This is a genomic window from Ectopseudomonas oleovorans (assembly GCF_003052605.1).
In the GTDB taxonomy this organism is placed as follows: Bacteria; Pseudomonadota; Gammaproteobacteria; order Pseudomonadales; family Pseudomonadaceae; genus Aquipseudomonas; species Aquipseudomonas oleovorans_A.
Map to the genome: position 1 here is coordinate 1 of NZ_QASO01000037.1, position 55,660 is coordinate 55,660.

The window sequence follows — 55,660 nt, forward strand, 5'->3', positions numbered from 1 at the left end:
CGTAGTAGAGATCCACTCGATTGCACAGTGACATGAACTGATGACGAACCGGTCGCACCGACCTGTGTGTAACCTGCTGCATCCATCGGCCCTCTGCTTTGCAAGGCCGCTAGCCCGGTTAGGCGCACAGGAGCGAAATTCATCATGGCTCAAGGCTAACGCCTTATCAGAAGTCGAATATACGGAAGCAGTCGTACCTAGGTTCAGAGGCAGATTATTTCACTGGCAAAACGGGAGGAGTCCATATACGGATGCAATCCGGGAAAACCAGCCACCCGGTCAAATGTCGATACACCCAACCTGTAGGAGCGGCGCCCCGCCGCGAACCTGCCTGACGCGGGCGCGCAAAGCTTCGCCCCGGGGCGGACCTCCTACGCAAGGCTACTTTGCTCGCCTCGCCGGATTGGCATAACCCCAACTTTCATCCTCCCCACATACAGCACCGATCATGATCACAACTGGCGCTATCCCCTTCCGGCAAGCTAGCATCACGCCATTAGCCCGCTCCCGGATTCACCCATGTCCCTGCGCCCCAAACGGCACACGCAAACCTCGTTGGTGTTACTGCTCCTGTTCCTGCTCGGTAGCGGCTTTCTCACCACCTCGCTGCTGAGCTATTACGCCTCGCGCGACTCGATCCGTAACAGCATCATCAACACCGAACTGCCGCTGACCTCCGACACCGTCTATTCGGAAATCCAGAAGAACCTGGTGCGCCCCATCCTTATCTCCTCGATGATGGCCCGTGACACCTTCCTGCGTGACTGGGTGCTGGCCGGCGAACAAGACACCGGGCAGATGACCCGCTACCTGCGTGAAGTGCAGGAGCACTACGGCGCCTTCACCAGCTTCTTCGTCTCCGACAAGACCAGCACCTACTACCAGGCCAAGGGCGTGCTCAAGCAGGTCAAGCCGGAAGAGCCGCGCGATGTCTGGTACTACCGCGTACGCGACCTCAAGGAACCCTACGAGATCAACGTCGACGTCGACCTGGCCAACGCCGACCGCCTGACCATTTTCATCAACTACAAGGTGCTCGACTACGACGGCAGCTTCATCGGTGCCACCGGCGTCGGCCTGGCGGTCGATGCCGTGGTCAAGCTGATCGACGAATATCAGGCGCGCTATGAGCGCAGCGTCTACTTCGTCGACACCACCGGGCGCATCACCCTCACCAGCGCCCAAGGCGGACCGATGGGCGCCCAGGCCGGCGATTTACTGGCCGACGTGCCCGGTCTCGACGGCCTGATGGAAAAACTGCCCACGCCACAAAGCGGCCAGTTCGAATACCAGGAGCAGGGCCGCGAGCACTTCCTCAATGTGCGCTACATCCCCGAGCTGGAGTGGTATCTGTTCGTCGACAAGCAGGACAAGGCCATGGCCGACATCCGCCAGGGGCTCTACATCAACCTGCTGCTGTGCCTGCTGATCACCGCCATCGTGCTGGCCCTGGTGAGCCTGGCGATTCGACGCTATCAGCAGCGCATCGCCGCCCTGGCCACCACCGACAGCCTCACCGACCTGCCCAACCGCCGTGGCTTCGACATCCTCGCCGAACAGGCCCTGCAGGAAGCGCAGCGCGACAGCAGCCCGCTGTGCGCCGTACTGCTGGATCTGGACAACTTCAAGCTGATCAACGACCAGCACGGCCACCTCGCCGGCGACCAGGTGTTGCACGATTTCGCCCAGCAACTGCGCGGCACGCTGCGCCAGTCCGACATTCTCTGCCGCTGGGGTGGCGAGGAATTCATCCTGCTGCTGAAGAACACCGACCGCCAGGCCGCCCACGACCTGGCCGAAAAACTGCGCCAGCACTGCGCCGAACAGCGCCATGAAGTCGAAGGCCAGAGCCTGCAGGTCACCGTCAGCCTTGGCCTCAGCCAGTGGCACGCCGGTGAGAGCCTGCACGCCCTGCTCGGCCGCACCGACCGCGCGCTGTACCGTGCCAAGCAGGCCGGGCGCGACCGCGTCTGCCTCGATCTCTGATGGATACTCAACACTGCCTGCTATGCGGCAAGAGCAACCAGTGCAGCGTCGCCGCCGGGCGTGACGAACCCTGCTGGTGCTTCGACGCGCAGATCGACCCGGCTACGCTGCAGCGCCTGACGCCCGAGCAACGTGACCAGGCCTGCCTGTGCCCAGCCTGCGCTGGAGCGCTGAAAGCCACTGAGCCCCGCGAGGGCGATTGAGCCATGCGCCTGGATCGCTTCCTCAGCAACTTCCCCCGCTTCAGCCGCCAGGACAGCCGCCTGCTGATCAGCGCCGGCCGCCTGCGTGTGGACGGTGCGGTGGTTCACGACCCGCACCATGAGGTGCGCGACTTCCAGCGCGTCGAGCTGGATGACGAGCTGCTGCAAGCCGGACGTAGCGCGCGCTATTGGATGCTGCACAAACCGGTCGGCGTGGTCAGTGCCACCGAGCACGACGAACACCGCACCGTCCTCGATCTGCTCGACGAACCGGACAAGCACGACCTGCACCTGGCCGGCCGCCTCGACCTGAACACCAGCGGCCTGCTGCTGATCACCAACGACGGGCGCTGGTCGCGGCGCATCACCCAGCCACAGCAGCGCAAGCCCAAGGTCTACCACGTCACCACCGAACAGCCGATCACCGCCGAGTACGCCGAGGTCTTCGCCCAAGGCCTGTACTTCGCCTTCGAAGACCTCACCACCCTGCCCGCCCAGCTTGAGGTACTGAGCAGCCACCAAGCCCGGCTGACCCTGTTCGAAGGTCGCTACCATCAGGTCAAGCGCATGTTCGGCCACTTCCGCAATCGCGTCGTCGCCCTGCACCGCGAAAGCATGGGCGAAATCGTCCTCGACCCGCAACTCGCCCCCGGCCAGTACCGCGCTCTGACGGAGGCGGAAATCGCCAGCGTCTGACCCCTCCCACGCAGCAACAAACACGAGCCGACCAACGGCAGCCATAAAGCACGATAAAAATGTGACTTACCCTTGCGTAGCTGCAAGCTAGCTGCTTGAATCGAACCACAAGTCTTTAGATGACCAATTGGTCACCACGCGACAACGATGTGCTCTTTCAGTTACTGGCGCTCTGCGCCGACTGGATTCCTGCCTGGTAACACCGCCCTCTCCAAGGCCCTGAAAAAGCCTGGAGCGCTCGCCTGTTTCGATCCTAACTGCTTGAAATTCCTATACTTATAAAAATCTCCAGCCTGACATCATGCTGTCACGCTCAGGCGCTTTTCTAACTGCTCAATCCAGCGCGAACGGTCGCCCGCTCGCCACGCTCACTTGCGCCAGGAGGAAACGACATGAGGCCAGAAACCGCAGTCGTCGAGATCAACAGGAAGCACAAGGTACACACGGAGTTCTACAGCAACTCGGCCGCAAGCAAGAGCATCATTCTGGTCAATGGCTCCCTGGCGACCACCGCCTCGTTCGCGCAAACGATCAAATACCTGCAGCCACAGTTCAACGTGGTGGCTTTCGACCTGCCCTATGCCGGCCAGTCCAAGCCACACAACACGGACTTCACGCCTATCACCAAGGAAGACGAAGCGGCGATCCTGCTGCACCTGATCGACCACTACAGCGCCAACTACCTGATGTCCTTCTCCTGGGGCGGCGTCGCCTCCATGCTCGCCCTGGCCCAATGCCCGGCGACGCTGGAGAAGGCCGCCATCTGCTCCTTCTCGCCGATCCTCAACGTGCCGATGCTCGACTACCTGCACAAGGGCCTGCGCTTCTTGAACGCGGTGGATCGCGACAACATCGCCCTGCTGGTCAACAGCACCATAGGCAAGCACCTGCCGTCGCTGTTCAAGCGCTTCAACCACAAGCACGTCAGCACCCTGGACGAACACGAATACCGGCAGATGTACGCCCACATCAAGCAGGTGCTGAGCATGGAAGCGCACTGCCGCATGGAATGCCTGCAGGCCATCGACATCCCACTGCTGTTCGTCAACGGCGAGCGTGACGAGTACACCTCGGTGGAAGATGCCTGCCTGTTCGCCCAGCACATCGACCACGCCCAGTTCGCCGTGATCGACGACGCCGGCCACTTCCTCGACATGGAACACAAGGCCGCCTGGCTGCAGAGCCAACGCGTGCTGCTGGACTTCTTCAATGCCCCCAGCAAACGCCTGCAACTGCCCGCCAAAGGCGACCTGCGCGAACTGCAGGCGATGGCGGTATGACGGGCACCACGCGCAAAGCGAATGCGCTTTGCGCTTCATTTCCACCGCAGGTTCCGGTATAAAGGCACCCGCTGCGGGTGTCGTATAATGGTAATACCCTAGCTTCCCAAGCTAGAGCCGTGGGTTCGATTCCCATCACCCGCTCCACTTCGACTTTCCAGGGACTTCCACCGAACGCCAGGGAACGTCGTAAGTCATTGTCAGGATTGAGATTTTTACCTGATCTCAATCCACTGGCATCCAGCGAAATCCACTCCCAGCCGGTTCTAACTGGTACGTTGAGCGGTACACTGGCAATACGGAGGTCCCCAAAACCGTATTGTTGCTGGAGGAGCCGGGGTTCCGTCGGGAACATGGCATCCAACTCGCTTCGCAGGAGTTGGACTCATGCTTTCAGACCTCCAGGTTCGACAGGCCAAGGTGACCGGCAAGGCGTATTCGCTTGTCGATTTCGACGGTCTCTACTTCTACATCTCCGCCACCGGCTTCAAGGCCTGGCACTTCCGCTTCACTTGGGGCGGCAAGCGCGAGCGCATGTCCTTCGGTGGCTATCCCGCGCTTTCCCTGAAAGACGCTCGCAATCTGCGCGACGAGGCCCGGGCCATGCTGGCCAAGGGCATCAACCCGCATTCGGAGCGCAAGCGCAAGCGCCACGCCATCGTCCTGGCGGGCGAGCACACCTTCCAGGCCATCTACGACAAATGGCTGGCCCACCGCAGCCTCTCTCTGGAAAATGAGGGCCGCCAAAGTACGCCCAAGCAGATCGGGCGCGTCTTCGCCAAGGACGTGTTTCCCGTATTGCGCCACCTGACCATCTACGACGTCACCCGCGCCCACCTGCTGGACATCATCGGCAGAGTGGAAAAGCGTGGCTCGCTGTCGGTGGCCGAGAAGCTGCGCACCTGGTTCAGCCAGCTATTCACCTACGCCTCGGTGGTGGTGCCCAACATGGGCGACAACCCGGCCAAGGATTTGGACGTGGTGGCGATGCCGCTGCCCCCGGTGGAGAACAATCCCTTTTTGCGCATGCCCGAGCTGCCGGCAATGCTGCAGACGTTGCGCAAGTACAGCGGTCGCCTGAATACGCAACTGGGTCTACGTCTGCTGCTGCTCACGGGCGTGCGCACCGGTGAATTGCGCTACGCCACGCCCGATCAGTTTGATCTGGAGCGCGGTCTGTGGATCATCCCGGTTGTCAGGCTCAAGCAACGCAAGCAGCTCACCAAGAAGAAGCGCCAGCGTTTCGCCGACATCCCGCCATACATCGTGCCACTGTCGTTGCAGGCACAAGAGGTCGTTCGTCATTTGCTGGGAAATCTGAAGCCAGCACAGGTGTATCTCATCCCCGGTGATTGGTGCCTGAAAAACCCTCTGAGCGAGAACACGCTCAATGGCGCGCTCAAGCGTATGGGCTATGAAGACCAACTCACTGGGCATGGCGTTCGCGCCACCATCTCGACTGCGCTCAATGAATTGGGGTATCCGCCCAAGTGGGTAGACGCCCAACTTTCGCATGCCGATCCGGATCGGATCAGCGCGACCTACAACCACGCCGAGTACGTCGAGCAACGCCGCGTCATGATGCAGGACTGGGCCGACCGGCTGGACTTGTTCGAGCAGAATCAGGTCGAAGTTGCCAGCACGCACTTGACCATCACGTTGCAGGGCCTGCCCACAATCGCCGGACAGGCGGCAGCGCAGCCGCCCGCCCTGAATCCAAACGCCCCTCAGTTGATCGTTGCGCCTGCACCCGATGCACCAGCGGTTCCAGCTTCCGTCTATCGACTTTCGGCGGTGCATCTGCCCGAGTACGCGCGACCCACGCTGTCAGAGGTGCAGCGCGAGCGCTTGCAATTGCTGGAGATATTCGAGGCATCCCACAACCTGTCGGTGGCCGATTACGCCAAGCTGGTTGGCAAGTCCCGCCGCTGGATCACTTACGAGATTCAGGCCGGCAATCTCCTGTCGATCCATCTGGGTCACCGTGGGCAGCGCGTCCCGGACTGGCAACTCGACCCCATCAAGCGCAAGCTGATTCAGGCTGTCCTGAAGCTGGTGCCGCGCGGTATCGACACCTGGCACATCTATCACGCACTGCTACGGCCATACGATGCCCTGGGCAAGTGTCCAGTCATCGAGGCCGTCGATCCGACCAACCTGCATCTTGCAGCTCGACTGGTCGCCGCACATGCCATAGAAACCGATGAGCTTGCAGAGCAATCGGAGGCGTCTCCGGTGCTGGCCAGGCAGACTGTAGAGCGCCTGGTAAAAACGGCAATGTTGGTTGATATGCCCGAAGATCCCGTCGCCCGTTGAGCTGAGGCCGGGCGGCAGCACCGTCCGGTCAAGGTCAAAGGAGGGAACGTCGATCGCTTCGCATGGCCGCCCATCCGTCTTCTGCGCGGCCAACTCGCAATTTCCACGTTTTGGCAGGCAGCGTTTAGCGTCGGATCAGCGCTCGGCAGTCACCATAGGCGACTTCTCGGTAATGCTATCTCGCTATATCAGTATCTCGATCGGATATGACACCAGCGGATTTTCGTTGCCAATCTCAAGCCCCGATCAATAGATTCCGAGCGTTCGCCGCTTTTTGAAACCGCTGGCGCATCAGACCATACCGATACGGTTTTGCGAGAGCAGCCACTTCTCACGATCCTGATAGCGCAAGCGTCACTGTCGAGCCGCGACAGACGCTCGGTTTTCTTGTGCCCGATGGATTTTTGCACATCGAGCACACAACGCCTACTCGTTGCGCGAACTGATCAGAAGTCATCAAAAGCGGGCGTCATCACTCGCGTCTTGCGCGGACAACAGGCCGACCATGAGGACGGCTGCAAAAGCAGTCGGCCCTGTAGTTCTTCTCCTGGAAGGAGACGGAGCATGCACGAGAACAAAAATGATGCACCAACATCAAAGGTGTTCTACCGCCCGCTCGAAGCGTCCATCCGCTGGGCCGGACTGCTGCGATACGAGCAGGTGATCCTGGCTTCGGTCTCGTCGCCTATGGATCTGCCGCAGTCGCTGGACTGCCCGCGTTTGGGCGAACTGCGGCTGTACACCGACCGCATCTATGACGGCATCCTCAACGGGGAACTGCCCTTCGGGCAGCATGGCATCACGACACGCGACACCGCGTTGATCGAATCGCCTGATCTGACGGTACGTCATGTCGATCTGAAGTGCTGGATGCGCCAGCACTACCCCGAGCAGCGGCCCGGCTTTCTCTTCTCCCGCGGCGAGCGCATCACCCATCCCTTCATCTCTCTGGAAACAGGGCAAGCCATGCTGGTCGAACGCCAGGCTTTGAAATCCGTCCTGGAACAGACCAAACGTCAGCTTCGCGAGTTGCAGGACAAGCATGACGCGCTGCTCAAGCAGCCCACGGTGATTCCGGCATGCGCGCAGTGTCCGATCAGTGATCGAGCCGAGGCCACCTACCTGAACATCGTTGGCGGCCTGTTGGAGCTGATGCTCGGCCAGTCGCCATCGGGCACGCCGTACTCCAGCTTCAAGACGCAGGAGGCCGTGGTCAGCGCGCTGGTCGCCCATCACAGCGGTGCCATGGGCATCGCGGAGCGGACATTGAACGGCAAGTTCGCCACCGCCAGGCGCCGGCTGCGTAGCGCCTCCCGCTGAGATTTGCCAGCTTGTATGTGCAGTCGCGGAGATTGCATTTGCAATGTCTTTTCGCAGCCGTGTCTATTGAATAGAGGTCACGCCAACAAACGCTACTGAGCGTTCAGGAGTGACCGCCATGTCGCAAACACCTGTACTGCAGCCAAACGAGCGCCGCATCCTGCGCCTGGAAGAAGTCGAAGCGAAATCCGGTTTCAAGCGCGCCCACATCTACAACCTGATGAAGAAACGCCAGTTCCCGCAGGCGCTGCGTCTGGGCGTGCGCGCCGTGGGCTGGGACTCCATCGAAATCGATCAGTGGATCGACGAGCGCGTCAACAACAGGGCCTGACCCGTTCTCCCGCGGACTTTCCATCCTGACACGGAGAACGCCATGCAGGTCGTATCCATCATTTCAACCAAAGGCGGGGTCGGCAAGACCACCACGGCCGCAAACCTGGGCGGTCTCGCTGCGGACGCCGGGCTGCGCGTGCTGTTGCTCGATCTTGATGTGCAGCCCACCTTGTCCTCCTACTACGAGCTGGCCCATCGTGCGCCGGGCGGTATCTATGAATTGCTGGCCTTCAACGAGCGTGACCTTGGCCAGCTTGTGTCCCGCACGATCATCGCGGGCCTGGACTTGGTGCTCTCCAACGACCACCGAGGCGAACTGAACACTTTGCTGCTGCACGCGCCAGACGGGCGACTGCGGCTGCGGCACCTGCTGCCGATACTGAACCCCCTCTACGACCTGGTGCTGATCGACACCCAGGGCGCGCGCTCGGTGCTGCTGGAGATGGCGGTGCTGGCCTCCGACCTCGCGCTGTCGCCAGTGACCCCGGAAATCCTCGCCGCCCGCGAACTGCGGCGCGGCACCATGCAGTTGCTGGCGGACATTGCGCCGTACCGGCAGCTGGGTATCGAGCCGCCGCCGCTGCACCTGCTCATCAACCGCGTCCATCCGGTGTCCGCCAACGCCCGTCTGATCCAGCAGGCGCTGCGCGATCTGTTCCAGGGCCACACCGGCATTCGGGTTCTGGCCACCGACGTGCCGGCCATTGAGGCTTATCCGCGTGCCGCGACGCGCGGTCTGCCGGTGCATCGGGTCGAGTACCGCCAGCCAGTGGGCAGAGTCGCTCCCGCCGCGCTCGCCACCATGCGCGATCTTGCCGGCGAATTGCTCCCGCAGTGGCAGGATCGATTTGCCGCAGTGTCCGGCCGTCCGCCACAGCCTCTTGATACCAGGAGGCCCCATGGCCAACGCACATGAACTGGCCCGAGGCCACAGCCGGCTGCGCGCCCTGATCGAGTTCGCCGTCGGCGAAGGCTGGCACGTCAAGCGCACGGCGGGCGGTCACCTCAAGTTCACCAAGGCAGGCTGCGCCGCGATCTACACCAGTTCGACGGCCAGCGATCACCGGGCAGCCCTCAACGCCCGTGCGCAGATCCGTCGTGCCGAGCGCGAGACCCGATCCCAAGCGCAGGGAGGCGGCCATGACTGAGATCACCTCCCAGCAGATGGCCGGCAAACTGCTTGCGTCCGGGTTCGAGCGCAGCGGCCCGTCAGCAACGACCTTGAGCGACCCGATCGCCGACACGCCCATGGTCGTGACGCTCGACCAGTTGCACCCCTACGACCACGACCCGCGCAAGAAGCGCAATCCGGTGTACGAGGAAATCAAGGCATCCATCCGCGAGCGTGGCCTGGACGCGGCTCCGGCCATCACCCGGCGGCCCGGCGACGATCACTACATCATCCGCAATGGCGGCAACACGCGACTGGCAATCCTGCGCGAACTCTGGTCGGAGACCAAGGACGAACGCTTTTTTCGGGTCTCATGCCTGTTCCGCCCGTGGCCCGAGCGTGGTGAGATCGTCGCGCTCACCGGGCATCTTGCGGAAAACGAACTGCGCGGTGGCCTCACCTTCATCGAGCGCGCTTTGGGCGTCGAGAAAGCGCGCGAGTTCTACGAACTGGAAATCCGCTCCACCCTGAGCCAGTCCGAGCTGGCTCGCCGCCTGGCCGCCGACGGATACCCCGTGCAGCAATCGCACATCAGCCGGATGGCCGACGCCGTACGCTACCTGCTGCCCGCAATCCCGACCGTGCTCTACGCCGGCCTGGGGCGTCACCAGGTCGAGCGGTTGTCGGTCATGCGCAAGGCCTGCGAGCGCACCTGGGAGCATTACGCCAAAGGCCGCTCACTGGTTCAGGACTTCGACGAGTTCTTTCAGGAAGTGCTGTCGCAATTCGATGTCCAGGCCGACGAGTTCTCTACGCAGCGCGTACAGGACGAACTGATCGGCCAGATGGCCGAATTGCTGGACGTCGATTACGACGTGCTCGCTCTGGACATGACCGAATCCGAGAGCCGCCAGCGTGCCTTGGTCAGCGAGCCGACGCCGCCCTCGACACCGCCTGCCTTGCCAGAGCCAGAGGCCATCGCGCGCCCACCTGTCGATACCGCGCCACCCGCCGCGAAGCCTGCGGCAACGCCATCAACGGGCAAAAGCGACACGGATGGCAGCCTGCTTCAAGAGCACATCGTCTCCCCGGCGCCGACAACCGAACGGCTTGAGTCCATCCAGCGCATGGTCGCCGACCAGTTGGGCGATACACTGCCGCGCGACTTCTCGGCGAACGTCTTGCAGTCCATCCCGGTGCAGGCTGGCGGGCTCTATCCGATCTCGGATGTCTGGTACATCGCCCCCGGCCTGGACACACCCGAGCACCTGCGCATCCACGTCGCGCAGTTCGCCCGCGAGATTGCGGTCGAGGCAGACCTGGGCGAGTGCATCGATGACCGCCCAGACGGTATCGGCTTCGCCTGCCGTGCCCATACCTCAAGCCTGGCGCCAAAGGGCCGTGCCGTCCATACGCTGTTGGCTTGCCTGGCCGGTCAGCAGCCCGCCGACGTCGGTCTGGACAACGGGCAAGTCGTCATCGACCTGCCGGCGCTGCTGTACGGCCAGGGCGACGTAACCCGAAGATTGAGCGACACCGCGTTGGTCAAGCTGTTCCGCCTGCTGCGACTGGCCCGCCGCCTGCTCGATCTCGAAGCCGGCACTGCGGACTCTGGAACCTAAGCGAGGAAGGCCAGCATGTCCACAGCACACCCACTCAACCAGGCTGTCATCGCCCAGGCCCTCTATGACCTGCGCAATGGGCAACTGCGCCGCTGCAAACTGATGGGGTTTGGCGAGGCAGAGCTGGACGCCCTCAAGCATCCCGCGCTGATCAGCGTGCTGGCCAACGCCAACGTCTCCTGGTGCTCAGTGACGGTCAACCGCGAAGTGCTGCGGCGGCTGCTCCAGCAGGCGCAGGACGTGGAGAAGGAAATCGCCACAGTCGATCGCATGCTCAGGCTGGGCGCGAGCACGGAGATGGTCAGCAAGTTCTATGGCTTGACGCATCAGGAAGTGGCGCTTCGCCGTGAAATCCTCGGTCTGCCCAAGCGCAAGGGCCGGCACCCCGTGCTGGACGAGGAGCAGGACACGGAGCTGTGGCGGCAATGGAAGGCCGTGACCAACAGCAGAACGGTCGATCTCGAAGACGAAACCTCCATCCTCGATGCCGCCATGGACTTGGCCGAAGGCATGTCGCTGCCTCTGTCGGTGGTCTGGGCCTCGATCAAGAGCTGGGTCGATCAGGGATTGGCTTGAGTCATGGCCGTGGACGACACCGCACCACGAGTCCGACGCCAAGGCCCCATCGCACTCGCAGAGCTGTTCGATGCTGCGCTGAAAGACCTTGCGCCCAAGCCCGCCCCCAGCGCACCTGCGTCTACACCGGCACAGTCGCCCACGCCTACCTCCGGCGATGCTTTCCTGTTCAGTGGCAACCGGCACGAGACGGTGCCACGCAAGTTGTTCCTCGACCGCCGCCTGACACCGCTGGAACGAAACGCCTGGCAAGTGTTCCGGCTGATGCTCAACGACGATGGTGTGACCGCATTTCCCACCTACGAGCAGTTGCGGCCCTGGCTGGCGTCCATGCCCTGCGCAGGCCAGGCCTCGCATGAAACCGTGGCACGGGCGCTGACACTGATGCGCCTGACCCGCTGGCTGAGCCTGGTGAGGCGACGGCGTGACCCCAAGACTGGCCGCATCCTCGGCAATCTGTACGTGCTGCACGACGAACCTCTGACACCGTTCGAGGCCATGCAGCTCGACCCGGACTACCTGCAACTCGTCAGCCAGGCGCTCGGCCATTCTGCCAAGGCCGTACAGATCGTGGGCCTGCACACGCTCAAGGAAATCGGCGAAGACCCATTACTGGCCGGACGCACCCTCCCGTCACGGTTGCAGGTGATGGCCGAACGTCTCGCCAACCAGAACCCCACGGCCAGCGATAGTTATCAACAGGAGGACGCCATTCACGATTCCGAAGAAGGGGCTCCGGGCCTTCTTCGGAATCGTGAACGACCCACTACGGATTCCGAAGCAGGGCCGAAACCCGCGCCAGACGTCTCTCTTCTGAAACCGAAGCAGGCCCGTACAGTACGTAGTAGTTGTATTAATGAAATACGTACTACTGCGCAGGCGCGCGCGCTGGGCGATCTGCAATGGCCCAAGCGCTTTGCACAACTGAAGGCGGAACAGCAGGCGGGTGCCAAGGTGGCATTGCAGCAGGTTGATCCCTCGCTGAGGCAGGACGTGCTGGACGAATGGGCAGCGCGTTGTAGCAACCACGGCATCCGCAATCCCGCAGGGTATCTGTTCGGCATCATCCAGCGGGCCATCCACGGTGAGTTTAATGCCTGGGCCAAGAAAGACCCGCCACCGGCACCCACTCAGCCAAACGAACGGCCACCACCCGCACCACCACCCCAAACGCAGGGTAAGCCGGTGCCACCAGAAGTCGCCAGGCAGCACATCGAGCGACTGCGAGATCTGCTCGCCAGCAAGTGAGCCGACCGACAAGGCGGTGAAGTGGATGCCCATGGATGCCAGTAGAGCTATCCCCTGGGGATAGTTCCACCGTTGGGGCGGATGCCGTGCAGTCGCAAGCTTGGCCTCGAACATCTGCCGCAGTATCGGCGTTGTCCGCCCCGATCCCGACCTGCAGCGTTCGTTGGCGCTCCATGGAGCTATCCCCAGGGGATAGCTCGCGCCGCAGGCGGCCACCACGCGCTGAACCGGGGTCTGGCAGGTTTCGGTTTGTTGACTGACGGCCTTCCGCTTCCTGCCGAAGCTGACCGCTCCTTTCCACACAACGAGCGGACACCATGGCAACCAATGAACCTCTGCAACTGAATCTCGGCTCCCTGCGCAGCGCGATGTCGCTGACGCTTCACACCCACCACGCCTCGCGCATCTGGCATGGCCGTGCCGCTGCCGAGGGGCGACCGGGCATCGTCGGCCTGAACGGCTACATCGCCCAAATGAACAAGATGCGGCGTGGTTCGGAGCAGGACGACCCGTACTCGGATTGGTGGATGCTGCGCATCGAGGTCAAGCTCGACCAGACCAAGACCACGCTGCAATCGCTGCGCGAGCAGGTGGATCAGGCGCTGGCGAGCGTGCCGCCGGCACTCAGCCTGGGCGAAAACCTCAACGTTCAGCCCGTCAAGTTGCCGCTGTTCGTCAATGCGCAGCTCGGCTTTGCCGCCGTCTATCTGCTGGCCGACTACGACGACATCGCCCGCAAACTGATTCTCGCCCACCACACGGCGCTCATCGACCGCAGCACCTTGGAGCGCTGGCTCAACGAGGGTGCCCATGCACTGCGCAGCCTGTTCTCGCTGGCCCAGCAATACCGCTATTCGGGCTGTACACGCGACGACTTCGTATCAAAGAACGCCGCAGCACGGGCGGCGTTGGAGAAATTCGGCGAACTGCCGGAGGACGTGCTGGAAGGCACGCGCCGCTCGAAGTTCGCACCGCCCATCGTGCGCCGTGGCCTGCAACAGCGTGTCGAGAGTCCTGCTGCAGCGCATGCCCCCAACGACGAACCCGCCACTGGCGCAGCACCCGAAATCAGCGCCGGCGAGGACGAGGACGAGCAGGCATGAGCGATCCGAACCGCGAACCTCGCTACTTCCAGGGCTTGCAACAGGCTGCCTTCATGAAGCTGGAACACGCGGCCTCTCTAAAAGGCCTTTTAAAGCCTTTTAAGGGTAAGGGGGATCTTGAGGCCTGGGCCAGCCAGTGCTTCGCCATGCGCGACGATTTGATTGGCTTGACGCAGCGGCAGGTGCTGCAACAGGCAGTCGGGCATCCCTTCCACCTGCTGCCCGTGGAGTTGGCCCAGCAGAGCACTGGCGCAGGCACGGCGTTTTTGCGCTGGCGCAAACACGACCGCTCAGCCATGGGCGTGGCGCTGTGGCAGGAATTGATGGTGAGCACCGGCACGCCGGTCAACCTGCTGGCCGATCTGCACGCGATCGAGCTTCAGCGCATCACGTTGAACATGCAGATCAGTCTGCTGCACACCCTGGGCAGGCAGGCACAGGAATGCGCCAGCAAGGCGGCCGAGGCGGAAGACGCCTACCTGCGCAGGCTCAAGTCCATCCCACCTGGAATGCGTGATCGGTGATGACACCGGACACCCCAGCACGCGCCCGAAGCCGACGCGGCACGGGTATTTCAACCACCATGGAGATTGCAACATGAGCACGCACTTTTGGGGCGAAGGCAACATTGGCTCCCCGCCCGAATACCGGGAGTTCCCCAACGGCAACGACGAGCCGCGGCGCTTGCTGCGGCTGAACGTGTATTTCGACAACCCCGTTCCCACCAAAGGCGGCGACTTCGAGGATCGCGGTGGCTTCTGGGCGCCCGTGGAAATCTGGCACCGCGACACCGCGCACTGGAAAAACCTCTACCAGAAAGGCATGCGCGTCCTGGTCGTCGGCCGCATGGAGCGCGAGCCCTGGACGGACAACGAAGATCAGCCGCGCGAGACCTGGCAGATCAACGCGCGTAGCGTCGGCATCCTGCCGTTTCGCATCGAGTCCGTGACCCTCAGCCCGAAGCCGCAGGATGCGGAGGCAAAGCCCCAGGCCGCCCAGGAACCGGCTGTGCCAAAAGAGCCGCGGCGTAGGAAGTGACCCGGCATGGGCCGGCCACTGTTCGCAGCTCCATGCACCCGTGAGCTATCCCCAGGGGATAGCTCCATCTACGTCCACCGGCTTCCACGCGCTCCCGAAAATCGCGGCTCCCGGCTCGCACACCCCGGCTGCACGCTATCTCCGCCCCAGCCATTCCATCCTGTGAAAGTGGTCGCCACCGCTTGCGACTTGTTTGCTGCCGCCCCTGGCTGTGCCCGGCATCCTCGATTCCAGCAACTCAATGAACCACGGAAATCGGATGGACGGACATGCGCCTGTTCTTGTGCGAGAAGCCCTCCCAGGGCAAGGATATTGGCCGGATTCTCGGCGCGACGCAGCGCGGTGAAGGCTGCCTCAACGGCTCCGGCGTCACGATTACCTGGTGCATCGGCCATCTCGTAGAAGCGGCAGCACCCGAGGTCTATGACGCGGCGCTCAAGCGCTGGTCGCTGGAGCAGTTGCCCATCATTCCCCAGCAGTGGCGGGTCGAGGTCAAACCCAAGACCGCCACGCAATTCAAGGTCGTCAAGGCGCTTCTGGCGAAGGCGACCCATCTCGTCATCGCCACCGATGCCGACCGCGAGGGCGAGCTGATCGCCCGCGAGATCATCGACCTGTGCGGCTACCGTGGCCCCATCGAGCGCTTGTGGCTATCGGCGCTCAACGATGCGTCGATCCGCACCGCGCTCGGCAAGCTGCGACCGTCGTCCGATACGCTGCCGATGTATTACTCGGCGCTGGCGCGTTCGCGGGCAGACTGGCTCGTCGGCATGAACCTCAGCCGTCTGTTCACGCTGCTCGGGCGGCAGGCGGGCTACGACGGCGTGCTGTCGGTCGGACGTGTCCAGACCCCGACCCTCAAGCTGGTCGTGGATCGCGACCGCGAAATCGCGGCTTTCAAGTCGGTGCCGTTCTGGGCCATCGACGTGTCTCTGTCCGCAGAGGGTCAGGCTTTCGCCGCGCAGTGGGTTGCGCCCGATGATTGCACCGACGACGCCGGTCGCTGTCTGCAACAGCCGGTCGCCCAGCAGGCGGCGCAGCAGATTCGCGCTGCGGGCAGCGCCCAGGTGGTGTCGGTCGGGACCGAGCGCGTGCGTGAAGGCCCGCCCCTACTGTTCGATCTGAGCACCTTGCAGGAGGTCTGTTCCAGGCAGGTCGGGCTGGACGTGCAGGAGACATTGCAGATCGCCCAGGCCCTGTACGAGACGCACAAGGCCACAACCTACCCGCGCTCGGACTCCGGCTACCTGCCCGAAAGCATGTTCGCCGAGGTGCCCATCGTCCTGGACAGCCTGCTCAATACCGACCCGTCGCTGCGCCCGATCATGGGGCAGCTCGACCGCTCCCAGCGCTCACGTGCATGGAACGACGGCAAGGTCACGGCGCACCACGGCATCATTCCGACGCTCGAACCCGCGAACCTCTCTGCTCTGAGCGAGAAGGAACTGGCGGTGTACCGGCTGATCCGGGCGCATTACCTGGCGCAGTTCCTCCCGCACCACGAGTTCGACCGTACCGTGGCTGAGTTTTCCTGCGGCCAACAGTCGCTGGTGGCCACTGGTAAACAGGTGGTCGTCAAGGGTTGGCGTCTGGTGCTGGCCGAACCGCAAGCGGATGAGGACGGCGACGACACGGCGCGCAGCCAGGTGCTGCCCCCACTGCGTGAGGGCTTGGCGTGCCAGGTGGCCGAGGTCGAGATCAAGGCGCTCAAGACGATGCCGGCCAAGCCCTACACCCAGGGTGAATTGGTCAAATCAATGAAGGGCATTGCGCGCTTCGTGACCGACCCGCGCCTGAAGCAGAAGCTCAAAGACACGACGGGTATCGGCACCGAGGCGACGCGAGCCAACATCATCAGCGTGCTGATCGCCCGTGGCTACATCGTGAAGAAGGGACGCTCCATTCGCGCATCGAATGCGGCGTTCACGCTGATCGACGCCGTGCCTGCGGCGATTGCCGACCCCGGCACCACCGCCGTGTGGGAACAGGCGCTCGACATGATCGAGGCGGGCCAGCTCACCCTGGACGTGTTCATCAGCAAGCAGGCCGCCTGGATTTCGCAGTTGATCGCGCAGTACGGCAGCATGTCCCTGTCCATCAAGCTTGCCCATGGACCAGCATGCCCGCAGTGCGGCGCATCGACGCGCCAGCGCACCGGCAAGAGCGGTCCATTCTGGTCGTGCAGTCGCTACCCCGACTGCAAAGGCACGCTGCCGGTCGAATCTGGTCCGCCCAAGCGTGGCGCTTCGCGCTCGCGTAGCAGCGGTCGCAAAGGTGCCTAACCGACTCCGTTTCCCGTGGGCCGCACCCTGTTTCAAAGGAGTGGCCCGTGTCCCGCACGCCCCTGCGGGTCGCCCAGCGCGCAACGCCTTCTTGTCCGTGTGCGCGTCCCGTCGAGCCGTCCCCGGCTGCGGGACCTGAAGGTAGTTTTTCCGCGAACCGCCTCCCGCGTGTTCTGCTGGTCTGTGTTTCTCCCGCCCACTGCGAAGGGTCCCCCGATGGTTTGCCTGGCAGCGCGAGCCACCCGGAGACCCTTTGTGGTCAGCGGTATTCAGTGCCGGTGCCCACCGGCGCAAAAACGGGCTCCCTTTGTGCGCGGATGTGCGCCAGACGATGCCGGCCCCAGCCACGACATGGGCCGGGTGTGATTGCTGATGAGCAGACGGTTCTAGCGACGACCGGGCCTGCAACAGCCCACGGGTGGTTATTTCCTCCCGAGCCGAAGGTCAGCGAGCCTTCGGCGCCTTTATCTCTCCGATCAACGTTCCGAGCCAATGGCCGGCCACAGCAACAGGAAACCGACGCATGCAACAACCGGAGAAAGTACGAGCCGCGTTCGAGCGCGACCTTGGCAACAAGGTGCTGTTCATCAAGGGCGGCAAACTGCTATTCATCGATGGCATCAATCTCAAGGCCATCGCCGACCGTAAGGCGTATTTCGCTTCGCTGCGTGCGCGGCAGGCGCAACCCATTGTGGTCCTGGCCGAACTGGGACGGGACGAGGCATTCGCCCTGTGGAAGCAGCATGTCCTGGGCGACACGCCCGAGTGAGCCAACGCAGCCACGCACCACCCTGACGGCCCGCACTCGATGCGGGTTTTCTGTCTCGGCGGCCATCAATCCGGGCTGGGCCGAATGCCGTTTTCCAACTGACGCAGCGCGGCCCCCGCACCAAGCTGCCCGCATGTTAGCTGATTCGTCAGCACATGCCAGCAGCCATGGGTTCCAGGCTGCCGCGGGTTCTTCCCGCGTAACCCGCCAGTCCGTATCGCATCAGGTCTGCGGACACGCGTCCCCGTGACGCCGATGCTTTTTATCCACCGCGTGCGGGAGCTGCCATCCCGTGAGGGACAAGGCCCTCGCTTCTCCAAGGAGCCCATCCATGTCCCAGCAAGCCTCTTTCGGCCAGTTGGCCTTGATCCATTGCGGCAAGTTCCTGCCGCTCGAAGTCCTGCATAGCGCCGCCGGCCACTACATCGGCACGCGCGATACCGAAGGTCCCGTTTCGCGGGAATCCAGCGAGTACTTCCGCAGCTATGTCGCGGCTCAACGTGCCCTAGAAAGAGGCGGCTGGTCCCAGCTCGCCACGCCCTGATCCAACTGGAGGAATCACGTCATGAACCAGCTTTTGCCACAGGAAGTCGTCGATCAGATCATGCGGGAAGAGCAGCATTTCGCCGCCGCGCCCCAAGCCTTCTTCGAGGCCTGGAAGCGCGGTGTAGAGATCGCTGGCCCGCAATGGTTTGGCGACGGCACACGCGAAGGCCTGAACCAGGCCAAGAGCAAGTGGGATCTGCGTCCCGACATGCTGCGTGCCAACGACGCTCTCGGCGTCCTGAGCAGCGGAGAACGCATGTTCCTGTCCGCCATGTTCAGCTTCTACAACGCGCGCGAGGGCGGTGCCATGCTCAAGCGCTGCCACTTCCAAGGACTGTCGGACTTCGACGGTCTCGATCTGCAACGCCGCAAGGTCATCGCCGACCTGCTGGTGAACTACAGCGGTTGGTGAGCCAGCTTCCGGAATATCACCACCTTGTCGTTCGCCACCCCATGAGGGACATGCGCCCACCAGGCCATGTCCCTCAATTTTCCCTCCGTCAGCCAGCGCCGATTGGCCCAAAGCCATCGATCAGTGCCGCCTGACGCTTTTTCGACTTTCAACCCACCGGGGTCCAGTTCCCGGTGGCGGGGATTGGCTCCATTATTCAATCTGGAGAAATCCTATGACCCAGAATCCCAACCCCTTTGTACGCGGCTACTGGAATCTGAAAATCGTCCGAACGCTGTGCATCAGCTACGAGGACGGAAGCCCGCATGTGTGGCGAAATATCCACCCGAGCCAGCAACACCTTTCCGACGAGGAGCTGATTGCATCGTCCTGCATCGTCACCAGCGATTTCGCGGTGGTCACGAACCACTCTGAACCTGTGAGTGCCGAGGTGCTGGCCGAATGCGATGCCGATGAAGGCGTTAACGGCGAAGGCGTGGTCGGAGCCGTGGTCTATGCCATTCATGGCGAGGACTTCGACGGTCGCCTGATCCACGTCGGTGACAGCTATTCGGTCGAGGCCGCGCGGGAAGTCGTACAGCGCCTGAGTTTCGAGACCGGCTACTACAGCCGATGCTGGGAGATCAGCAGCGCGCACATCAGCCCGGAAACCGGCCAGTACCTCGCCAATCTGGCAGACCTTGCCACGCCGGAGGCCTTTTTGTTCATCGCCTTTCGGGTTCCGTACAGCCCGGCGATCGGCGTCAAGCTGATCTCCACGCCCTGGACGGACAAGAACCTGGAGCACGCCGAGGGCATCACCGCCGAGCAGCTTCGGCAGGAGCACCGCAGCAAGGGCATACCCGCCGACCTGGCGAACATCCTGGAGCTGGCTGGCCAGGCCGATGTGCGCATCCTCATCCTCGACGCTGACGCGCCCGTGTTGCTGGGCCTGCCGCTGGCCGAGCCCTAGCAAACACACCACGCGCCCACCTTCCTCTTTGCCCTCCATGCCAGCCCGTCTCCTTTCTGGGAGCCGGGCTGGTCCAATTCCATAGGAGCACTTTATGTTCCCCGACCTCATCTCGCCCGCACGCGACTTCGAGCATCAGCTTGGAGCCTGCGTCAACGCCATGGGCCAGGACGACGCCATCGGCCAGATTCTGGTGTTCGAGCGCTTGAGCGGCATGCTGCACATGCGCCATATCGCCAGCGCCGATCTGGCAGACACCGACATTGATGCCTACGAAATGGTCGTCTTCGACGGCGGCAATACCGGCGGCGACTCGTGGAAGCACGTGTTCTTTCCACGTCAGCGCGAACACTACTTCGTGTACCAAGTCTGACCACCCAGCCGCTTTCGAGGGGCCTTTTCTTGTCGCGGCGCAGGAAAGCGGGTGCGGCGCGGTGCGGTTTCCTGAGCGCAGGCCGCTCACTCAAGGGCCATCTTTACCCCATGTTCGTCGGCGTTGCCGACACATGCCCAGGCAGCCAAGACCTTCAAGGCTGCAAGCGCGGGAAACCGTGCTGGTTGTTTCTTTCTACGGACGCATCGCGCCCATCCACCCACAAGGGACCTCTCCCTTGCGGGCGGGGAATCCCTTGTTCTTCCTCAAGGAGATTCACATGGATCGCTCTCTTATCAAGACCCTGATGCCTTCGCTGGTCGCAGGCCATGTGCCCCGCAACGTGCGGTCGTTCAAGTACCGCGTGTTCGATGATCAGCCACAGTCCTCGACACTGGGCTTTGTCATTGATCCCCAGCCCTTCGACGGCAAGGTGGTCGCAGCCAGCGAAGACGCCATCGTCGTCAAGCTCAAGCCCAGCGAGTTCGCGGTACTCGATCCCAACCTGGTGACCACCGTTCCCAGCGAGGGCACCAAGGTGCATGTCCAACCCTACGCACGGCACCGTTTCGATGGGCTGCGCGCGGACACCCCGGAAGAGCGCACCGAGATGACGTCCGACGGGGTTCCCTACACCGTCAAGACGCACATCCTCGGCTCTGCGCCGGCCAAGCTGCCCATCCCCGAGCCGCAGTGCATGGAACTGGGCCAGCTCATCCAGCAGTTGGAGGAAATGCCGGCGCCCGATGGCTTCCGGCGGATCACCCACATGCTGGTCGATGCGGGTGCCCGGGACTTCACCTGGGTCGATCCCAAGCCTTCCAAGATCATCGAGACACCTCCTGCGATCAGCTTCACGGTCTCGACCGCGAAGTTCGCCGGCCAGGTGACGATCCTCTACCAGCCCGGCAGCGATACCTATGCGGTGGAGCTGCGCCGCGACGGCGAGTTGGTCGATCGGCACGACGAGGTGTATTTCGACATGCTCGGCGAAGTGCTGGAGCGACTCGTCGACGACGGACGTTGGCGCCTGATCGATGTGAGCGTGATCGGCGCGGAGACGTCCCGACGGCGCCGCGCTGTACCGGCGTGACACCACGAAAAGTACCAGGCGACATGCCCCCACAGGCTCTCCCTCCATTCGGAAGGAGGGCCTTTTTTCTGCCGTGGGAGATTTCATCAAAGGGAATCGATCGGATACCGATTGATGGCTGCCTCGCGCGCGAGGCCTGGCCATGCTGAGCCCATGCCTGCTGACGTTGTCAGCGACATGCCAGGCAACCATCGGTCTTCGAGGTTGCGGCGCAGTTCCCACTGCGTGACCGAGCCAGCTCGCACCGCATCCATCCGCGAGCGGCCACCAGTCTCTGGTGGTGGATGCTTTCGCCTTATCAACCCATCGCGGGGTTACGCACCTTTCCCCGCTGCGTGGGGCCGGTGTGTCTCCGCTTCATCCCTATGGAGATTCACCATGAGCACCACGTCCAACGAGAAATCGTATTTCGACCTCCACACCTCGGGCATCGGTTACATCCAGCGTGCCCGTGAAGTGCCTGTTCGGGGCGGCCGCCGTGCGCAGCCTTTCCTGGCATGCACCATCGCCGCGCTGGTCGGTTCCGCAAAGGATCCCAGCTATCGCTATTTCGACGTCAAGGTCTCGGGTGCCGAGGCCAAGAAGCTGGTCGAGCGCTACATCGGCGTTGACGATCCCAAGCAGCGCCCACTGGTGCGCTTTCGCCTCGGCGACCTGTGGGGCGATGCGTATATCCGCGACAAGGGTGAGCAGAAAGGCCAAGCCGCCGCGTCCCTCAAGGCGCGACTGCTCAAGGCCGAGCCGCTTGACCGGGCCGAACTGGCTTCGATCAGGCAGCACGAGCTGGTCACCCGCGGCATCGGCTACCTCAGCCGTCCGAAGGACGTCACACCCAAAGATGGCGACCCGTTCCTCTCTTGCACCGTCGCCGCTCTGGCCGGGCCTGTCGATGAACCGGAGTATCGGTACTTCGACACCATCGTCACCACCCCTGAAGCCGAGCATCTGGTTCGCCGGTGCGTGCAGGCCATCGAAGGGGACTGCAAGGTGCTGATCGCTTTCCGTCTCAACGACATGAAGATCGATCCGTACATCCGCACCAAGGGTGAGCGCGCTGGGGAACCGGCCGCAAGCCTGGATTCGACACTGATCCACATCGGCCTGATCAAGATCGACGGCACCAAGGTCTATCCGACGAGCCCCGCGCAAGCAGATTCGCCGCCGGCCCAGGACGCTCCCGCGCCCGAAGCCGAGGACGCCGCCCCCGCTGCAGATCAGCCTGCCGAGCCCGCCGAGTGCGAGCCCGAAGGTGAAGTCGAGGAGCAGGAGCCGGCATTGGCTGCTTCGTTCTGATCCGGCATGGCCCCTCATGGGGCCTTGCCGCTTCTCCTTGCTGCATCTGCAGCGTCCTCCATCCGCATAGCGCGCTCGCGCATTTCTTCCCCCGAGTTCCGCGTGGTCAGACGGCCGCGCGGTTGTCGCATTTTTCACAGGAGAACAGCCATGTCTCTGGCATCCCGTTTTGCTCCGCAGTCCCCGATCCTGCGCTCAGATCGCCCGCTCTCGGACGACCGCATTCGCGCCATTGCTCCATCAATCTTCGCCGACGCTCCGCATGGGAGCCGATCCGAGCGGTATGCCTACATACCGACCTCGACCGTGCTCGCCAAGCTGCGCCAGGAGGGTTTCGAGCCCTTCATGGTGTGCCAGACGCGCGTGCGCAACGAGGATCGGCGCGAGCACACCAAGCATCTCATCCGACTTCGCCATGCCAGCCAGATCAACGGCGACGAGGCGAACGAGATCATCCTGCTCAACAGCCACGACGGCACGAGCAGTTACCAGATGCTGGCAGGCATGTTCAGATTCGTCTGCCACAACGGCCTGGTCTGCGGCGATACCACCGCCGACATCCGTGTCCCGCACAAGGGGGATGTGGCCAGCCAGGTGATCGAAGGCGCCTACGAAGTCCTTGAAGGCTTCGAGCGCGTGAAGGACTCGCGCGATGCGATGTGCACCATCACCCTCGATGAGGGCGAAGCAGAAATCTTCGCGCACTCAGCGCTGGCACTCAAGTACGACGATCCTGCCAAGCCGACGCCTGTCACGGAGCGTCAACTGCTCGCGCCCAGGCGCTGGGACGACCGCAGGGATGACCTGTGGGCCGTCTTCAACCGTGTCCAAGAGAACCTCGTCAAGGGGGGCCTGAATGGACGCTCGGCCAATGGCCGCAATCAGCGCACCCGCCCGGTGCAAGGCATCGACCAGAACCTGCGCCTGAACCGGGCGTTGTGGCTCCTGGCCGAAGGCATGCGCCAGCTCAAGGCGTGATGCCAAGTGGACCTTGCCCACCTCGGGCGAGGTTCATTTCCTCTCATCCACCGGCTGCCACCAGCCGTCCGTCATTCATCATCAGGAGTACCACCATGACAGCCAAATCGGCACCCGAGCAATCGGTTTCGCCCATCATCGTCCCCGGCCAGCTCACGCTGCGTACCATCCGCGGCAAGAACGGCCCCTTCACGGTCGGACGCCTCGCCACGCACCTTGGTACGTTCGAGGTCAAGGACCCGGAGCTGGAGCAATACCCCGAAGGCAAGTACGACGGGGAGTTCATCATCAGGTACATCTTCCCGAAGTCCTACCCGGTCGGTGGCGGCATGCGCTTCGAGATCCGCGCCAGCCTGGACGGAATGACGCTCTACGACATCGACAAACTGAGCCGTGACGAGGCACGCAGCTTCGCCACCCAGGACCTCGATCCACTTGATGAAGAGTTGGGCACACAGCCTGCAGGAACGCCGGCAACACCGGCCAAGCCCAGCAAAACTTCCAGGCCCGCCAAGCCCGCACCAGTGCAGGCATCCACGGACCCGCTGGTTGATACCACGCCCTTCGGCGTGGATGCGCCGACGCCCTCTGCGGCAACTGCTCCCGGCAGTACCGAAGATGGCGACGCCGCGCTGTTCAGCCTGCTCTGGCCGCTGGGCGAGTCCGTCAAACTGGATTCGACCATCGACCGCCGCACCTTGCGCGCGCAGATCGTCCGCCTGGGCGAGCTGGGCTACGCGCTGGACTTCAAGACGCAGGAGTGGAGCCGCCAGGCCGAACTGCAACCTGCGTAGTACTGGACACCGCATCTGCGGTGTACTTCATCCACCCGCTGGGGGCCTTCCCCACCGGGGAGGCTTCTGGCTCAATTTTCCAGGAGGCCTCTCATGGGCTGGTATTTCTCACCCCAATCACGGTCTGAACTGATCGCGGAGTTGATTGCACCGCAAGAGACCGAGCGCGCCAGCGTTAAGGTCATCGCCCACGCGCTGCGTGGCAACGTCCTCTGGTCTGTTACGCAAGTCACAGCCAAGGCCGAAGGCGTACACCGTGATCTCGCACCGGGCCAGTCCCTGTGCACCATCCGCTGCGATCTGCTGGAGCGCAGCGGCGGCCAGTGGGGCTACAAGCCGCTGGACGAATCCATGCACCCGTACTACTACTCGTGCCCGCTGTCTTATCTGGACCTCGCACCGGAGCAGTCCGCCGAATGGCGTGCAGACGTTCGCGCCTACCACGCAAAGCGGCGCACACCCAAGGCAAGCACGGCCCCAGCTACGGCGCTGACGGTCTGAACCAGGGCGTTTTTCTTTCCACCCCAAGGGGCAGTGCTTGCCCCTGCGGGCGGTGCTGTTCCCTCTCATCCGAGGACATCACCATGCCCGCAAACACTTCCTCCACCACGCTGTACCGCATCGACGAATGCCCGGACGTGATGGCCGACGCTTGCGTCGGCGATGACCAGGGCAACCTGATCTTCCTGTCGATCTGGGCGCGGGACACCGCCGTCCAGCAGTTCCTGGCTCGCCTGACCCTCGGGCGCGACGAGCAGGGACTGGAGCAGTTCCACCTCATCACCGACCAGGGTGGCAGCGTTCCGGTGTTCGTCGGCAACGTCGATCGCCTGGAAAAGCGCATGACCCGCGCCTACCGGCGAACGCTGTTCGGTTCGCTGTCCAACGTGTGGCTGTTCGATCGGCGCTGCGTCAAGCCCGACAAGGCCAACGCCAGCGCACTGGCATTGCTGCCCCGCGATAGCGACCACCGATTTGACCGCCTGTGGCCGTTGGTGCAGGACACCTGCCCACTGCCACTGCTCGACCACTGGCGCGAAACCGTGCTGGAACTGCTGCAAAGCCGCGAGATGCTGACCCGTTTGCCATTCGCCCTCGGGCCTTTGGTGGGCCATCGGCTCGCCATCGACGTGCCGGCGCTGACCCAGGCGCTCGGCTCGCTGATCCGCAGTGACGTGCTCACCGCCTACCCATACCCGGCCAAGATTTGGACGCCGGAAACGGTAGCGGCTTGAACCACCTGCGCAGGTACGCCAAGGCCCGCCTGCGCCATTTATCCCCGCCAACCAGGAGACTTCCATGGCTCTCATGTTCCCGCGGCTCGCCCGCAATTTCGTGAAGAACGGGTACTTCCCGACCGACGAACCGACGCTCGAAAGAGCCCTCAATGCACTGATGCCCAGTGCGCCTGAATCCAATGGGCCGATGTGCATCCTCGATCCCTGCGCCGGCGAAGGCGTGGCGATTGCCGAAGCGGCTCATGCCCTGGGGCGCGAGCAGGCCAAGGCGTTCGCCGTCGAGTTCGACGCAGAGCGGGCGCGCCATGCCCGCAGCCTGGTCGATCACTGCCTGCACGCGGATCTGATGGACACGATGATTTCCAAGCAGTCCTTCGGGCTGCTCTGGCTCAATCCGCCATATGGCGACCTGTCCAAGGACGTCAACGGCAACATTGGCTATCAGGGTCAGGGCCGTGCCCGCCTCGAAAAACTGTTCTACCAGCGCACGCTGCCCCTGTTGCAGTACGGCGGCGTGCTGGTCTTCATCGTTCCCGGCTACGTGCTCGACGCCGAGCTGGTCGGCTGGCTGACGCGCCACTACACCGACCTGCGCATCTACCGAGCGGTGGAAACGCAGTTCAAGCAGGTGGTGATCTTCGGACGCCGGGTGCGCCAGCGCGAGCAGACGCCCGATGGCGTCAAGGCCGTGCGCAATCTGCTGCTGCAGGTTGGGCTTGGCGAAGTCGAAGCCGAGGAGCTGCCGAGCGAGTGGCCGTTCCTGCCGTACATCGTCCCCGCCAGTCCGGCCGAGCCGGGGCATTTCTTCCGCGTGACGATGGAGCCGGAGCAGTTCGCCGATGAGGTTGGCAGGCTGCAAGGCCTCTGGCCGTCGCGGGATACGCAGTTGGGAGCCGCGCAGCAGACGCTGCGTCCTCCGGCGCGAGCCTTGTCCCACTGGCATCTCGCCCTCGCTCTGGCCGCGGGCGCGATCTCGGGAGTCGTGCAATCCAAGACGGGGCGCGTACTCGTCGTCAAAGGTGACACCCACAAGGACAAGACGCTCCAGCGGGAATTCACCGAACGCGAAGACGGCTCGATTGCCGAGACGCGCATCCTCACCGACAAGTTCGTTCCCGTGATCCGCGCGTGGGACATGACGCCAGGTTCCGCCACGCGGGGCGAGGTGTTGACCATCCGCTGATCGTTTCTCCACCGCCGACGGCTCGCCGTCTCTCTTCCCACCACGGGGCATGCCATCGCCCCGCTGGGGTGGTGCATGTCCCATTTTTCTTTGGAGCACCACCATGTCCGTTGATCTCGACACCACCGCTAACGATGCAGAGCCCGTACAGGGCGAACTGCTTGAAGCGGAATCCAACCCTCTCACACTGAGCCTTCAGGATTTTGTCGGCGAGTTCGGCGACGAACTGCTCGACTCTCTCAACCGCGCCAACCCGCCGGTCTATGCCGGTCAAGCACAGGCGCAGCGACAACTCGTTGTTGCCAGCCTCAAGCGCAAGTTGTTCCAGGCCCAGGCCGACGTTGTCCATGCCGCCGCCGAGCTGTTGGTCGATCAAGGCGAACGCGCTGCGATCGTCAATGGCGAAATGGGTTGCGGCAAGACGACTGTCGGCATCGCCACGGCCGCCGTGCTCAACGCCGAAGGCTACCGCCGTACCCTGGTGCTTTCGCCTCCCCACTTGGTCTACAAGTGGCGGCGCGAGATCCAGGAGACGGTGGCCGGCGCCAAGGTCTGGGTGCTCAATGGCCCGGATACGCTGGTCAAGCTCATCAAGCTGCGCGAGCAGTTGGGTGTGCCGCCCACAGGCCAGGAATTTTTCATCCTGGGGCGCGTCAGGATGCGGATGGGGTTCCACTGGAAGCCGGTCTTCAACCAGCGGCGCACCCGCCACGGCGACGTGGCGGCCTGCCCGGACTGCGGCACACTCATCACCGACCTCGACGGCGAGCCGGTCAACCCGATCGGGCTCGAAGCCGAGGAGTCCCGCAGGAAGTGCAGCCACTGCGCCGCGCCCCTGTGGACGCTGATCCGCCCGCGCAGCCTGTCCGGCAGCGACCAGTCCTCGGTCGTCCTCAAAGCCTTGAAGCGCATCCCTACCATCGGGGAAGTCACCGCGCAGAAGTTGATGCAGAAGTTCGGTGACGGCTTCCTGGCCTCGATGCTGGGTGACAACATCCATGAGTTCATCAACCTCATGGATGGCAACGGCGAGCTGGTGTTTTCCGACCGTCAGGCCACGCGCATGGAACGTGCGATGGCCAACATGGAGTTTGGCTTTGGCGAGGGCGGCTACCAACCGTCCGAGTTCATCAAACGCTACCTGCCGCAAGGCACGTTCGACCTGCTCATCGCCGACGAGGCACACGAGTACAAGAACGGTGGCAGTGCCCAGGGCCAGGCCATGGGCGTGCTGGCGGCGAAGGCTCGCAAGACCTTGCTGCTGACCGGCACGCTAATGGGCGGCTACGGCGATGATCTGTTCTACCTGCTGTTCCGGGCACTGCCAGGACGGATGATCGAAGACGGCTACCGCCCGACCACGAGCGGCAGCATGACCTCGGCTGCGATGGCGTTCATGCGCGATCACGGCGTCCTCAAGGACATCTACTCCGAGAGCGCCGGCACGGCGCACAAGACGGCCAAGGGCACCAAGGTATCGGTGCGCACGGTCAAGGCTCCCGGCTTCGGCCCGAAAGGCGTCTTGCGCTGCATCCTGCCGTTCACGATTTTCCTCAAGCTCAAGGACATCGGCGGCAACGTCCTGCCGCCGTATGACGAGGAGTTTCGTGAAGTCCAGATGGACGTGGCGCAAGCTGCGGCCTACCGCGATTTGGCGGGTCGGCTGACCGCAGAGCTGAAACAGGCTCTGGCGCGACGCGATACGACCTTGCTGGGGGTGGTGCTCAACGTGCTGCTGGCCTGGCCGGATTGCTGCTTCCGGTCGGAGACCGTGGTGCATCCGCGCACGCGCAACACCTTGGCGTTTGTCCCGGCTCAGTTCAATGAGTTCGAGATCAGCCCCAAGGAGCGTGAGCTGATCGATATCTGCAAAGCGGAGAAGGAACAGGGCCGCAAGGTTCTGGCCTACACGGTCTATACCGGCACGCGCGACACCACGTCGCGCCTGAAGGGGCTGCTGGAGCAGGAGGGCTTCAAGGTGGCGGTACTGCGCGCAAGCGTGGATGCCAGCCGCCGAGAAGACTGGATCGCCGAGCAACTGGACCGTGGCATCGACGTGCTCGTCACCAATCCCGAGCTGGTCAAGACGGGACTGGATTTGTTGGAGTTCCCGACGATTGTGTTCATGCAAAGTGGCTACAACGTGTACTCGCTCCAACAGGCAGCACGCCGCTCCTGGCGCATCGGGCAGAAACAGCCCGTGCGCGTGATCTACCTCGGCTACGCCGGTTCCTCGCAGATGACCTGCCTGGAACTGATGGCCAAGAAGATCATGGTCTCGCAGTCCACCTCGGGCGATGTGCCCGAATCGGGGCTGGATGTGCTCAACCAGGACGGCGATTCCGTCGAGGTCGCACTGGCCCGGCAGTTGGTCGCTACCTAATTTCCACGCCATCGCCGGCCTAGCGCCGCCGGCTTTCTGTTCTTCCCACCTTGCAGCCACGTCCCGCAGTCTCCGCAGGACGTGGCTGCGTCCTTTCAGATTCAGTGTGGACTCTCTTTGGAGAAACGATTGGTTACTGGCTAAACTCACATGAGCAGAATCGGGGGAGCCAATGCAGATTGCAAAAGTCAAGGTCGAAAAGTTTCGTGGGATTGAATCCGGCATCGTGACGCTGTCAGGCCACAGCGTATTTCTCGGTGACAACAACGTCGGGAAGTCAACGCTGCTGGAGGCCATAGATCTCGTCCTCGGCCCGGAACGGCTCTCCCGAAGACCCGTCATCGACGAGCACGACTTCCACGCCGGGCGCTACCTGGATGAAGAGGGAGATCCGGTTCTCATTCGGATTGAAGTTATCGTCAGTGACCTGTCCGCCGAGCAGCAGCGACACTTTCGTGACCACATCGAGTGGTGGTCCGCCACGGAAAAGACGCTACTCGTAGGCCCGCCCCCGGAAGGCACGGATGCGTCAGACGTGTCGGCCGCGCTGCGGGTGTTTTTCGAGGGTCGCTACGACAAGGAAGAAGACGACTTCACGGGCAATACTTTCTTCGCGACCCCAGTGCTAGCTGAAGGTACTCACCCAACTTTCAAAACGACCGACAAGCGCAAGTGCGGCTTCCTGTACCTCCGGACGCTGAGGACAGGGGCGCGGGCATTGAGCCTGGAGCGCGGGTCGTTGCTTGATGTCATCCTCAGGCTTCAAGACAAGCGCGTGACGATGTGGGAAGACCTGCTGAACGAGTTGCGCAAACTCCCCGTGGCCGATAAGCCGGAACTCGGCATCGCCCCGCTCTTGAAGGACGTCCAGGACGCTGTTCGCCGATTCGTTCCTTCTGACTGGGCAGAGGAACCTCACATGCGCGTGTCGGATCTCACTAGAGAGGCCCTGCGCAAGGATTTGACCGTTTTCATGGGCACCGGTGCGAAGCGTCCGGACGGCAGCACCTATTGCGCGCCATATCACCATCAGGGCACCGGCACGATCAATACACTGGTGCTGGCGCTGCTATCTATCATCGCGGGCCTGAAGCAGAACGTCATCTTCGCGATGGAGGAGCCCGAGATCGCCCTTCCGCCACATACCCAGAAGCGCATCGTTAACAGCGTGCGCGAGACGTCGGCACAGGCGCTTTTCACGTCGCACTCGCCCTATGTGCTCGAAGAATTCGCGCCGTCCGAGATGCATGTGCTGCGGCGTGACGGGGGCAAGCTTTCTGCGATGCTGGCGACATACCCACCAGCGGTCAAGCCCAAGGCATACAAGGCAGAGTTCAGGGCCCGCTTCTGTGAAGCGCTGCTTGCCCGATATGTACTTGTTGTCGAAGGTCGAACGGAGTTCGATGCGATACCTGCAGCGGCGCGCCGGCTTAACGACTTGAACCCCACAGAATACAAGACGCTTGAGGCCCTGGGGGTGGCCGTCATCGATGCGCAAACCGATGCGCAGGTTGCGCCTCTCGGCAAGTTCTTTAGAGACTTGGGCAAGACGGTCTTTGCTGTGTTCGACAAGCAGGAACCAGCCGCTTCCGCTGCCATCAAGGCCGCCGTGCACCACTCATTTGAATCTGCCGAGAAAGGTTTCGAGAACGTAGTGCTGCACCACACCGCGGAGGCAGCCCTTCGTCGATATGCGCTCAGCCTCGTCGCGGAGAACGCGTGGCCGAACCATCTGATCGCCAAAACTCCTAACGCCGCCCAGACCGTGGAGCAAATTCGCGACGCATTGCGGCAATTCTTTGGCTGGGCCAAGGGAAGCGGCGATGCCGGCGACTTGCTCGGGTGCTGCACCGAGGCGGAGATGCCGCAGTATGTCCGGGACACGCTGCGGGTGATCCACATCACCGTCGAACCTCCGCCGCTGCCACCCGTGCCGTCAGCGGCGGCAGCACCGTTCGATGACGAAGAGTTATGACGGTCGAACAAGACTGGACACCGCAGAAGAGGGACTTTCTGCAAAGCACGGGGCACGTGCTCGCCATGGGTGGTCCAGGCTCCGGAAAGACGCATGTCGCCCTGGTCAAAGCCAGGGACGAGATTCGATCAGCAAAGCTCCTATCAGGCCAGCGCATCCTGTTTCTCAGCTTCGCGAGGCCCACAGTGGCACGGGTCCTTGAGAAAGCCAAGGAACTCATCACCGCGGATGATCTGAGACTTCTAGATGTCAACACCTATCACGGCTTCGCATGGAGCGTTCTGCGAAGTCATGGCTATCTGCTCAACAACGGAAAGCCGCTCCAGCTCCTACCACCTCCCGAGGGCTCCGCGCGCTTGGCTCACTTTGCCAAGGAGCAGCATCACCAGGAGAAGTTGCGCCTTTTCCATGAAGAGGGGCTGCTCCACTTCGACCTCTTCGCCCAGTTGACGGCTGAACTGCTGCGCCGCAGCCGGCGGCTGGCAGGTATCTACACAGCGACCTACCCGATACTCGTCGTGGACGAGTTCCAGGACACGAACGCCGACGAATGGGCGATGGTCCGCGAGCTTGGACGCGGCTGCAGGATCATTGCCTTGGCCGACCCCGACCAGCGTATTTACGAATTCCGCGGCGCCGATCCTCAGCGGCTCAAGGAATTCGTGGACCAGTTCGACCCCTTGCCAGTCGAGTTTGAAGGGGAGAATCATCGCAGTGCCGGAACCGACATCGCAACGTACGGTTCAGACTTGCTCACCGGGAAAAACAAGGGCGCCGTCTATGCCAATGTGTCGGTGGTCGAGTACGGCGTGTACTACGGAAGGGGTCCGCATTTCCATGCGAAGGCCCAGCTCATCCAGGCAATCAAGCGACTTCGCAAGGAGCCGGCCTGGTCCATCGCAGTGCTCGTCCCATCCAAGGCCTTCATGCTTCAAGTGTCCGACTACCTCTCCGCGGAGTCCGATGGCATGCCCAACCTTCGCCACGAGGTGGCGATGGACGCGGAATCCCCGGCGCTTGCGGCAAACGTCATCGCCACGCTAATGGAAGGAGGCCCTTCGGAGCTTCTGGCTGCGCGGCTACTCTCCGCCTTACATACCCACATCCGGGGCCGCAGTGGCACCAAACGCCCTGCGCAGGCGGAACTCGACATGGCCGACGCCATCGACCAATACTTGGTCTCCGGAAAGATCCGCGGCAAGAATCGCCAAGCGTTGATCAGCGAGTGCGCGCGCCTAGCAGCGCTTCGCCAGGACGTCGTATTCACCGGCCATCCTGAAGAAGACTGGTTGACTGCGCGGGGGCTTCTCGCGACGTCTGCCGTTGGCCAACTGTCGCGCGTTGCCGCTGATGCCAAGTATCTCCGCCTGCTTCACAAGGGCTCAAACCTGCGGGCGTCTTTGTCAGAGCTTTGGAGATCCCAAGGACAGTATGTCGGCGCTATCGAAGCTGTCCGGGGCGCTTTGCTGCAGGAGCATTTCACAGCAGCCGCCAAGGAATGGCGTGGAGTTCATCTCATGACCATTCACAAAGCAAAGGGTAAGGAGTTTGACGAGGTACTGATTTACGAAGGGCGATATGCTGGACGAATTGTGCCTGCGAATGCAGATACTTCTCGTCAAAGCCAAGCCCTTTTGGCACTGCGGGTCGCAGTCACAAGAGCTATGAAGAGAGCAACAATCCTGACGCCATCGGGAGACCGCAGCATTTTTTTGTAATCAGCTGGTAGCGAGTACTGTCCAAATCAGCACGGTCTTCGCATGTTTCTGAAAAAGCGGTCGTCCATCAGTCCGCATTCCTAGCTGACCGCTCAACGGCGCTCCGCCAAGGTATCGGCATCGCAACAGAAGAGCCGATGCCATGCCCGCAATCCCTGTATCCCGGCGTCTGGTCGGCGCTGGTCTCCTGGCCGCAGCACTGGCCAGCGGCTGCGCGACCACCACCGCGCCGCTGGTGCCAGACGCCATAGAAGGCGTCTCCTCCGCTCCCGAACCCGAGGCACCCGAGTTCATTCCCGTCGTGCGCTATGGCCGCTACACGCTGGTCGAGCTGGCACCCACGGCGGCGCAGCGTGACTTGCTGTTGCAGACCATCGACGTGTCCATGCCCGAGGATGCCCGCGCCACGGTGGGCGATGGGCTGCGGCATGTGCTCAAACGCAGTGGCTACCAGCTTTGCGAGACGCCCAGCGCCGTGACCGAGTTGTATGCGCTGCCGCTGCCGGCGGCGCACCGGCATCTTGGCCCCATGACCTTGCGCGATGCGCTGCTCACCCTGGCCGGCCCGGCCTGGGAACTGCATGCGGATGAACGGGCACGGCAGATTTGCTTTGAGCAGCCTGGAGGCAGTGCGACCGCCGAGCACGCACACGAGCCGCCTGTTGCCGAGGCGGTGCAGACGTTTCCGCTGATGCCTTCGGTTTCGGGAGGCCAGCCATGAATACCGCGCAGGCTCCCCGGCGCCCGATCTCCGCCGTGGTGTTGCAGAGCCTAATGTGGCTCTGGCTGATCAGCCTCAGCGTTTTCGCTGCCCTGAGCTACCAGACCATGAACGACCAGGCCGACCAGACGCTGCTTGATTCCCGCCTGCAACGTCTCGAAGCGCAGGCGGTGGGCCTGGCCGAGACCATTGAGGCCATCCAGCAGCGTCCAGTCGTCGCAACAGCGGCAGACCTCAAAGATACCCGCGAACGCCTGGAAGCACGCGCCGCCCAGGTCGAGACAACGCTGAGCGGCTATGCCGCTGCCGAAGACCTTCAGGCGCTTCGTGCGGAAGTCGAGCAGATCAAGGCACGCCCAAGCGCCCTGCGTGCCGCAGCGCCCGCCCAGCCGCGCTCACCGAGCAGGCCCACCGCCAAACCAGAACCGCCGCCACTGCCGTTCCGCATCGTCGGCGCCGAACTTCGCGCCGGCCAGCGCAGCCTGTCCGTCACACCGAATAACGGGAACTTCACGCCCGACCAGCTTCAAGTGCTGCTTCCCGGCGATGCCGTCGGCCCGTGGCGCCTGCAGGCAGTCGAGGGCAACACTGCGGTGTTCCAGGCCGGCGACCAGACCCGTCGCATGGCGATTCCTTGAGCGGAGCGCACGACATGAAACCGTCGATCATCCTTTCCGCGCTCCTGCTCGCGTCTGCCCAGTTGCCCGCCTGGGCGCAGCAGCCGGCCACGGCTCCCGCCGGCAGTGCGCACAGCCAGGAGCGCCCGCTGGTTACTCGCTCCCTGGACGACCGAGTGGCAGGCGACTGGGGCCTGCAACCGCAGGAGTGGGCTCGCTATCGCGAGCTGATGGACGGGCCGTTGGGCATCTACTCGCCCAACCTGGACCCACTGTCCGCCCTGGGCATCGAGGCGCGCACCGACGAGGAACGGCGCCGCTACGCAGAGCTGCAGGTGCAGGTCGAGGCGCGCCGTATCGAGAAGCTGCTCGCCTACCAGCGTGCCTACGACCAGGCCTGGCAGCGCCTGAGTCCCGGCATGCAGCGGGTGAACCTGCCTGACGAAAAACCCGGCGCCGGCACAAGCGCCAATCCCTTGCGCGGTTCAGGCCGCACGGCCGTGTTCGTCAAGGACGGCTGCGCGGCCTGCGGGCAACTCGTGCAGCGCCTGCAATCCTCCGGCACCGAGTTCGACCTGTACATGGTCGGCAGCCGCCAAGACGACACGCGCATCCGCGACTGGGCCAAGCGTGCGAACGTCGATCCGGCGCGCGTGCGCAGCGGTGGCATCACGCTCAACCATGATGGCGGGCGGTGGCTGTCGCTGAGCTTGCCCGGAGACCTTCCTGCGGTCGTGCGCGAGGTGAACGGTCAATGGCAGCGCCAGCCATAGCGGCCACCTCCGTTTCGCAGTGCTTGCGCGCACTGGTGATCGCGGCGGGCCTGTGCGCCTGCGCCGCCCATGCCCAGGAGCTTCCGCCACCGGCTTACCAGCTTGCCGCACAGCGCGCGGGCATCCCCTCGACGGTGCTCTACGCCGTGGCTTTGCAGGAAAGCGGCATCCGCCGCAACGGGCGCATCGTCCCGTGGCCGTGGTCCCTCAACGTCGCCGGTCAGTCGCGCCGCTTCACCACCCGTGCCGACGCCTGCGCTGGTTTGCAGCAGGCAATGCGCGCCACGCCGCACACACGCATCGACGCGGGCCTGGGCCAGATCAACCTCGGCTACCACCAGCAGCGCTACGCCAGCCCGTGCGACCTGCTCGACCCATACAGCAACCTCGCCATCGCCGCTGAAATCCTGAAAGAGCAGCACACCTCGGGCGAGGACTGGTTGCCGGCGATCGGTCGCTACCACCGTCCTGCGGGCGGAGAACCTGCGGCTCGTTACCGGCGCAGCGTGTCGCGCCACCTTGCCCGTGTGCAGGGCACACACCCAACCGCCGCGGCCATCGCCGTGCACCAGGAGAGCACCCCATGAAAACATCCCATTTGACCCATCTCACACTGAAGGGCCTGCTCGTGCTGCTGGCGGCTCTGCCACTGGCCTCGCGCGCCGGAGAGCCCCTGATCGTCGTCGAAGACCGTGGCGGCACGTCGGCGCTGCCGTACTACGAGGCTCTGAACCTTCAGCCGCGCGCCAATGCTCCGGCCGGGCCGCCCATCCCGATGCTCCCGGTGCCCGCCACGCCCATGGATGAGGCCGCGATGTTGCCGGTGCGCAGTGCCAAGCTCACGCCTGGCACCGTCGCGCGGCGCGTGATCGAGGCACCGGGCCTGCGGCCTTTCGTAGTCGTCGGCGACGACGAAGCTTCCCACGCCTGGCTGCTTCGCCAGGCGGGCTCGCTGCGCGAGCGCGGCGCGGTGGGCCTGGTGGTTAACGTCGAGACCATGCAGGGCCTGGCACGGCTGCGCGCCCTGGTGCCCGGCGTGCCCCTTGCGCCTGTGGCCGGTGACGACCTGGCCGAGCGCCTGGGTCTGCGGCATTACCCGGTGCTGATCACAGCCACCGGCATCGAGCAATGAAGCCATGTCGGGGAAACAGCCGGTCGAGGTTCTGCTGCGCCCAGCGGTGGAGTTCTATACCGTCGCGGCGTGTGCAGGCGCCGCGTTTCTGTCCCTGGTGGCCCCGTGGTCGCTCGCGCTGAGCCCCGCCATGGGCGTCGGCAGTGCGCTGGCGTTCTGCATCTACGGTGCCATCCGCTACCGCGATGCCCGCGTCATCCTGCGCTACCGACGCAACATTCGCCGCTTGCCGCGCTATGTGATGACCAGCAAGGACGTGCCGGTCAGCCAGCAGCGTCTGTTCGTGGGACGCGGATTTCTGTGGGAGCAGAAACATACCCATCGGCTGATGCAGACATACAGACCGGAATTTCGCCGCTACGTCGAGCTGACGCCGGCCTACCGGCTGGCGCGCAGGCTGGAGGAACGGCTGGAGTTCGCGCCATTCCCGCTGTCCCGGCTACCTGCGCTCACGGGCTGGGATGTGCCTTTCAACCCGGTGCGCCCGCTGCCGCCTGTGGGCGGCCTGCCGCGCCTGCACGGCATCGAACCCGATGAGGTGGACGTCAGCCTACCGCTGGGTGAGCGCGTCGGGCATTCGCTGGTGCTGGGCACCACGCGCGTGGGCAAGACGCGGTTGGCCGAGTTGTTCGTGACTCAGGACATCCGGCGCAAGAACGCCGACGGCGAGCACGAGGTCGTCATCGTCATCGACCCCAAGGGCGACGCCGATCTTTTGAAGCGAGTGTACGTCGAGGCCAAGCGCGCGGGGCGCGAGGGCGAGTTCTATGTCTTCCACTTGGGCTGGCCCGACATTTCCGCGCGCTACAACGCTGTGGGCCGCTTTGGGCGCATCAGCGAGGTGGCCACCCGTGTTGCAGGACAGCTCTCCGGGGAAGGCAACAGCGCGGCATTTCGCGAGTTCGCCTGGCGCTTCGTGAACATCATCGCCCGTGCCCTGGTGGAACTGGGGCAGCGTCCTGACTACATGCTGATCCAGCGGCATGTCATCAACATCGACGCGCTGTTCATCGAGTACGCCCAACACTACTTCGCCAAGACCGAGCCCAAGGCCTGGGAGGTCATCGTCCAGATCGAGGCCAAGCTCAACGAGAAGAACATCCCGCGCAACATGATCGGGCGCGAAAAGCGCGTGGTGGCGCTGGAGCAGTACCTCTCGCAGGCGCGCAACTACGACCCGGTGCTCGACGGCCTGCGCTCGGCAGTGCGCTACGACAAGACCTACTTCGACAAGATCGTCGCATCGCTGCTGCCGCTGCTGGAGAAGCTCACCAGCGGCAAGATCGCCCAGCTTCTGGCCCCGAACTACTCCGACCTGGCCGACCCACGCCCGATCTTCGATTGGATGCAGGTCATCCGAAAGCGCGCCGTGGTCTATGTCGGCCTCGATGCGCTGTCCGACGCCGAGGTCGCCGCCGCAGTCGGCAATTCCATGTTCTCCGACCTGGTTTCGGTCGCCGGCCACATCTACAAGCACGGGATCGACGACGGCCTGCCGGGCGCATCGGCTGGCTCGCGCGTGCCGATCAACGTCCATGCCGATGAGTTCAACGAGTTGATGGGCGACGAGTTCATCCCGCTGATCAACAAGGGCGGCGGCGCTGGCCTGCAAGTCACCGCGTACACACAGACGCTCTCGGACATCGAAGCACGCATTGGCAACCGCGCGAAGGCCGGTCAGGTGATCGGCAACTTCAACAACCTGTTCATGCTGCGCGTGCGCGAGACGGCTACCGCTGAATTGCTGACCCGGCAATTGCCGAAGGTCGAGGTCTATACGACCACCATCGTCAGCGGCGCGACCGACAGCTCCGATATTCGTGGAGCGACAGACTTTACGTCAAACACCCAGGACCGCATCAGCATGTCCAGCGTGCCGATGATCGAGCCATCGCACATCGTCGGCCTGCCCAAAGGCCAGTGCTTCGCGCTGCTGCAGGGCGGTCAGCTTTGGAAGGTGCGTATGCCGTTGCCGGCGCCAGACCCGGATGAAGTGATGCCGGCGGACTTGCAGCAACTGGCCGGGCACATGCGCCAGAGCTACAGCGAGGCCACGCAGTGGTGGGAGTTCACCAGCTCCCCGGTCTTGCAGGACGCGGCCTTGCCGGACGATCTGCTCGATGAGACGGCCATCACCACACCCATCACCGGCACGGGCGATACGGCCAGCGAAGAGGCCGCGCCATGAGCGATGCCGCCTCGACTGCGCAGCGCGAGCAGAACCGCCGCCAGGGCTTGATCGTCGGCACCATCACCTTGCCGCTCCGGCTGCTCGGGGTGCTGGTCGGCTCGCTGCTGTTCTCGATCCTGATGGAGTGCATCGGCATGCACCTGTTCTGGAAAGACCAGGGCTGGCAGCACTCCCAGCAAATGTTGCAGTACGAGCTGGGGCACCTGTCCAAGCATTTCACGCGCAGCGTGGTCGTGCAGGAGCCGGGGCGAACGGCGCACGAGCTGGTGGACACGGGTTATGAATGGGTGTTCGTGCGATCAGGGCTCCTGGAGCGCATGAGCCAGACCGCCGAGCGCGCCCGCGCGCCCAGCCAGGGGAAAAACCAGGACGGAGGGCGCAACTTCCGCTACTTCATCAGCCAGGTCTATGTCTGGACGGAGAGCTACCTGATCGCCGCAGCCTTCACGACGCTTACTTTCCTCGTGCGCCTGCTGGTCCTGGCGCTCACGCTGCCGCTGATCTTCACGGCCGCTTTCGTCGGCCTGATCGACGGTTTGGTACGGCGGGATGTGCGCCGGTTCGGCGCAGGCCGGGAATCCGGCTTTATCTATCACCGAGCGAAAGCGAGCCTGATGCCGCTGGCCGTGCTGCCCTGGGTCACGTACCTGGCGCTGCCGATCTCGGTGCATCCGCTGCTGATCCTGCTGCCCAGCGCCGGCTTGCTGGGGCTGGCCGTGAGCCTGACTGCAGGGAGCTTCAAGAAGTACCTCTAGGCCATCAATCCGGTCATCCGCAGGTTCTTATTGTTTGCGGCCTGATACGCCTTTGATCGCCACGATCAAGCCATTGCTTATCACAGGAATGGCGCGATGTTGGCTCCGATCTGGCTGCGCGCCGCGCATCGCGGCGTGCCCACTTTTCTCGTGACGGCCCTGCTGATGGGTCAGTTCCCGGTTGCCTTGGCCGAATCCCCGGCACAGCGCCAGGAGCTGGTTGCCGCGCTACGCCAGCTCGACGCGCTGGAGCGCACCATCGCGGATGGCGCTGCACACGCACCCATCCAGCCGGGCGAGCGCTACCACTTCGATTACCCACGACTGCTGGCTGATCTGGCGCGTGTGCGCGCCGGCATCCAGGCCCATCTCACACCGTCGCGCGCCCAGCCACGCGACCTCTCCGAACTGGCTGGTGTGTACCGCACCGAGCGGACCGCCCCGCCATCGCTGCCGACGACTGCGCAGGGCAGACCATGAACGGCGCCCAGGTCTCGGCATTTCAAGCCAACAGCGGTATCGCGCCGTCCGCGATGGCGACCGTTCTGGTCGGCATCGTGTTTGCGGTTCTGCTCGTCTGGGGCGTCTGGGCCATCCGAACGGCCTACGTGGGGTGGGCCGAGAACCGCCTCAACCAACGCCAGTTCCTCGGCGTCTGCATCCGCTTCGTCGCGATGTACCTCGTCATGACGTTCTTCCTCCTCTCCTGACCTGAAGGGATTGACCATGCCAAACCGCATCCTCACTACTCGTTTTGTCCAACGCGCCGCCGTCGCCCTGGGTGCCGCCGCGCTGCCCGCGCTGTCGTTTGCGCAAGGTCTGCCGCAGCTGGAAAACCCGACCCGCGGCGCCGGCAGCGGCATCATGGAAACAATCAGGAACTACGGCTACGACATCATCATGCTCGTGGCCCTCCTGGTGGTGGCGTCGATGTTCATTGGCGTGTGCTACCACGCCTACGGCACCTACGCGGAAATCCACACCGGTCGCAAGACTTGGGGGCAGTTCGGTCTCACGGTCGCCATCGGCGCCGTCCTGCTCGTGATCGGCATCTGGCTGCTCACCGAAGCCACCGGCATCCTGTAAGCGAGGACGGGCTATGTCCGAGCAACAGCATGTCCGTGCCGATGGGACAGTCACGTTCCTTCCACACCGGCTCAACAGGCACCCGGTGGTCGTGCGCGGCCTCACTGCCGATGAGTTGTGGATTTGCTGCGGCCTGTCCGGCGCTGCCGGCCTGGTGGTTGGCGCGCCGCTGTCCTGGGTGTTACGCACCATTGCCATCGCGCCGACCTTCGTTGTCCTGGGCGTGGCGCTGGGCGTTTTCATCGGCGGCGGCATCCTGCGCCGTCTCAAGCGTGGGCGTCCCGACACCTGGCTGTACCGGCAGTTGCAGTGGCGCATTGCCACGCGCCATCCGCTGATGGCCGGTTGGGTGGGCGGCCATGTGCTGATCTCGCGCTCCGGCTTCTGGACCATCCGCAGGGGCATGCACGGGGGCGCGCGATGAGCCGTTTCAAGAACGAGATCACCCACCTGCAGGCGCACATCAAGACGCTGCGCCTCGGCGCGGGTGCGCTGGTCATCGTCGCCCTGGTCATGGGCGGCGGCTGGTGGAGCGCACCGCGCGATCTGACCATCCACGTCCCGCCTGACCTGCGCTCCGGCAGTACCCGCAAGTGGTGGGAAGTGCCGCCCGAGTCGGTCTATGCGTTCACGTTCTACGTGTTCCAGACCCTCAACCGCTGGCCGACGAATGGCGAAGAAGATTACCCGCGCAACCTCCACACGCTCTCGCCGTACCTCACCCCGTCCTGCCAGGCATTCCTCAAGGCGGACTACGACTACCGCCGCAGCACGGGCGAGCTGCGCCAGCGGGTGCGTGGCATCTACGAAATTCCCGGTCGCAGCTATGGCGACAACCCCACGGCGCGCGTGCGTGTGATCTCCGACCGCGACTGGGTGGTGACGCTGGACATCAGCGCCGACGAGTACTACGGCGCCGAGCAGGTCAAGCGCGCCCTGGTGCGCTACCCCGTGAAGGTCGCGCGGGTGGATGTCGATCCCGCCCGCAACCCGTTCGGCCTGGTACTCGACTGCTACGAGGGCACGCCCCAGCGCATCAGCGCCCCGGAGCCGACGCGCCCGGTGCCTGGTGGCCTAACGCCGCAAGCGCCTCAAGGAGGTAATTTCCCATGAAGCCCATGAAGCATCCTGTGTTCGCGCTGCTGGGGCTGCTGGCCGTGGCCGCTACAGTGGTTGTGTCCCCCGCTGTCCAGGCGGTGGAGATCCTGCGCTGGGAGCGCATGCCGTTGGCGGTGCCGTTGAAGGTCGGCCAGGAGCGCATCGTGTTCATCGACCGAAACGTCCGCGTGGGTGTGCCTGCGGGCGTCGGCGAGCGGTTGCGCGTGCAGAGCGCGGGCGGCGCGGTGTACCTGCGTGCCAGCGAGCCGATCGAGCCCACGCGGCTGCAATTGCAGGACGCCGATACGGGCGCGCTGATCCTGCTCGACATTGCGGCGGAGCCGCCCAAGGACGGCGAAGCCGAGCTGGAACCGGTACGCATCGTCGAGGGCAACAGCACACCGGCACGGTATGGCGATCAGCCTGACGGTGCCGATGCGCCCCAGGCGCGCGCCCAGGATCAGGCGGGTACCCGGACGGCGCGGCGCGAAACGCCAATCCCCGTCGTGCTGACACGTTTTGCTGCGCAGAACCTCTACGCGCCGCTGCGCACTGTGGAAGCCTTGCCAGGCGTTATGCGGGTCAACCTGCGCCGTGGTCTCGATCTCGGCACGCTGATGCCGACGTTGCCAGTGCGCGCTGTGGCGCTCGCGTCGTGGCGTCTGGAAGACCAGTGGGTCACTGCCGTGCGCCTGACCAACAACAGCAACGACTGGATCAGCCTCGACCCGCGCGTGCTGCAAGGCGATTTCCTCACCGCCACTTTCCAGCACGAGGCGCTTGGCCCGCGCGGAACTCCCGAGGACACCACCGTCCTGTACCTGGTGACACGCGGACGCGGTCTCGCGCAGTCGCTGCTGCCGGCGATCCATCGCTTCGACCCCGCTGTGCATCTCCCGCCGCCCAAAGCCGCAGTCAGCAACGGCAGGGAGGCCCACCATGCGCAGTAACGGACTCCTGAAGTGGCTGCTGATCCCCGTGGCCCTGCTGGTGCTGTTCGTCGCCATCCGGCTGTTCTCCGGTGGCGGTGCGTCGGCACCGCCTGCCGCAGATGGCGGCGGCAGGCTCACGCCGGAAGAAATGAAGGCGCTGGGCATCGAAGGCGATACCCCGCGCGACACCGTGGCGACGCTGGTTGCCCAGGTGAAGCAGTTGCGCACCGAGCTTCAGACCGCGCTGTCCGACAACAGGTCGCAGCGTGAAGAGAACCAGCGGCTGCGCCAGCGCGAGAACGCCATCGACCAACGCATTAATTCGGCCCTCGAATCCGAGCGCTCCAACCTGCGCCGCGACCAGCAGCAGGCGGCCAGCACGCGCCAGCAGACCGAGGGGCTGCTCGCCGACCTGCAGCAACGCCTGGACAGCATCGGCGGACGTGGCGGCGGCCATGCCGATTTGCCGGTGGGGCTGGGCCTGCATGACGGCGACGAGGCCGGCATGGAAGGCGGTATGCGCTGGGTGGAGCCTGATGACGCGAAACAAAGCGACGGACGCGGCAGGTCGAATAGCGGCATAAACTTCCCCACCAGCTTCGGCTCCTCGCAGAGCACGCTGGAAACCACAGCGCAAACCGTGGCAAACGCGGGCGCACGCGCGGCTGGTGTCAAGAGCGCAACGCCCGTCTACACCGTGCCGACCAACTCGACGCTGATGGGGTCGGTGGCAATGACCGCGCTGATTGGCCGCGTACCGATCGACGGCACGGTGAACGACCCATATCCCTTCAAGGTGCTGGTCGGGCCGGACAACCTCACCGCGAACGGCATCGACATCCCCGATGTGGCCGGGGCCGTGTTCTCCGGCACCGCATCGGGCGACTGGACGCTCTCGTGCGTGCGCGGCCAGGTGCGCAGCATCACCTTCGTGTTCCATGACGGGACCATCCGCACCATTCCCGAGGATCGCGAGGGCAACCAGCAGAACAACCAACAACGTGACGGCCTGGGCTGGATCAGCGACCCGTATGGCATTCCCTGTGTCAGCGGCGAGCGGCGCAGCAATGCGCAGCAGTACCTTGGCACCCAGGCGCTGATCACGGCGGCTGGCGCTGGCGTGGCCTCACTGATCGAATCCGACAACGGCAGGGCGTCCTATGTCGGCGCCGACGGCTCCATCGGCAGCGTGGGCATCAGCGGCCAGGAAGCCGTGGGCCGGATTCTCGCCAGCGGCGTCCAGGACATGTCGAGCTGGGTCAACAAGCTCTACGGCCAGGCCTTCGCTGCCGTTTATGTGCAGCCCGGCGCCAAGGTCGCCGTCCACCTCGAAAAGCCGCTCGCCATCGACTTCGATCCCGAAGGCCGCAAGGTCGATCACCGCGCAGGAGAAAGCCATGCCCTCGAACTTGAATAGCTGGGCTCAGGGCCTGGCGCTGGCCTTGGCCGTCGCGCTGCTCGGTGGCTGCGCCACCAGCAAGGAAAAGCTGCTGACCCACGGCGACAGCACGATGATGAACATCTGGCAGCAGAACGCCGGCGACGGCGGCGGTGGTGCCGGCCAGGTAGCGCGCAGGCAGTTGCTCGATGCGCGCCAGAGCCTGCGCAGGCCGCTGACCGAGATGGACGTGCAGGCCGCGCCTGCCGAGCAGATGCGCTACACGCGCACGGCGCGCAACGAGGTCTACCGCCAGTTCCAGCGCCTGCCCAACCCCGATCTCGTGATGTACGTGTATCCGCATTTGGCGGGCACCGACCCAGTGCCGATTCCGGGCTATACGACCGTGTTCCCGCTGTACCAGCGCGTGCAGTACGCCATGCCAGGCGAGCGCGTGGAGGATTACTGATGCGCTGGAAACTCCCCAGACCGAAGCCGACCGCGCCGAAGCTGGCCGCATCCGATGCTGACGACGACGAGCAGCCGGACGGCTGGCAACGCCACGTCGAGGCACTGCGCCAGGTCGGCATCCCCGAACCCGGCACGGCGGTGCAAGGCCGCAGGCCGGCGACCCTGGCAGACGAGCAGGCGCTGTACGAGGTCGCGCCGTCGTTCGTGGAACTGCTGCCCTGGGTGGAGTTCCTGGCGCAGTCGAAAGCCATGTTGCTGGAGGACGGGCAATCGGTGGCGGCGTTCTACGAGCTGGTGCCGCTGGGCACCGAAGGCCGGGAACCTGGCTGGCTCGCGCAGGCCCGCGATGCCTTGGAAAACGCGCTGCAGGACAGTTTCGATGAACTGGATGAGAACCCCTGGGTGCTGCAGCTCTACGCTCAGGACGAGCCCAGTTTCGACCAGTACATGCAGACCCTGCGCGACTATGTGCAGCCGCGCGCCCGTGAGACGGCGTTCACCGAGTTCTACCTGCGCTTCTTCGGCCATCACCTGCGCGCGGTGGCTAAGCCGGGCGGTCTGTTCGAGGACACGGTGGTCACACGGCTGCGCTGGCGCGGCCAGACCCGGCGTGTGCGCATGGTGGTCTATCGCCGCGTGACCGGCCAAGGGCAAAACAGCCGCCGCGGGCAGACGCCCGAGCAGATGCTCAATATCGTTTGCGACCGCCTGTGCGGCGGACTGGCGAACGCCGGCATTCAGGCCCGGCGCATGGTGGCTGCGGATGTTCACGACTGGCTGCTGCGCTGGTTCAACCCGCGTCCCACGTTGCTTGGGCCTGGGGCCGAAGACAGGGAGCGCTTCTATGCGCTGGCGCGCTACCCCGACAGTACGGAGGCCGGCGAAGACGGCGAGATCGAATTGGCGAGCGGGCGGGATTTCAGCCAGCGGCTGTTCTTCGGCCAGCCGCGCTCCGACGTGGCGCAGGGCACCTGGCATTTCGACGGCCTGCCGCACCGCGTGCTGATCACCGACCGCCTGCGCATGCCGCCGGGCACAGGGCACCTGACCGGCGAGACACGCAAAGGCGATGCCATCAACACGCTGTTCGACCAGATGCCCGAGGACACCACCCTTTGCCTGACGATGGTCGCCACGCCGCAGGATGTCCTTGAGGCGGACTTGAACCACCTGGCCAAGAAAGCGGTCGGCGAAACCCTGGCGTCGGAGCAGACGCTCAAGGACGTGCATGAAGCCCGTTCCCTGATCGGCAGCGCGCACAAGCTCTATCGCGGCACGCTGGCGTTCTACCTGCGCGGGCGCGATGAGGCGGAACTGGACCGACGCGGCCTGGATCTGGCGAACGTCATGCTCAACGCTGGCCTGCAGCCGGTGCGCGAGGACGACGAGGTGGCACCGCTCAACAGCTACCTGCGCTGGCTGCCGTGCTGCTACAACCCCGGCCAGGATCGGCGCCGGTGGTACACCCAACTGATGTTCGCCCAGCACGCGGCGAACCTCTCGCCGGTGTGGGGCCGCGCCCAGGGTACGGGGCACCCCGGCATCACGATGTTCAACCGCGGCGGCGGGCCGATCACCTTCGACCCGCTCAACCGCCTGGACCGGCAGATGAACGCCCACCTGTTCCTGTTCGGCCCGACGGGTTCGGGCAAGTCGGCGACCCTCAACAACCTCTTGAATCAGGTCACGGCGATCTACCGACCCCGCCTGTTCATTGTCGAGGCCGGCAACAGCTTTGGCTTGTTCAGCGACTTTGCCCGGCGCCTGGGCCTGACCGTGAACCGGGTCAAGCTCGCGCCGGGCTCGGGCGTTACCCTGGCGCCGTTCGCGGATGCGCGCCGGCTGATCGAGACGCCCAGCGACGTGCAGACGCTCGACGCCGATGCCCTGGACGAAGACCTGCCGCCCGATGCTGTGGCCATGGAGGCAAATGAGCAGCGCGACGTACTGGGCGAATTGGAGATCACCGCGAGGCTGATGATCACCGGTGGCGAAGACAAGGAAGAAGCCCGGATGACGCGGGCCGACCGCTCGCTGATCCGTCAGTGCATCCTCGATGCCGCAGAACACTGCCACAGCAAGGATGGCGAGAAGCGCACCGTGCTCACGCGCGATGTGCGCAATGCGCTGCGCACGCGCAGCCAGGACCCGACGCTGCCGGAAATGCGGCGTGTGCGACTGCTGGAGATGGCCGACGCCATGGACATGTTCTGCCAAGGCACGGACGGTGAAATGTTCGACCGCGACGGTTCGCCGTGGCCCGAGGCCGACATCACCCTGGTCGATCTGGCGACCTATGCCCGCGAGGGCTACAACGCGCAGCTCTCCATTGCCTACATCAGCCTGATCAGCACGGTGAACAACATTGCCGAGCGCGATCAGTACCTGGGCCGCCCGATCATCAACGTCACCGACGAAGGGCACATCATCACCAAGAACCCGCTGCTCGCCCCCTACGTGGTGAAGATCACCAAGATGTGGCGCAAGCTGGGGGCCTGGTTCTGGCTCGCCACACAAAACATCGACGATCTGCCGCGCGCCGCAGAGCCCATGCTCAACATGATCGAGTGGTGGATCTGCCTGTCGATGCCACCCGATGAGGTAGAGAAGATCGCCCGCTTCCGCGAACTCTCGCCTGCGCAGAAGGCGCTGATGCTTTCGGCGCGCAAGGAAGCCGGGAAGTTCACCGAGGGCGTCATCCTCTCCAAGAGCCTGGAAGTGCTGTTTCGGGCCGTGCCACCGAGCCTCTATCTCGCGCTTGCGCAGACCGAACCCGAGGAGAAAGCCGAGCGTTACCAACTCATGCAACAGCACGGCATCAGTGAACTCGACGCGGCCTTCAAGGTGGCCGAGAAGATCGACCAGGCGCGCGGCATCGAGTCGCCGGCCTTGGGCCTGCCGCAATAGCCGCCGGAGACTGCCGTGAAACCGAAACATCCTTCCATTCCGATGCCAGTCCAGGCGCTCCGCCATCGGCGCTCGCGCAAGCGCTGGCCCTGGTTCTTGGCCGCTGGATTGATCGCGCTGCTGCTGATCTGGCTCGTGTCCCGCGCACCCAGCGAACCCGCGTCGTTGGCTCCCGCGCCGGTCAGTACCGCGCAGGTGGCCGGGCCGCCCTGGCAAATGGGCAACGCGCAGGGCCGGTTCACGCTGACGCTCTATGCCGACCTCGAATGTCCGTTCTGCCGGGAGTACTTTCCGCAACTCAAGCGCTGGGTCGGCAGCAACACCGACGTGGCCCTGCAATGGCAGCACCAGCCGCTGGCCGCGCACGAACCGGCTGCCTCCGCCGAGGCACGCCTGGCCGAGTGCGCCGCCGAAACAGGTGGGCATGCGGCCTTCTGGCAGGCCATCGAATGGGTCTATGCGCACACGCGCAGTGACGGCCTGGGCTTGCCCGAGGGCCTGCGCTATCCCGGCCTAAACCCAGCCGTCGAGCAGTGTTTGGCCAGCGAGCGGCCCGAAACGTTGATTCGCGCTCAGGCCGAGGAAGCCACCAAGGGCGGCGTGACCGCGACGCCATCCCTGCGACTACACGATCGCCAGACCAGCCAGGCGATCCTGCTGCAGGGGCCTATCGAAGGCGATGCACTGCTGTCGGCCATGGACATGCTGGCAGCTGAGGATTCGGTCGTTTCACCCACTACGGAAATGCCTGCCGACGTCGTCGGCGACATGCCCAGGTAGCCCGCGGTCATTGAGGCTACGGCGCAGCACGCTGCGCTGACCGCTACCCGTTCGCCCCGCATCCTGGCCGCGAACGATCACCGCTGCTGCGGTGATGGATGCACCTTGTTCCATTCCCTGGAGGGCCTGCCCTCCAGGGGCATGTGCGCCCTCCGATTTCCCTGCCTGGAGGTTCGCCATGTCTGTCGTCATCAATGACTCCTGCCTGGAGTCGCTTTCCGATATTTCTGTTCAGAACGAGGACTGGATCGTCCAGCAAGCCATCGTGTTGCTGGAGCGACGGGTTTTCAAAGCAGGGCCACGTCTTGAACGGCCCGCTGCGGTCAGGGACTACCTTCGCTTGAAGCTGGTCGCCGAGCCCAATGAGATATTCGTCGTCGTGTTCATGAACAGCATGCACGACGTGCTGGCCGTGGAGCCGATGTTCCATGGAACGATCAATGCGACCTCGGTTTATCCGCGTGTCGTGCTGCAACGCGCTTTGCAACTGAACGCCGCTGCGGTCATCTTCGCCCATCAGCACCCCTCGGGCACCACCGAGCCATCCAATGCGGATCGCTTGCTGACCGAGCAGTTGAAGACGGCCTTGGCGCTTATCGACGTGCGGGTACTTGACCATTTCGTGATTGGTCAGGGCACACCGTACTCGTTCGCCGAGTCTGGTCTTTTGTAGGAAGGCCCGTGGTTCACTGATCACAGCGGGGGCTTCGGCCTCCGCTTTTTTCCATGCGGCAGCACCGAACAGGTATGCGGGGTGCCCGCGATGCGCATTGTTTGTTGGGGCGGCAGCGGGTTCGCGTTCGACTATGGCTCTGATCAACTTCCAGGGCACGCGACATGCCAGCATCTTTATTCCGCTTCGCATCCGGCTGGCGAACCCTTGGCCTGGCCGTTGCACTGCCGGCATCCTTGGCCGTTTTCAGCCCAGCCACCTTCGCCGCCGATGTGGTGGTCGTCACCGACAGCCGCCACCCGGTCAAGACCATGGGTGGCGAGCGGTTGATCGAGTTGGATGAAGGCCCGCGCATCGAAGCCGAGCTTTCCGCACAGCTGCCCGCCGATCCTGAGCAGGCCACGGCCATCGTCAAGCGCCGTCTGAACAACGGCGGTGCCGACCTCCAGCGCCGCATTGCTTCCGCATACCAGGGCGTCGCCGACGCATGGAGCCTGGGCATCACCAGCATCCCGGCGGTCGTGGTGGATCAGCGTTACGTGGTCTATGGCGAGCCGGACGTGGCCCGTGCCGTCGCGCGCATCGAGCAACACCGGAGGCCGCAGCCATGACCCGACCCTTCGAGCGGATGCGCCGCCTGCGTGCTGGCGTGGTCTCAGTGCTGCTGCTCAGCGCCACGGGCAGCTACGCCCTCAACACCGCAACCATCGTTGGCTCAGTGGCATCGCCGGACTGCCTCGAATACCGCGTCGTCGGCATCTGCTACTGGCTCTACTGCACCTGGACGGGCTGCACGGTGCGCACATCCATCAAGGTCCGCCACTACATCCCCGATGCGGTCGTCTCCAGCTACAGCAACACCGGCGAGAACCCTTGGGTCGAAGTCCGGGCGATGAGCGCGCCCAACCCATCCGCGCAGGCCGGCGGGGACGGCACCACCAACGAAGACCACGAAAACAATCTCGCCAAGTTCAAGAACGCGGACGTCATCGGCCATCCCGGCGTCGAGGTGTTCAACCAGTTCGTCTCATCGTCGGGCTACTTCTGCGAGGGCGCGGGCACGGCGTTCATGCCGTATCTGCTCAGCACCCTGGACACACTGGCCTGGCGCTACAACGTGCCGGAGATGGCCTACCCGGAGGCACTAATTCCGGGCAGGCGCGAGGTCGGCGCGCGCACCACGATGAACCTGTGGGGCAACGTCTATCCGCGCGGCGGCTTCCTGCACCAGGCCGACGACCACAAGGCCGGCGCCGTGGTGGCCCAGCGCGCCGGCGATGTCGTCACGCGCCGTGGGCAGATTCACGTCTATCAGCCGCTGCTCGCCAACTCGCGGCCCGGTTACTGGCCTGCCGGCGCGCTGATGGAAGGCGATGCCTCGACGGGCAAGTGGCAGGAACTCACGCCCGTCCTGTCCTCGTCCTGCACGGTGTTCCCGCGCAGCGGCTTCCTGACCCAGGCGCAGCAGGGCGATTACGCCTGGGCGCTGTGGCGGCCCTATGCGTGCTGCGAACGTCGCGGCCAGGTATTCCTCGGCAGCGTCGATTTCCAATGAGGGTACGGCGATGAAGCGTCCTGAACTGACAAACCTCTCCACCAAGGCGTGCCGCCTGCTGCGTCCCACGGTATTGGCTGGGCTGCTGGCTGGCGCACTCGTTCTTGGCGGCGGCCTGGCGTGGGCGCAGGCCGGATTTCAGACCGGCGGCTCCGTGATCGGCGACGAAGTGATGTATTCGATTGGCGGCGGCAGCGCGGTGTCCATGGGCCGCGCGGCCGGCATGCGCTCGATCGGCGTTGGCGTGGGCTGGAACAGCAACCTGATCTGCGGCGACATGAGCATCCAGACCACGCTGCGCAACCAGCTCAACGGCGTCACCAACGGCTTTCAGCAGATCATGAGCAACGTGATCCAGAGCGCCACCAGCGCGGTGGCATCGCTGCCTGCGCTGATCATCCAGCGCGCCGATCCCGGCCTGTACAACCTGCTGACCAACGGCGTGCTGCAGGCGCGCCTGGATTTCGACCGCTCCAAGCTGACCTGCCGTGCCATGGCCGAGAAGATGGCCGACACGGCGGGCGGACAACTCGGCTGGAGCCAGATGGCCGAAGGCATGGCACTGCGCGATGCGGTGTCGAGCACGGATGCCGTGTCGGCAATTGAACAGGCGGAGACGCGCCGCGGCAACGACGGCGTGCCTTGGGTGGGTGGTAGCAATGCGGGCGGCGCAGGCCAGTCGGCCATCCGCGTGGTCGGCGACGTCACCCGCGCAGGCTACAACCTGGTCAACGGCCGCAGCGTGACCGACACATCGTCCATCGCTGCCGCCAGTTGCGCGAGTCTGTCTTGCCAGACCTGGACCTCGCCACAGCAGGCGACCGAATGGGCCACACGGGTTCTCGGCGAACAGGTGCAGCGCACTTGCGATGCCTGCACCAAGACCGAAACGGTGCCCGGCGTCGGGCTGACGCCACTGATCCAAGAGGAGTACGAGGCAAAGCTGGAAGCCTTGCAGGAACTGGTCTCGGGAACTCGCAACACCACCTTCGAGAACCTGCGCGCAGCTGGCAGCACCTCGCTGCCCATCACGCGCGGCGTCATTGAGGCGCTACGCGACGAGCCGGACCAGGATCTGCTGGCGCGGCGCCTGGCCTCGGAGGTCGCGCTAGCGTCGGTGCTGGAGAAGGCCTTGCTGCTCCAGCGCACCCTGCTGACCGGCAAGAAGGAGCCCAACGTCGCAGCGAACCAGTTGGCGGTCGAGGCCGTGAACCACGAGAGCGACACGCTCGACCAGGAAATCCGCAACCTCAAGACCGAGCTGGAGCTGCGCCGCGAGCTGACCAACAACTCCCCCATGGCCATCATCCAGCGCCACGGCACACGCGCGGCTGGCTCACGTGGCATCTACGAAGGCGATCCCATTCCCGACCGCCTCGACCGGCTCCAGAAGGGCAATCCGGGAGGCAACCCATGAACCCGTCGCGTGCCAGCTGGCTGCGCCCGCGCTGGCTGTTCAACCGGCGCGCGATGAAGGCGCTGCTGTGGACGGTGTTGCTCGTTGCCGCCGCTGTGGGCGCCAACATCGTCGGCATTTATCTCGTCGGCAGCGTTGCCAACTGGGAGCGGTGGCTGGCGGCCACGGCAGGCTACTTTCTAGTGTGGCGGATGTGCCTGTACGGTGCGACAGCCTACGGCTGGGTCTGGATGCGCCGCCGGCTGCTGGCGCGTGAGGCCCAACGCGGGGCTGATAGGCAGGCGCGACGGCGCCTGCTGCGCAGCGAGATCGCCGGCGTCGCCGCCATTGTGGCGCTGGAAGCCAGCCTGTTGATGCAGGCCGCTTGAAGGGGCGAGGACATGACGCTTTTCACCACCGACTACTTGGAGTACTACCTGACGCTGGTGTCGTGGATCGTCCATAACGGCATCTGGGCCGTGCTGGTGGCGAGCGGCGTATTCGCGCTGCCTTTCATTGCCATCATCGTGCAGGAATGGCTGAAGGCCCGTGCGGAGGGCGCCGACGAAGGCAACAAGGGCGTGCTCTCGGCAGCGCGCATCGAGAACCGGGTGTTCGTCGCCATCGTGGTGGTGATGTTCGCCGGCATCCCGTTCATCGACGTGGATCTCAACACCATCCGGTACGACAACTCGCGTTCGGCCCAGTGCCAGGTCAGCGTGCCGCAGCCCACGGACACCGGCTGGTCGCAGTCCTTCAGCACCATCAACAACCAGAGTGCCAAGGTGCCGGTCTGGTGGGGTTTCATGCATGCGCTCTCGCGCGCCGTCACGGGGGCCTCGGTGGCCGCGATCCCGTGCGGCACCGACCTGCGGCAGATGCGCATGGAGATCGACGCCACGCGCATCGACGATCCGGTGCTGGCTCAGGATGTGGCGGATTTCTCGCGCGACTGCTACGGGCCGGCGCGCGCCAAACTGTTCATGCAGCGCCCGGACCTCGATGAGACGCAGATGCACGACGTGACCTGGATCGGTTCGCGCTTCTTCACGGACACGAGCGGTTACTACGACACCTACCGCTCCAGCACGCCGCGCGACGACTGGCCCTACGACAGCACCCGCGATGCGGGGCTTGCGCAGGTGGCCAGCGGTGGCGGCTACCCTAACTGCAGGCAGTGGTGGGCCGATGGCAGCAACGGCCTGCGCGCGCGGCTGCTGGGGCAGGTGGCCCCGAGCCTGCTGAATCGCCTGGCGGGGTGGGCCGGGTTCCTGAGCCGCGCCGAGGTGAACGATTCCGTGATCCGCACGATTGCCTCGCCGCGGCAGCAGAAGCTCAACCAGGGCGCGGTCTATACCGACTACGGCGGCCAGATCGACAAGACGCTGCCGAATATCGTGACGCGCGCGGCGGGCGATGTCGGGATGGCCGTGGGGGCGATCGCCGCGTTCCCCGCCATGGATGTCGTGCGCCAGGCACTGCCCATGGTGCTGGCCTTGCTCAAGATGGCGCTGGTCATCTGCATCCCGCTGGTGCTGGTCGTGGGCACCTATGACCTGAAGACGGTCATCACCGTGAGCGTCGTGCAGTTCGCGCTGTTCTTCGTGGATTTCTGGTTCCAACTCGCTCGCTGGGTCGACAGCACTATCCTCGATGCGCTCTATGGCTGGGGGTTCGGCTGGAACCGGCCGCACAGCAACTTCGACTCATTGGTGGGGCTGAACAATGCCTTCGGCGACATGCTCCTGAATTTCGTGATGGGGACGATGTTCATCGTGTTGCCCACGTTCTGGATCATGGCCTTGACATGGGCAGGCGTTCGCGCCGGGAATGTCATGCAAGGCCTGGCCGGGGCAACGGGTGATGCCAAGGCTGCCGGAGGCAAGGGCGGAAGCATTGCGATCAATGCAATTTCAAAAAAGTGAGCAGCGCTACTCGTCGTCTTCGACGTGCGGATCGATTCGGAAACCATCGTAGGTGTACAGACCAAATCCAGCAGGCCCGTTACGCCATTCCGGCTCGGCCAGGTCGTCATCCAGGCCCACGTTGCGCGCCGCCCAGGCACCCACCGCCGCGGCCACCAGCAGCAGCGTCAGCCAAGACGCGGTGTATAGCAGCACAACAAGTGCGACCAGCTTGACTACCCACAATCCCACAGCAGCACCAACGGCCGGCACCCCATTGGAGGCGAGCCAGTTTGACAACCGTCGTTCGCCACGCACATAAGTGCGCCATCCACGTCCGACGGCGCGTCCGAGGCGTTCTGCTGTGCTGATGCGAGCTGTCGTGTTCATGGTCGTCTCCTGCTACAGAGGGATACCTATTTCAGTTTGCTCCAGTCCTGCTTGCTTGCCTGTACCAAGTCGTTCCAGTCGTCTGGCGGATTTCCGCGTCCAAGCATCTTCTCGAACACGGCATACGGGTCGGACTTGCTGCCCGAAGACCGTAGGGTCTGCTCGTCGTTGACCCAGGCGTACACGATGACCTTCGCCTTCGAGTCGTACCGGAAGAACAGCCGGTAGCGCCTTCCGAGCTTGGCCCGCCGCCAGTGGCGGTAGGCCGTCCCCATGGTGTTGCCCTGACGGTACTCGTCGCGTGCCGGATCACCCGGCACCACGTCTTGTATCAACTGGACCAAGGCCCGGAAGAACTTGACGTTGGCGTTGGACGCGAACCCTTGCAGGTCGTTCTCCTGGGCACGCAGCACAGCTGCGCGCAGCTTCATCATCTGCTCGATCAGGTTGTCGTGGAACAGCAGTGTCCAGCCATGCTGTTGCATCAGATTTCCACGTTCTCAGCGAAATCATCGCCCAGGTCCACCTTGTGGCCGGCGTGCTCCAGCATCGTGCGAGCCAGATCCTCGGGCAGACCGCGAACATTCCGGCCTGCTTCAATGTCGCGCGCCAGCAGGGCCAGGAACGCGGCAATGGCCGGGTCCTCGTGCTCCGCATCGGCACGGGTCACGACCACTTCACCGCCGCGAAGCTCGAACGCGAGCTTGCTGCCGGTATCGGCACCCAGTGCCTGGCGGATGGACTTGGGCAGCGTGATCTGCCCCTTGGATGTCAGAGTGGCAACTTCGTGAATGGCAGGCATGGCGGCTCTCCTGATAGTAATGCCTGCATTGTAAGGATATTTCCTTACCAAATCAATGTGAGGTTTCATGATGTTCTCCGCATTCAACATTGAACCTCATCGTAGGGAGGGAACAGTGAGCCTTCCCGCATCAATCCGGCCTTGGTGGGCCCGCATTGAGGGTGGACGGTCAATGCTCGCTGCCCTATACCCAAAGGCTGTAACGGCCAAAGAGCCAAAAGGGCAAGGGAACGGGGGGACAAGGGGAAAGGCTCTACCTCGAAAAGGCGAAAAGGCCTCCCGGTAAGCCCACCACCAGGACACCCGGATGCTCTCTCTGTTCCAACGAAAACGGGCCTCGGGGGCAGTCGCTCCGTTGCCAGCGCCCGCTACCGATCTCCCGAAAGGGCTGATGCGGCCGCAGTCGGCCGCATCGCTGCTGGCCACGCCGCGGCGACAGAAACTGCTGGAACACATTTGGCAGAGAACCTCGCTGTCTCGCCGTCAGTTCGCCACGCTGTACCTAGCGCCATTGCACCGCTATGCCGAGCTGGTCCAGGCTTTCCCGGCATCCGAAGCGCATCACCATGCCTACCCAGGCGGCATGCTCGACCACGGCCTGGAAATCGTCGCCTACGCGCTCAAGCTGCGGCAGTCCCATCTGCTTCCCATCGGCGCCAGCCCCGAAGACCAGGCAGCGCAAGCCGAAGCCTGGACCGCCGCCGTCGCCTATGCCGCACTGCTGCACGACATCGGCAAGATCGCCGTCGATCTGCACATCGAACTGGTCGACGGCAGCATCTGGCACCCGTGGCACGGCCCGCTGCACCAGCCATACCGCTTCCGCTACCGCGATGATCGCGAGTACCGGCTCCACAGCGCCGCGACAGGCTTGCTCTACCGGCAACTGCTCGACCGCGAAATCCTGGACTGGCTCAGCGGCTATCCGTCCCTGTGGGCGCCGCTGCTCTACGTCCTGGCCGGGCAGTACGAGCACGCCGGGGTGCTGGGCGAACTGGTTGTGCAGGCAGACCGCGCCTCCGTCGCTAAGGAGTTGGGCGGCGATCCCGCGCGAGCCATGACCGCGCCCAAGCACGCACTGCAACGCAAGCTGCTCGATGGGCTGCGCTACCTGCTCAAGGAAGAGCTGAAACTGAACCAGCCCGAAGCCTCCGACGGCTGGCTCACCGAGGATGCGCTATGGCTGGTGAGCAAGACGGTCTCGGACAAGCTGCGAGCGCATCTGCTGTCCCAGGGCATCGACGGCATCCCGGCGAACAACACCGCCGTGTTCAACGT

General features: G+C 64.0%; 58 protein-coding genes and 1 tRNA gene (1 of these 59 cut by a window edge). 56 read left to right on the forward strand and 3 right to left on the reverse strand.

Going from position 1 to position 55,660, the window contains the following annotated elements; genetic code table 11:
- Nucleotides 1-519 precede the first annotated feature (519 nt).
- The 55 genes from DBO86_RS06475 to DBO86_RS06750 all read left to right on the forward strand — a co-directional run bounded on the left by DBO86_RS06475 (nt 520) and on the right by DBO86_RS06750 (nt 53,211).
- Complete coding sequence (locus DBO86_RS06475; protein ID WP_108233271.1) at nt 520-1,986, forward strand: sensor domain-containing diguanylate cyclase; 1,467 nt, start codon at nt 520-522, stop codon at nt 1,984-1,986.
- Nucleotides 1,986-2,189 (forward strand): cysteine-rich CWC family protein, encoded by a 204-nt coding sequence (locus DBO86_RS06480; protein ID WP_108233272.1) that lies wholly within the window; start codon nt 1,986-1,988, stop codon nt 2,187-2,189. Before DBO86_RS06475 ends, DBO86_RS06480 begins: the two co-directional genes overlap by 1 nt.
- A gap of 3 nt (nt 2,190-2,192) precedes the next feature.
- Complete coding sequence (locus DBO86_RS06485) at nt 2,193-2,885, forward strand: pseudouridine synthase (RefSeq protein WP_108233273.1); 693 nt, start codon at nt 2,193-2,195, stop codon at nt 2,883-2,885.
- Between the two features lie 392 nt (nt 2,886-3,277).
- Entirely contained in the window at nt 3,278-4,165 is an 888-nt protein-coding gene (locus DBO86_RS06490; protein WP_108233274.1) for an alpha/beta fold hydrolase, read from the forward strand.
- Nucleotides 4,166-4,238: 73 nt separating this feature from the next.
- Nucleotides 4,239-4,312, forward strand: a tRNA-Gly gene (locus DBO86_RS06495).
- Between the two features lie 240 nt (nt 4,313-4,552).
- Nucleotides 4,553-6,481: a tyrosine-type recombinase/integrase gene (locus tag DBO86_RS06500; protein WP_014596114.1), complete on the forward strand. Its 1,929-nt coding sequence runs from the start codon at nt 4,553-4,555 to the stop codon at nt 6,479-6,481.
- A 564-nt stretch (nt 6,482-7,045) separates the two neighbouring features.
- Nucleotides 7,046-7,801: a hypothetical protein gene (locus DBO86_RS06505; protein WP_108233275.1), complete on the forward strand. Its 756-nt coding sequence runs from the start codon at nt 7,046-7,048 to the stop codon at nt 7,799-7,801.
- Between the two features lie 118 nt (nt 7,802-7,919).
- Nucleotides 7,920-8,132: an AlpA family transcriptional regulator gene (locus tag DBO86_RS06510; RefSeq protein ID WP_014603611.1), complete on the forward strand. Its 213-nt coding sequence runs from the start codon at nt 7,920-7,922 to the stop codon at nt 8,130-8,132.
- Between the two features lie 42 nt (nt 8,133-8,174).
- Nucleotides 8,175-9,050, forward strand: a complete 876-nt coding sequence (locus DBO86_RS06515; RefSeq protein WP_012205953.1) for a ParA family protein — start codon at nt 8,175-8,177, stop codon at nt 9,048-9,050.
- Complete coding sequence (locus DBO86_RS06520) at nt 9,034-9,282, forward strand: hypothetical protein (RefSeq protein WP_012205954.1); 249 nt, start codon at nt 9,034-9,036, stop codon at nt 9,280-9,282. The genes DBO86_RS06515 and DBO86_RS06520 overlap by 17 nt, the downstream gene beginning before the upstream one ends.
- Nucleotides 9,275-10,867 (forward strand): ParB family protein, encoded by a 1,593-nt coding sequence (locus DBO86_RS06525; RefSeq protein WP_108233276.1) that lies wholly within the window; start codon nt 9,275-9,277, stop codon nt 10,865-10,867. The genes DBO86_RS06520 and DBO86_RS06525 overlap by 8 nt, the downstream gene beginning before the upstream one ends.
- A 15-nt stretch (nt 10,868-10,882) precedes the next feature.
- Nucleotides 10,883-11,443, forward strand: a complete 561-nt coding sequence (locus DBO86_RS06530; RefSeq protein WP_008267477.1) for a DUF2857 domain-containing protein — start codon at nt 10,883-10,885, stop codon at nt 11,441-11,443.
- Between the two features lie 3 nt (nt 11,444-11,446).
- Complete coding sequence (locus DBO86_RS06535; protein WP_108233277.1) at nt 11,447-12,691, forward strand: STY4528 family pathogenicity island replication protein; 1,245 nt, start codon at nt 11,447-11,449, stop codon at nt 12,689-12,691.
- A gap of 317 nt (nt 12,692-13,008) precedes the next feature.
- A complete protein-coding gene (locus DBO86_RS06540; protein ID WP_108233278.1) occupies nt 13,009-13,794 on the forward strand; it encodes a PFL_4669 family integrating conjugative element protein in 786 nt (261 codons plus the stop codon).
- Nucleotides 13,791-14,318, forward strand: a complete 528-nt coding sequence (locus DBO86_RS06545; protein ID WP_033990597.1) for a DUF3158 family protein — start codon at nt 13,791-13,793, stop codon at nt 14,316-14,318. Before DBO86_RS06540 ends, DBO86_RS06545 begins: the two co-directional genes overlap by 4 nt.
- Nucleotides 14,319-14,391: 73 nt before the next feature.
- Nucleotides 14,392-14,832, forward strand: a complete 441-nt coding sequence (locus DBO86_RS06550; RefSeq protein ID WP_008267200.1) for a single-stranded DNA-binding protein — start codon at nt 14,392-14,394, stop codon at nt 14,830-14,832.
- A 269-nt stretch (nt 14,833-15,101) separates the two neighbouring features.
- Nucleotides 15,102-17,114, forward strand: a complete 2,013-nt coding sequence (locus DBO86_RS06555; RefSeq protein WP_108233279.1) for a DNA topoisomerase III — start codon at nt 15,102-15,104, stop codon at nt 17,112-17,114.
- A 523-nt stretch (nt 17,115-17,637) separates the two neighbouring features.
- On the forward strand, nt 17,638-17,883 hold the full coding sequence (locus DBO86_RS06560; RefSeq protein ID WP_102774530.1) for a hypothetical protein: 246 nt from the start codon (nt 17,638-17,640) through the stop codon (nt 17,881-17,883).
- A 331-nt stretch (nt 17,884-18,214) separates the two neighbouring features.
- On the forward strand, nt 18,215-18,427 hold the full coding sequence (locus DBO86_RS06565; RefSeq protein WP_009876578.1) for a hypothetical protein: 213 nt from the start codon (nt 18,215-18,217) through the stop codon (nt 18,425-18,427).
- Nucleotides 18,428-18,448: 21 nt separating this feature from the next.
- Nucleotides 18,449-18,841, forward strand: coding sequence for a hypothetical protein (locus DBO86_RS06570; protein ID WP_009876579.1), 393 nt, complete (start codon nt 18,449-18,451; stop codon nt 18,839-18,841).
- A gap of 214 nt (nt 18,842-19,055) precedes the next feature.
- On the forward strand, nt 19,056-19,793 hold the full coding sequence (locus DBO86_RS06575) for a DUF5983 family protein (protein ID WP_108233280.1): 738 nt from the start codon (nt 19,056-19,058) through the stop codon (nt 19,791-19,793).
- Between the two features lie 94 nt (nt 19,794-19,887).
- Nucleotides 19,888-20,166 (forward strand): hypothetical protein, encoded by a 279-nt coding sequence (locus DBO86_RS06580; protein WP_012205964.1) that lies wholly within the window; start codon nt 19,888-19,890, stop codon nt 20,164-20,166.
- A gap of 280 nt (nt 20,167-20,446) precedes the next feature.
- Complete coding sequence (locus tag DBO86_RS06585; RefSeq protein ID WP_108233281.1) at nt 20,447-21,259, forward strand: GTPase; 813 nt, start codon at nt 20,447-20,449, stop codon at nt 21,257-21,259.
- Between the two features lie 378 nt (nt 21,260-21,637).
- Nucleotides 21,638-22,552 (forward strand): DUF3577 domain-containing protein, encoded by a 915-nt coding sequence (locus DBO86_RS06595; RefSeq protein WP_026383897.1) that lies wholly within the window; start codon nt 21,638-21,640, stop codon nt 22,550-22,552.
- Between the two features lie 150 nt (nt 22,553-22,702).
- Entirely contained in the window at nt 22,703-23,530 is an 828-nt protein-coding gene (locus DBO86_RS06600) for a DUF932 domain-containing protein (protein WP_108233282.1), read from the forward strand.
- Nucleotides 23,531-23,625: 95 nt separating this feature from the next.
- On the forward strand, nt 23,626-24,324 hold the full coding sequence (locus tag DBO86_RS06605) for a DUF3275 family protein (protein ID WP_108233283.1): 699 nt from the start codon (nt 23,626-23,628) through the stop codon (nt 24,322-24,324).
- A 93-nt stretch (nt 24,325-24,417) separates the two neighbouring features.
- Complete coding sequence (locus DBO86_RS06610; RefSeq protein WP_108233284.1) at nt 24,418-24,825, forward strand: hypothetical protein; 408 nt, start codon at nt 24,418-24,420, stop codon at nt 24,823-24,825.
- A gap of 83 nt (nt 24,826-24,908) precedes the next feature.
- Entirely contained in the window at nt 24,909-25,559 is a 651-nt protein-coding gene (locus tag DBO86_RS06615) for a hypothetical protein (RefSeq protein WP_026383901.1), read from the forward strand.
- A 40-nt stretch (nt 25,560-25,599) separates the two neighbouring features.
- Nucleotides 25,600-26,745: a DUF6094 domain-containing protein gene (locus tag DBO86_RS06620; protein WP_279630252.1), complete on the forward strand. Its 1,146-nt coding sequence runs from the start codon at nt 25,600-25,602 to the stop codon at nt 26,743-26,745.
- A 103-nt stretch (nt 26,746-26,848) separates the two neighbouring features.
- The gene (locus DBO86_RS06625) at nt 26,849-29,128 is read left to right on the forward strand and encodes a helicase-related protein (protein ID WP_108233286.1); all 2,280 of its coding nucleotides are present in this window, start codon (nt 26,849-26,851) and stop codon (nt 29,126-29,128) included.
- A 172-nt stretch (nt 29,129-29,300) separates the two neighbouring features.
- Nucleotides 29,301-31,103, forward strand: coding sequence for an ATP-dependent nuclease (locus DBO86_RS06630; protein WP_012205971.1), 1,803 nt, complete (start codon nt 29,301-29,303; stop codon nt 31,101-31,103).
- The gene (locus DBO86_RS06635; RefSeq protein ID WP_108233287.1) at nt 31,100-32,821 is read left to right on the forward strand and encodes a UvrD-helicase domain-containing protein; all 1,722 of its coding nucleotides are present in this window, start codon (nt 31,100-31,102) and stop codon (nt 32,819-32,821) included. The genes DBO86_RS06630 and DBO86_RS06635 overlap by 4 nt, the downstream gene beginning before the upstream one ends.
- 142 nt (nt 32,822-32,963) lie before the next feature.
- Nucleotides 32,964-33,542, forward strand: a complete 579-nt coding sequence (pilL2, locus tag DBO86_RS06640; RefSeq protein ID WP_012205973.1) for a PFGI-1 class ICE element type IV pilus protein PilL2 — start codon at nt 32,964-32,966, stop codon at nt 33,540-33,542.
- Nucleotides 33,539-34,180 (forward strand): hypothetical protein, encoded by a 642-nt coding sequence (locus DBO86_RS06645; RefSeq protein WP_012205974.1) that lies wholly within the window; start codon nt 33,539-33,541, stop codon nt 34,178-34,180. Before pilL2 ends, DBO86_RS06645 begins: the two co-directional genes overlap by 4 nt.
- A 14-nt stretch (nt 34,181-34,194) precedes the next feature.
- Complete coding sequence (locus tag DBO86_RS06650) at nt 34,195-34,932, forward strand: TIGR03759 family integrating conjugative element protein (protein WP_012205975.1); 738 nt, start codon at nt 34,195-34,197, stop codon at nt 34,930-34,932.
- Nucleotides 34,914-35,519 carry a transglycosylase SLT domain-containing protein gene (locus DBO86_RS06655; protein WP_012205976.1) on the forward strand — a complete coding sequence of 202 codons (606 nt, stop codon included), beginning with the start codon at nt 34,914-34,916 and terminating at the stop codon, nt 35,517-35,519. Before DBO86_RS06650 ends, DBO86_RS06655 begins: the two co-directional genes overlap by 19 nt.
- Nucleotides 35,516-36,064, forward strand: coding sequence for an integrating conjugative element protein (locus DBO86_RS06660; protein ID WP_014596100.1), 549 nt, complete (start codon nt 35,516-35,518; stop codon nt 36,062-36,064). Before DBO86_RS06655 ends, DBO86_RS06660 begins: the two co-directional genes overlap by 4 nt.
- A 4-nt stretch (nt 36,065-36,068) precedes the next feature.
- Nucleotides 36,069-38,252, forward strand: coding sequence for a type IV conjugative transfer system coupling protein TraD (traD, locus tag DBO86_RS06665; RefSeq protein ID WP_108233288.1), 2,184 nt, complete (start codon nt 36,069-36,071; stop codon nt 38,250-38,252).
- Nucleotides 38,249-39,010, forward strand: a complete 762-nt coding sequence (locus tag DBO86_RS06670; RefSeq protein WP_012205979.1) for a TIGR03747 family integrating conjugative element membrane protein — start codon at nt 38,249-38,251, stop codon at nt 39,008-39,010. The genes traD and DBO86_RS06670 overlap by 4 nt, the downstream gene beginning before the upstream one ends.
- Nucleotides 39,011-39,106: 96 nt before the next feature.
- On the forward strand, nt 39,107-39,490 hold the full coding sequence (locus DBO86_RS06675) for an integrative conjugative element protein, RAQPRD family (RefSeq protein ID WP_108233289.1): 384 nt from the start codon (nt 39,107-39,109) through the stop codon (nt 39,488-39,490).
- Nucleotides 39,487-39,720: a TIGR03758 family integrating conjugative element protein gene (locus DBO86_RS06680; RefSeq protein WP_012205981.1), complete on the forward strand. Its 234-nt coding sequence runs from the start codon at nt 39,487-39,489 to the stop codon at nt 39,718-39,720. Before DBO86_RS06675 ends, DBO86_RS06680 begins: the two co-directional genes overlap by 4 nt.
- Before the next feature lie 16 nt (nt 39,721-39,736).
- A complete protein-coding gene (locus DBO86_RS06685; RefSeq protein ID WP_012205982.1) occupies nt 39,737-40,096 on the forward strand; it encodes a TIGR03745 family integrating conjugative element membrane protein in 360 nt (119 codons plus the stop codon).
- A gap of 13 nt (nt 40,097-40,109) precedes the next feature.
- Nucleotides 40,110-40,520, forward strand: coding sequence for a TIGR03750 family conjugal transfer protein (locus DBO86_RS06690; RefSeq protein WP_023124764.1), 411 nt, complete (start codon nt 40,110-40,112; stop codon nt 40,518-40,520).
- Nucleotides 40,517-41,209 carry a PFL_4703 family integrating conjugative element protein gene (locus tag DBO86_RS06695; RefSeq protein ID WP_108233290.1) on the forward strand — a complete coding sequence of 231 codons (693 nt, stop codon included), beginning with the start codon at nt 40,517-40,519 and terminating at the stop codon, nt 41,207-41,209. Before DBO86_RS06690 ends, DBO86_RS06695 begins: the two co-directional genes overlap by 4 nt.
- Before the next feature lie 5 nt (nt 41,210-41,214).
- The gene (locus DBO86_RS06700) at nt 41,215-42,144 is read left to right on the forward strand and encodes a TIGR03749 family integrating conjugative element protein (protein ID WP_108233330.1); all 930 of its coding nucleotides are present in this window, start codon (nt 41,215-41,217) and stop codon (nt 42,142-42,144) included.
- Nucleotides 42,134-43,543 (forward strand): TIGR03752 family integrating conjugative element protein, encoded by a 1,410-nt coding sequence (locus tag DBO86_RS06705; protein ID WP_108233291.1) that lies wholly within the window; start codon nt 42,134-42,136, stop codon nt 43,541-43,543. The genes DBO86_RS06700 and DBO86_RS06705 overlap by 11 nt, the downstream gene beginning before the upstream one ends.
- Complete coding sequence (locus DBO86_RS06710; RefSeq protein WP_012205987.1) at nt 43,524-43,973, forward strand: TIGR03751 family conjugal transfer lipoprotein; 450 nt, start codon at nt 43,524-43,526, stop codon at nt 43,971-43,973. Before DBO86_RS06705 ends, DBO86_RS06710 begins: the two co-directional genes overlap by 20 nt.
- Nucleotides 43,973-46,882, forward strand: coding sequence for a conjugative transfer ATPase (locus tag DBO86_RS06715; protein ID WP_108233292.1), 2,910 nt, complete (start codon nt 43,973-43,975; stop codon nt 46,880-46,882). The genes DBO86_RS06710 and DBO86_RS06715 overlap by 1 nt, the downstream gene beginning before the upstream one ends.
- 15 nt (nt 46,883-46,897) lie before the next feature.
- Nucleotides 46,898-47,662, forward strand: a complete 765-nt coding sequence (locus tag DBO86_RS06720; protein ID WP_108233293.1) for a DsbA family protein — start codon at nt 46,898-46,900, stop codon at nt 47,660-47,662.
- A 178-nt stretch (nt 47,663-47,840) separates the two neighbouring features.
- Nucleotides 47,841-48,335 carry a RadC family protein gene (gene radC, locus DBO86_RS06725; protein ID WP_012205990.1) on the forward strand — a complete coding sequence of 165 codons (495 nt, stop codon included), beginning with the start codon at nt 47,841-47,843 and terminating at the stop codon, nt 48,333-48,335.
- Nucleotides 48,336-48,499: 164 nt separating this feature from the next.
- Nucleotides 48,500-48,946, forward strand: coding sequence for a TIGR03757 family integrating conjugative element protein (locus DBO86_RS06730; protein WP_108233294.1), 447 nt, complete (start codon nt 48,500-48,502; stop codon nt 48,944-48,946).
- Complete coding sequence (locus tag DBO86_RS06735) at nt 48,943-49,890, forward strand: TIGR03756 family integrating conjugative element protein (RefSeq protein WP_012205991.1); 948 nt, start codon at nt 48,943-48,945, stop codon at nt 49,888-49,890. The genes DBO86_RS06730 and DBO86_RS06735 overlap by 4 nt, the downstream gene beginning before the upstream one ends.
- 10 nt (nt 49,891-49,900) lie before the next feature.
- Entirely contained in the window at nt 49,901-51,307 is a 1,407-nt protein-coding gene (locus DBO86_RS06740) for an integrating conjugative element protein (RefSeq protein WP_108233295.1), read from the forward strand.
- Nucleotides 51,304-51,675 (forward strand): hypothetical protein, encoded by a 372-nt coding sequence (locus DBO86_RS06745; RefSeq protein ID WP_014596088.1) that lies wholly within the window; start codon nt 51,304-51,306, stop codon nt 51,673-51,675. The genes DBO86_RS06740 and DBO86_RS06745 overlap by 4 nt, the downstream gene beginning before the upstream one ends.
- A gap of 12 nt (nt 51,676-51,687) precedes the next feature.
- The gene (locus DBO86_RS06750; RefSeq protein WP_108233296.1) at nt 51,688-53,211 is read left to right on the forward strand and encodes a conjugal transfer protein TraG N-terminal domain-containing protein; all 1,524 of its coding nucleotides are present in this window, start codon (nt 51,688-51,690) and stop codon (nt 53,209-53,211) included.
- Between the two features lie 6 nt (nt 53,212-53,217).
- On the opposite strand, the gene DBO86_RS06755 is transcribed toward DBO86_RS06750, so the two are convergent.
- From DBO86_RS06755 to DBO86_RS06765, 3 genes are read right to left on the reverse strand one after another with little or no spacing between them, the layout of a single operon-like run.
- Nucleotides 53,218-53,580 (reverse strand): DUF3742 family protein, encoded by a 363-nt coding sequence (locus DBO86_RS06755; RefSeq protein WP_108233297.1) that lies wholly within the window; start codon nt 53,578-53,580, stop codon nt 53,218-53,220.
- Between the two features lie 26 nt (nt 53,581-53,606).
- The gene (locus DBO86_RS06760; protein ID WP_108233298.1) at nt 53,607-54,065 is read right to left on the reverse strand and encodes a type II toxin-antitoxin system YhaV family toxin; all 459 of its coding nucleotides are present in this window, start codon (nt 54,063-54,065) and stop codon (nt 53,607-53,609) included.
- Nucleotides 54,065-54,382, reverse strand: coding sequence for an AbrB/MazE/SpoVT family DNA-binding domain-containing protein (locus DBO86_RS06765; protein WP_108233299.1), 318 nt, complete (start codon nt 54,380-54,382; stop codon nt 54,065-54,067). The genes DBO86_RS06760 and DBO86_RS06765 overlap by 1 nt, the downstream gene beginning before the upstream one ends.
- A 307-nt stretch (nt 54,383-54,689) precedes the next feature.
- On the opposite strand from DBO86_RS06765, the gene mobH reads away from it, so the two are divergent.
- A protein-coding gene (mobH, locus tag DBO86_RS06770; protein WP_108233300.1) for a MobH family relaxase crosses the window boundary here: on the forward strand, nt 54,690-55,660 show its 5' portion. Its footprint extends 883 nt past the window's final position; the window shows 971 of its 1,854 coding nt (coding positions 1-971); the start codon lies at nt 54,690-54,692; its stop codon lies beyond the right edge, outside the window.

What these genes read in the sequence shown, in the direction of transcription:
- DBO86_RS06475 (WP_108233271.1), top strand. Translation starts at nt 520, where the DNA reads ATGTCCCTGCGCCCCAAACGGCACACGCAAACCTCGTTGGTGTTACTG.
- DBO86_RS06480 (WP_108233272.1), top strand. Translation starts at nt 1,986, where the DNA reads ATGGATACTCAACACTGCCTGCTATGCGGCAAGAGCAACCAGTGCAGC.
- DBO86_RS06485 (WP_108233273.1), top strand. Translation starts at nt 2,193, where the DNA reads ATGCGCCTGGATCGCTTCCTCAGCAACTTCCCCCGCTTCAGCCGCCAG.
- DBO86_RS06490 (WP_108233274.1), top strand. Translation starts at nt 3,278, where the DNA reads ATGAGGCCAGAAACCGCAGTCGTCGAGATCAACAGGAAGCACAAGGTA.
- DBO86_RS06500 (WP_014596114.1), top strand. Translation starts at nt 4,553, where the DNA reads ATGCTTTCAGACCTCCAGGTTCGACAGGCCAAGGTGACCGGCAAGGCG.
- DBO86_RS06505 (WP_108233275.1), top strand. Translation starts at nt 7,046, where the DNA reads ATGCACGAGAACAAAAATGATGCACCAACATCAAAGGTGTTCTACCGC.
- DBO86_RS06510 (WP_014603611.1), top strand. Translation starts at nt 7,920, where the DNA reads ATGTCGCAAACACCTGTACTGCAGCCAAACGAGCGCCGCATCCTGCGC.
- DBO86_RS06515 (WP_012205953.1), top strand. Translation starts at nt 8,175, where the DNA reads ATGCAGGTCGTATCCATCATTTCAACCAAAGGCGGGGTCGGCAAGACC.
- DBO86_RS06520 (WP_012205954.1), top strand. Translation starts at nt 9,034, where the DNA reads ATGGCCAACGCACATGAACTGGCCCGAGGCCACAGCCGGCTGCGCGCC.
- DBO86_RS06525 (WP_108233276.1), top strand. Translation starts at nt 9,275, where the DNA reads ATGACTGAGATCACCTCCCAGCAGATGGCCGGCAAACTGCTTGCGTCC.
- DBO86_RS06530 (WP_008267477.1), top strand. Translation starts at nt 10,883, where the DNA reads ATGTCCACAGCACACCCACTCAACCAGGCTGTCATCGCCCAGGCCCTC.
- DBO86_RS06535 (WP_108233277.1), top strand. Translation starts at nt 11,447, where the DNA reads ATGGCCGTGGACGACACCGCACCACGAGTCCGACGCCAAGGCCCCATC.
- DBO86_RS06540 (WP_108233278.1), top strand. Translation starts at nt 13,009, where the DNA reads ATGGCAACCAATGAACCTCTGCAACTGAATCTCGGCTCCCTGCGCAGC.
- DBO86_RS06545 (WP_033990597.1), top strand. Translation starts at nt 13,791, where the DNA reads ATGAGCGATCCGAACCGCGAACCTCGCTACTTCCAGGGCTTGCAACAG.
- DBO86_RS06550 (WP_008267200.1), top strand. Translation starts at nt 14,392, where the DNA reads ATGAGCACGCACTTTTGGGGCGAAGGCAACATTGGCTCCCCGCCCGAA.
- DBO86_RS06555 (WP_108233279.1), top strand. Translation starts at nt 15,102, where the DNA reads ATGCGCCTGTTCTTGTGCGAGAAGCCCTCCCAGGGCAAGGATATTGGC.
- DBO86_RS06560 (WP_102774530.1), top strand. Translation starts at nt 17,638, where the DNA reads ATGCAACAACCGGAGAAAGTACGAGCCGCGTTCGAGCGCGACCTTGGC.
- DBO86_RS06565 (WP_009876578.1), top strand. Translation starts at nt 18,215, where the DNA reads ATGTCCCAGCAAGCCTCTTTCGGCCAGTTGGCCTTGATCCATTGCGGC.
- DBO86_RS06570 (WP_009876579.1), top strand. Translation starts at nt 18,449, where the DNA reads ATGAACCAGCTTTTGCCACAGGAAGTCGTCGATCAGATCATGCGGGAA.
- DBO86_RS06575 (WP_108233280.1), top strand. Translation starts at nt 19,056, where the DNA reads ATGACCCAGAATCCCAACCCCTTTGTACGCGGCTACTGGAATCTGAAA.
- DBO86_RS06580 (WP_012205964.1), top strand. Translation starts at nt 19,888, where the DNA reads ATGTTCCCCGACCTCATCTCGCCCGCACGCGACTTCGAGCATCAGCTT.
- DBO86_RS06585 (WP_108233281.1), top strand. Translation starts at nt 20,447, where the DNA reads ATGGATCGCTCTCTTATCAAGACCCTGATGCCTTCGCTGGTCGCAGGC.
- DBO86_RS06595 (WP_026383897.1), top strand. Translation starts at nt 21,638, where the DNA reads ATGAGCACCACGTCCAACGAGAAATCGTATTTCGACCTCCACACCTCG.
- DBO86_RS06600 (WP_108233282.1), top strand. Translation starts at nt 22,703, where the DNA reads ATGTCTCTGGCATCCCGTTTTGCTCCGCAGTCCCCGATCCTGCGCTCA.
- DBO86_RS06605 (WP_108233283.1), top strand. Translation starts at nt 23,626, where the DNA reads ATGACAGCCAAATCGGCACCCGAGCAATCGGTTTCGCCCATCATCGTC.
- DBO86_RS06610 (WP_108233284.1), top strand. Translation starts at nt 24,418, where the DNA reads ATGGGCTGGTATTTCTCACCCCAATCACGGTCTGAACTGATCGCGGAG.
- DBO86_RS06615 (WP_026383901.1), top strand. Translation starts at nt 24,909, where the DNA reads ATGCCCGCAAACACTTCCTCCACCACGCTGTACCGCATCGACGAATGC.
- DBO86_RS06625 (WP_108233286.1), top strand. Translation starts at nt 26,849, where the DNA reads ATGTCCGTTGATCTCGACACCACCGCTAACGATGCAGAGCCCGTACAG.
- DBO86_RS06630 (WP_012205971.1), top strand. Translation starts at nt 29,301, where the DNA reads ATGCAGATTGCAAAAGTCAAGGTCGAAAAGTTTCGTGGGATTGAATCC.
- DBO86_RS06635 (WP_108233287.1), top strand. Translation starts at nt 31,100, where the DNA reads ATGACGGTCGAACAAGACTGGACACCGCAGAAGAGGGACTTTCTGCAA.
- pilL2 (WP_012205973.1), top strand. Translation starts at nt 32,964, where the DNA reads ATGCCCGCAATCCCTGTATCCCGGCGTCTGGTCGGCGCTGGTCTCCTG.
- DBO86_RS06645 (WP_012205974.1), top strand. Translation starts at nt 33,539, where the DNA reads ATGAATACCGCGCAGGCTCCCCGGCGCCCGATCTCCGCCGTGGTGTTG.
- DBO86_RS06650 (WP_012205975.1), top strand. Translation starts at nt 34,195, where the DNA reads ATGAAACCGTCGATCATCCTTTCCGCGCTCCTGCTCGCGTCTGCCCAG.
- DBO86_RS06655 (WP_012205976.1), top strand. Translation starts at nt 34,914, where the DNA reads ATGGCAGCGCCAGCCATAGCGGCCACCTCCGTTTCGCAGTGCTTGCGC.
- DBO86_RS06660 (WP_014596100.1), top strand. Translation starts at nt 35,516, where the DNA reads ATGAAAACATCCCATTTGACCCATCTCACACTGAAGGGCCTGCTCGTG.
- traD (WP_108233288.1), top strand. Translation starts at nt 36,069, where the DNA reads ATGTCGGGGAAACAGCCGGTCGAGGTTCTGCTGCGCCCAGCGGTGGAG.
- DBO86_RS06670 (WP_012205979.1), top strand. Translation starts at nt 38,249, where the DNA reads ATGAGCGATGCCGCCTCGACTGCGCAGCGCGAGCAGAACCGCCGCCAG.
- DBO86_RS06675 (WP_108233289.1), top strand. Translation starts at nt 39,107, where the DNA reads ATGTTGGCTCCGATCTGGCTGCGCGCCGCGCATCGCGGCGTGCCCACT.
- DBO86_RS06680 (WP_012205981.1), top strand. Translation starts at nt 39,487, where the DNA reads ATGAACGGCGCCCAGGTCTCGGCATTTCAAGCCAACAGCGGTATCGCG.
- DBO86_RS06685 (WP_012205982.1), top strand. Translation starts at nt 39,737, where the DNA reads ATGCCAAACCGCATCCTCACTACTCGTTTTGTCCAACGCGCCGCCGTC.
- DBO86_RS06690 (WP_023124764.1), top strand. Translation starts at nt 40,110, where the DNA reads ATGTCCGAGCAACAGCATGTCCGTGCCGATGGGACAGTCACGTTCCTT.
- DBO86_RS06695 (WP_108233290.1), top strand. Translation starts at nt 40,517, where the DNA reads ATGAGCCGTTTCAAGAACGAGATCACCCACCTGCAGGCGCACATCAAG.
- DBO86_RS06700 (WP_108233330.1), top strand. Translation starts at nt 41,215, where the DNA reads ATGAAGCATCCTGTGTTCGCGCTGCTGGGGCTGCTGGCCGTGGCCGCT.
- DBO86_RS06705 (WP_108233291.1), top strand. Translation starts at nt 42,134, where the DNA reads ATGCGCAGTAACGGACTCCTGAAGTGGCTGCTGATCCCCGTGGCCCTG.
- DBO86_RS06710 (WP_012205987.1), top strand. Translation starts at nt 43,524, where the DNA reads ATGCCCTCGAACTTGAATAGCTGGGCTCAGGGCCTGGCGCTGGCCTTG.
- DBO86_RS06715 (WP_108233292.1), top strand. Translation starts at nt 43,973, where the DNA reads ATGCGCTGGAAACTCCCCAGACCGAAGCCGACCGCGCCGAAGCTGGCC.
- radC (WP_012205990.1), top strand. Translation starts at nt 47,841, where the DNA reads ATGTCTGTCGTCATCAATGACTCCTGCCTGGAGTCGCTTTCCGATATT.
- DBO86_RS06730 (WP_108233294.1), top strand. Translation starts at nt 48,500, where the DNA reads ATGCCAGCATCTTTATTCCGCTTCGCATCCGGCTGGCGAACCCTTGGC.
- DBO86_RS06735 (WP_012205991.1), top strand. Translation starts at nt 48,943, where the DNA reads ATGACCCGACCCTTCGAGCGGATGCGCCGCCTGCGTGCTGGCGTGGTC.
- DBO86_RS06740 (WP_108233295.1), top strand. Translation starts at nt 49,901, where the DNA reads ATGAAGCGTCCTGAACTGACAAACCTCTCCACCAAGGCGTGCCGCCTG.
- DBO86_RS06745 (WP_014596088.1), top strand. Translation starts at nt 51,304, where the DNA reads ATGAACCCGTCGCGTGCCAGCTGGCTGCGCCCGCGCTGGCTGTTCAAC.
- DBO86_RS06750 (WP_108233296.1), top strand. Translation starts at nt 51,688, where the DNA reads ATGACGCTTTTCACCACCGACTACTTGGAGTACTACCTGACGCTGGTG.
- DBO86_RS06755 (WP_108233297.1), bottom strand. Translation starts at nt 53,580, where the DNA reads ATGAACACGACAGCTCGCATCAGCACAGCAGAACGCCTCGGACGCGCC.
- DBO86_RS06760 (WP_108233298.1), bottom strand. Translation starts at nt 54,065, where the DNA reads ATGCAACAGCATGGCTGGACACTGCTGTTCCACGACAACCTGATCGAG.
- DBO86_RS06765 (WP_108233299.1), bottom strand. Translation starts at nt 54,382, where the DNA reads ATGCCTGCCATTCACGAAGTTGCCACTCTGACATCCAAGGGGCAGATC.